The organism is Stenotrophomonas sp. GD04054 (assembly GCF_029836955.1).
GTDB classification, from domain to species: Bacteria; Pseudomonadota; Gammaproteobacteria; order Xanthomonadales; family Xanthomonadaceae; genus Stenotrophomonas; species Stenotrophomonas maltophilia_A.
On record NZ_JAOECR010000041.1, the window covers coordinates 1 to 46,280 of the forward strand.

The 46,280-nt window shown below is 66.8% G+C and carries 37 protein-coding genes; 18 read left to right on the plus strand and 19 right to left on the minus strand.

All coding sequences use genetic code 11. The features are described from left to right. Positions 1 to 91 precede the first annotated feature (91 nt). The 4 genes from N7573_RS16735 to grxC form a co-directional block, all read right to left on the minus strand. Positions 92 to 502, minus strand: coding sequence for a hypothetical protein (locus tag N7573_RS16735; protein ID WP_279914054.1), 411 nt, complete (start codon positions 500 to 502; stop codon positions 92 to 94). A 131-nt stretch (positions 503 to 633) separates the two neighbouring features. Next, positions 634 to 1,638: an isocitrate dehydrogenase gene (locus tag N7573_RS16740; RefSeq protein WP_032129081.1), complete on the minus strand. Its 1,005-nt coding sequence runs from the start codon at positions 1,636 to 1,638 to the stop codon at positions 634 to 636. A 312-nt stretch (positions 1,639 to 1,950) separates the two neighbouring features. Then, a complete protein-coding gene (locus N7573_RS16745) occupies positions 1,951 to 2,343 on the minus strand; it encodes a carboxymuconolactone decarboxylase family protein (protein WP_107431683.1) in 393 nt (130 codons plus the stop codon). After that, on the minus strand, positions 2,340 to 2,630 hold the full coding sequence (gene grxC / locus N7573_RS16750; protein WP_049400919.1) for a glutaredoxin 3: 291 nt from the start codon (positions 2,628 to 2,630) through the stop codon (positions 2,340 to 2,342). The genes N7573_RS16745 and grxC overlap by 4 nt, the downstream gene beginning before the upstream one ends. Before the next feature lie 88 nt (positions 2,631 to 2,718). Between grxC and N7573_RS16755 the strand changes: the two genes are divergently transcribed. The 10 genes from N7573_RS16755 to lpxH all read left to right on the plus strand — a co-directional run bounded on the left by N7573_RS16755 (position 2,719) and on the right by lpxH (position 19,912). Beyond that, positions 2,719 to 4,419, plus strand: a complete 1,701-nt coding sequence (locus tag N7573_RS16755; protein ID WP_279913764.1) for a M48 family metalloprotease — start codon at positions 2,719 to 2,721, stop codon at positions 4,417 to 4,419. A 116-nt stretch (positions 4,420 to 4,535) separates the two neighbouring features. Continuing rightward, positions 4,536 to 5,225, plus strand: a complete 690-nt coding sequence (gene phoB / locus N7573_RS16760) for a phosphate regulon transcriptional regulator PhoB (protein WP_005408258.1) — start codon at positions 4,536 to 4,538, stop codon at positions 5,223 to 5,225. Positions 5,226 to 5,331: 106 nt separating this feature from the next. Further along, on the plus strand, positions 5,332 to 6,663 hold the full coding sequence (gene phoR / locus N7573_RS16765; protein WP_005415460.1) for a phosphate regulon sensor histidine kinase PhoR: 1,332 nt from the start codon (positions 5,332 to 5,334) through the stop codon (positions 6,661 to 6,663). A 4-nt stretch (positions 6,664 to 6,667) separates the two neighbouring features. Continuing rightward, positions 6,668 to 8,755, plus strand: coding sequence for a polyphosphate kinase 1 (gene ppk1, locus N7573_RS16770; protein ID WP_164080731.1), 2,088 nt, complete (start codon positions 6,668 to 6,670; stop codon positions 8,753 to 8,755). A gap of 467 nt (positions 8,756 to 9,222) precedes the next feature. Next, on the plus strand, positions 9,223 to 10,749 hold the full coding sequence (gene ppx, locus N7573_RS16775) for an exopolyphosphatase (RefSeq protein WP_010483920.1): 1,527 nt from the start codon (positions 9,223 to 9,225) through the stop codon (positions 10,747 to 10,749). Between the two features lie 306 nt (positions 10,750 to 11,055). Then, complete coding sequence (locus N7573_RS16780; RefSeq protein WP_279912549.1) at positions 11,056 to 14,025, plus strand: TonB-dependent receptor; 2,970 nt, start codon at positions 11,056 to 11,058, stop codon at positions 14,023 to 14,025. 337 nt (positions 14,026 to 14,362) lie between these two features. Further along, positions 14,363 to 17,287, plus strand: coding sequence for a TonB-dependent receptor (locus tag N7573_RS16785; RefSeq protein WP_279912548.1), 2,925 nt, complete (start codon positions 14,363 to 14,365; stop codon positions 17,285 to 17,287). 145 nt (positions 17,288 to 17,432) lie between these two features. Then, positions 17,433 to 18,578, plus strand: a complete 1,146-nt coding sequence (locus N7573_RS16790) for a glycosyltransferase family 1 protein (RefSeq protein ID WP_032129074.1) — start codon at positions 17,433 to 17,435, stop codon at positions 18,576 to 18,578. Continuing rightward, a complete protein-coding gene (locus N7573_RS16795; protein WP_032129073.1) occupies positions 18,559 to 19,098 on the plus strand; it encodes a phosphatase PAP2 family protein in 540 nt (179 codons plus the stop codon). The genes N7573_RS16790 and N7573_RS16795 overlap by 20 nt, the downstream gene beginning before the upstream one ends. Positions 19,099 to 19,165: 67 nt before the next feature. After that, a complete protein-coding gene (gene lpxH / locus N7573_RS16800; protein WP_032129072.1) occupies positions 19,166 to 19,912 on the plus strand; it encodes a UDP-2,3-diacylglucosamine diphosphatase in 747 nt (248 codons plus the stop codon). Positions 19,913 to 19,999: 87 nt separating this feature from the next. On the opposite strand, the gene N7573_RS16805 is transcribed toward lpxH, so the two are convergent. Next, a complete protein-coding gene (locus tag N7573_RS16805) occupies positions 20,000 to 21,253 on the minus strand; it encodes a zinc-dependent metalloprotease (RefSeq protein WP_279912547.1) in 1,254 nt (417 codons plus the stop codon). Between the two features lie 225 nt (positions 21,254 to 21,478). On the opposite strand from N7573_RS16805, the gene N7573_RS16810 reads away from it, so the two are divergent. After that, complete coding sequence (locus tag N7573_RS16810; protein ID WP_279912546.1) at positions 21,479 to 22,936, plus strand: DUF2235 domain-containing protein; 1,458 nt, start codon at positions 21,479 to 21,481, stop codon at positions 22,934 to 22,936. A 67-nt stretch (positions 22,937 to 23,003) separates the two neighbouring features. Here N7573_RS16810 and N7573_RS16815 read toward each other — a convergent pair whose 3' ends face one another. The 7 genes from N7573_RS16815 to N7573_RS16845 form a co-directional block, all read right to left on the minus strand. Further along, positions 23,004 to 23,828, minus strand: a complete 825-nt coding sequence (locus N7573_RS16815) for a ferritin-like domain-containing protein (RefSeq protein WP_032129069.1) — start codon at positions 23,826 to 23,828, stop codon at positions 23,004 to 23,006. A 9-nt stretch (positions 23,829 to 23,837) separates the two neighbouring features. Then, positions 23,838 to 25,304 carry an amidophosphoribosyltransferase gene (gene purF / locus N7573_RS16820; protein ID WP_032129068.1) on the minus strand — a complete coding sequence of 489 codons (1,467 nt, stop codon included), beginning with the start codon at positions 25,302 to 25,304 and terminating at the stop codon, positions 23,838 to 23,840. Positions 25,305 to 25,334: 30 nt separating this feature from the next. Then, on the minus strand, positions 25,335 to 26,114 hold the full coding sequence (locus tag N7573_RS16825) for a CvpA family protein (RefSeq protein WP_032129067.1): 780 nt from the start codon (positions 26,112 to 26,114) through the stop codon (positions 25,335 to 25,337). A gap of 46 nt (positions 26,115 to 26,160) precedes the next feature. Beyond that, a complete protein-coding gene (locus N7573_RS16830; RefSeq protein ID WP_100437391.1) occupies positions 26,161 to 27,189 on the minus strand; it encodes an SPOR domain-containing protein in 1,029 nt (342 codons plus the stop codon). Between the two features lie 81 nt (positions 27,190 to 27,270). Then, positions 27,271 to 28,542 carry a bifunctional tetrahydrofolate synthase/dihydrofolate synthase gene (gene folC, locus N7573_RS16835; RefSeq protein WP_279912545.1) on the minus strand — a complete coding sequence of 424 codons (1,272 nt, stop codon included), beginning with the start codon at positions 28,540 to 28,542 and terminating at the stop codon, positions 27,271 to 27,273. Between the two features lie 41 nt (positions 28,543 to 28,583). Beyond that, positions 28,584 to 29,228, minus strand: a complete 645-nt coding sequence (locus N7573_RS16840) for a histidine phosphatase family protein (protein WP_279912544.1) — start codon at positions 29,226 to 29,228, stop codon at positions 28,584 to 28,586. A gap of 249 nt (positions 29,229 to 29,477) precedes the next feature. Beyond that, the gene (locus tag N7573_RS16845) at positions 29,478 to 31,640 is read right to left on the minus strand and encodes a S46 family peptidase (protein ID WP_279912543.1); all 2,163 of its coding nucleotides are present in this window, start codon (positions 31,638 to 31,640) and stop codon (positions 29,478 to 29,480) included. Between the two features lie 313 nt (positions 31,641 to 31,953). On the opposite strand from N7573_RS16845, the gene tdh reads away from it, so the two are divergent. Next, positions 31,954 to 32,976 carry an L-threonine 3-dehydrogenase gene (tdh, locus tag N7573_RS16850; protein WP_010483949.1) on the plus strand — a complete coding sequence of 341 codons (1,023 nt, stop codon included), beginning with the start codon at positions 31,954 to 31,956 and terminating at the stop codon, positions 32,974 to 32,976. A 160-nt stretch (positions 32,977 to 33,136) separates the two neighbouring features. On the opposite strand, the gene N7573_RS16855 is transcribed toward tdh, so the two are convergent. Beyond that, a complete protein-coding gene (locus tag N7573_RS16855) occupies positions 33,137 to 33,832 on the minus strand; it encodes a TorF family putative porin (protein ID WP_032129063.1) in 696 nt (231 codons plus the stop codon). Between the two features lie 206 nt (positions 33,833 to 34,038). Between N7573_RS16855 and kbl the strand changes: the two genes are divergently transcribed. Next, the gene (kbl, locus tag N7573_RS16860; RefSeq protein WP_121504060.1) at positions 34,039 to 35,247 is read left to right on the plus strand and encodes a glycine C-acetyltransferase; all 1,209 of its coding nucleotides are present in this window, start codon (positions 34,039 to 34,041) and stop codon (positions 35,245 to 35,247) included. Between the two features lie 84 nt (positions 35,248 to 35,331). On the opposite strand, the gene N7573_RS16865 is transcribed toward kbl, so the two are convergent. The 4 genes from N7573_RS16865 to N7573_RS16880 form a co-directional block, all read right to left on the minus strand. After that, positions 35,332 to 35,667, minus strand: a complete 336-nt coding sequence (locus tag N7573_RS16865) for a hypothetical protein (protein ID WP_005412356.1) — start codon at positions 35,665 to 35,667, stop codon at positions 35,332 to 35,334. 85 nt (positions 35,668 to 35,752) lie between these two features. After that, positions 35,753 to 36,562 carry a pseudouridine synthase gene (locus N7573_RS16870; RefSeq protein ID WP_279912542.1) on the minus strand — a complete coding sequence of 270 codons (810 nt, stop codon included), beginning with the start codon at positions 36,560 to 36,562 and terminating at the stop codon, positions 35,753 to 35,755. A gap of 20 nt (positions 36,563 to 36,582) precedes the next feature. Further along, positions 36,583 to 37,089, minus strand: coding sequence for a hypothetical protein (locus N7573_RS16875; RefSeq protein ID WP_010483956.1), 507 nt, complete (start codon positions 37,087 to 37,089; stop codon positions 36,583 to 36,585). 220 nt (positions 37,090 to 37,309) lie between these two features. Continuing rightward, on the minus strand, positions 37,310 to 38,401 hold the full coding sequence (locus tag N7573_RS16880; protein ID WP_010483958.1) for an OmpA family protein: 1,092 nt from the start codon (positions 38,399 to 38,401) through the stop codon (positions 37,310 to 37,312). A 357-nt stretch (positions 38,402 to 38,758) separates the two neighbouring features. Here N7573_RS16880 and N7573_RS16885 point away from each other — a divergent pair, with 357 nt between their 5' ends. From N7573_RS16885 to N7573_RS16905, 5 genes are all read left to right on the plus strand, one after another. After that, positions 38,759 to 39,778 (plus strand): zinc-binding alcohol dehydrogenase family protein, encoded by a 1,020-nt coding sequence (locus tag N7573_RS16885; protein WP_071229155.1) that lies wholly within the window; start codon positions 38,759 to 38,761, stop codon positions 39,776 to 39,778. 203 nt (positions 39,779 to 39,981) lie between these two features. After that, the gene (locus N7573_RS16890) at positions 39,982 to 40,611 is read left to right on the plus strand and encodes a membrane protein (RefSeq protein WP_049463677.1); all 630 of its coding nucleotides are present in this window, start codon (positions 39,982 to 39,984) and stop codon (positions 40,609 to 40,611) included. A gap of 376 nt (positions 40,612 to 40,987) precedes the next feature. Continuing rightward, a complete protein-coding gene (locus N7573_RS16895; protein ID WP_279913880.1) occupies positions 40,988 to 43,018 on the plus strand; it encodes an NADPH-dependent 2,4-dienoyl-CoA reductase in 2,031 nt (676 codons plus the stop codon). A 297-nt stretch (positions 43,019 to 43,315) separates the two neighbouring features. Beyond that, positions 43,316 to 43,774, plus strand: a complete 459-nt coding sequence (locus tag N7573_RS16900; RefSeq protein WP_004154513.1) for a cell wall hydrolase — start codon at positions 43,316 to 43,318, stop codon at positions 43,772 to 43,774. A gap of 84 nt (positions 43,775 to 43,858) precedes the next feature. Further along, a complete protein-coding gene (locus N7573_RS16905; RefSeq protein WP_032130478.1) occupies positions 43,859 to 44,470 on the plus strand; it encodes a glutathione S-transferase N-terminal domain-containing protein in 612 nt (203 codons plus the stop codon). A 67-nt stretch (positions 44,471 to 44,537) separates the two neighbouring features. Here N7573_RS16905 and N7573_RS16910 read toward each other — a convergent pair whose 3' ends face one another. Both N7573_RS16910 and N7573_RS16915 read right to left on the minus strand, forming a co-directional pair. Then, positions 44,538 to 45,593, minus strand: coding sequence for a suppressor of fused domain protein (locus N7573_RS16910; protein ID WP_279913881.1), 1,056 nt, complete (start codon positions 45,591 to 45,593; stop codon positions 44,538 to 44,540). A gap of 46 nt (positions 45,594 to 45,639) precedes the next feature. Beyond that, a complete protein-coding gene (locus tag N7573_RS16915; protein ID WP_279943227.1) occupies positions 45,640 to 46,143 on the minus strand; it encodes a hypothetical protein in 504 nt (167 codons plus the stop codon). Positions 46,144 to 46,280 lie beyond the last annotated feature (137 nt).

Sequence of the window (46,280 nt, forward strand, 5' to 3'; positions counted from 1 at the left end):
GATGCTGAAGGTGGGTCAAGCCTGCTTCCAGCAGGCTTGACCACGAACATAGGATCTCGACTACGCAGGAGCAGTCGAGCATGGCTCGACTCTACTGGGCCAGCTTGACCCCATTGAGTCGCACGATCATCGCGTGGTCACGACCCAGCACCACTTCGGCGGTATTGCTGCCCGCGCGCACGGCACGTGCAAGGCCCGCCGGATACTTCACTGGGACGCCGGCCAGGGTCTGCACATGCTGGGCCGGAGAGATCCTGCTCCTGATCACGAACTCGGCACAGCTGCCTTCGAGCAGATACACAGGCGATCCTGCCGGAAATTCGATCAACCGCAGGATGCGCGCCTCGCCCTCCTGCATGCTGCGGAGGGGCGTCCCCTGCGTCCGCAGGCGGCGCAGCGCGCGCTGGGCGCGGGACCACGGCCAGTAGGAGATGGCGTAGATGGCCACGCCGACAGCATAGACGGCAACGGCCGCCACGACCCACACGGCCGCCTCAGGCATCTGAAAAAATCCTGTCGGTGAAAAACCGCAGTTGAAAACGCAGACGGGCCGTACAAGGACGGCCCGTCTTCAACGCATGCAGGCCCGGACTGGGCATCGCCGAGACGATCTCCAGCCGGAACGCCGGCCGCTTACAGGCGGCTGGCGATGGCCTGGGCAAAGCTCATGGTGGTGCCGGTGCCGCCCAGGTCGCCGGTCAGCGAATCCTTGGCTTCCATGGTCGCCACGATGGCCTTGCGCAGGCGCTCGGCATTTTCCGGCTGGCCGACATGGTCCAGCATCTGCGCCGCTGCCAGCAGCAGCGCGCACGGATTGGCCTTGCCCTGGCCAGCGATGTCCGGCGCGGTGCCGTGCACGGCTTCGAAGATCGCCGCGTCCTTGCCGATGTTGGCACCCGGGGCCAGGCCCAGGCCGCCGACGAGGCCGGCGCACAGGTCGGAGATGATGTCGCCGAACAGGTTGGTGGTGACGATCACGTCGAACTGTTCCGGACGCATCACCAGCTGCATGCAGCAGTTGTCGACGATCATTTCCTGGAATTCGATGTCCGGGTACTGCGCAGCCACTTCACGGGCGACATTCAGGAACAGGCCCGAGGTCGACTTGATGATGTTGGCCTTGTGTACGGCGGTGACCTTCTTGCGGCCGGTGCTCTTGGCCAGCTCGAAGGCGTAGCGCACGATGCGCTCGGAGCCCTTGCGGGTGATGCGGGTGCCGGAGAAGGCGGTCTCGCCGTCGGCCGACACTTCCTGGCCTTCGGCCAGGTAGGCACCTTCGGTATTCTCACGCACGGTGATCAGGTCGACGTTGTCGAAACGCGACTTGGTGTTCGGGAAGGTGTGGGCCGGACGCACATTGGCGTACAGGTCGAAGTGACGGCGCAGGCTGACGTTGATCGAGGTGAAGCCACCACCGACCGGGGTGGTCAGCGGGCTCTTCAGCGCGACCTTGTTGCGCGCGATCGATTCCAGGGTCACCGCCGGCATCAGGTCGCCGTGCTTTTCCAGGGCCACCAGGCCGGCGTCGGCGTCTTCGTACTCCAGGCCAGTCTTGAGCTGGTCGAGCACGAACAGGGTGGCGTCCATGATTTCCGGGCCAATGCCGTCGCCGCGGATGACCGTAATTTTCTGCGTCATTGATCGATGTTCCGAACAGGGGGAAAAACGCCGTCCGGACGTGCCCGGAAACGCCGGCGCAAAGGAAGTTTCACCGGCAATTATGCCTGAGCCGGGGCCGAGGTCCCAAATAGACCATGGTCCCAGTGCCCGGCTCAGGCAGAATTGCCCGCGCATCCCACCTTATCCCCGCGCCTGTCGGCGCGCCCCTTCAACAAGAAGGGGCTCCTGGGCTGTTGGATTGCGGGGAAGCGCTCGGTAGTGCCGGCCGCTGGCCGGCAACCTCGGCCATTCCGGATTCAGGGTATGCCGGCCAGCGGCCGGCACTACCCTTCAGTGCGCGTGCGCTTCCGGGGCGGCGCCGCCGCCTTCGAGCTGGTCGAGGAAGTCGACCGCGCGGCGCAGGTGCGGGATCACGATCGAGCCGCCCACCACCAGGCCGACCGAGAAGGTCTCGAAGAACTCTTCTCGGGTCACCCCGGCGTCCTTGCACTGGGCCACGTGGTAGCTGATGCAGTCGTCGCAGCGCAGCACCATCGAGGCCACCAGGCCCAGCAGTTCCTTGGTCTTCACGTCCAGCGCGCCGGCCTGGTAGGTCTGCGTGTCCAGCGCGAAGAAGCGGCGCACCACCTGGTTCGGCTCGCCCAGGATCCGCTCGTTCATGCGCTTGCGGAAGTCGGTGAACTCGGCGATGCGGTCCTTGCTGCCGTCGTCGGCCGCGCTCATGCCTGGCCCTGCCCGGCCAGCAGCGGCTCGAGCTTGCCTTCACGGTGCAGGGCCATCATGTCGTCGTAGCCGCCCACGTGGACGTCGCCGACGAAGATCTGCGGCACGCTGGTACGGCGGGTCAGTGCCATCATCTTCTCGCGCTCGACCGGGTCCAGGTCGATGCGGACCTCGGTCCACTGCTGGCCCTTGCTCTTCAGGAAGTTCTTGGCGGCCACGCAGTACGGGCAGACGGCGGTGGAATAGATGGTGATGGCGGGGGCACCGCCGGCGGTCTGGGCTGTCACGGGAAACTCCACGATGGATCGACGGTCTACATATGGTACCGGTGCGCTGGAATTTCCACGCCACGGCCGCAACACTGTGGATTAACGAATGGTTGCCCCCCACCCTGCCACGCTTGGCGCGCCCTGCCCGAGGACCCACTGCTTGCGAGCCCTGCTGCTGACTACCGCCGTCACCCTGGCCTTGGCCATGCCGCTCGCCCAGGCCCAGGAGAAGCTGCCCGACATCGGCTCCTCGGCCGGCGAGCTGCTGACCCCGGCCCGCCAGGCCGAGTACGGCGCGATGATGCTGCGCGAGCTGCGCAACTACGGCTACCTGCTGGATGACCCGCTGGTCAACGACTGGCTGCAGACCATGGGTACCCGGCTCGGCTCCAACAGCGACCAGCCTCGCCAGCCCTACACGTTCTTCGTGATGAAGGACCGCCAGATCAACGCCTTCGCCACGCTGGGCGGCTACATCGGGGTCAATGCCGGCCTGGTGCTGACCGCCGAGCGCGAGGACGAGGTGGCTGCGGTGCTGTCACACGAAATCGCGCACGTCACCCAGCAGCACGTGCTGCGCGGGGTCGAGCGTGCCCAGCGCGACCAGATCCCGATCCTGCTCGGCATGCTGGCGGCGGTGGTGGCCGCACAGGCCAGCAACAGCACGTCGTCCGGCAACGCGACGATGGCCGCGATCAGCTCGGGCATGGGCCTGATGCAGCAGCGCCAGATCAACTACACCCGCTCCAACGAATCCGAGGCCGATCGCCTCGGCATCCGCACGCTGTCGCGCAGCGGTTACGACGTGGACGCCATGGCCGGCTTCTTCGAGCGGATGGCATCGGCGATGCGCGGCAACGAGGGTGGCTACAGCGTGCCCGAGTTCCTGCGCACCCATCCGGTCAACATCACCCGCATCAGCGAGGCGAAGGCCCGCGCCGACCAGATGAAGAAGGACACCGTGCTGCTGACCACCAGCACCCCCAGCGGCGAGCGCAGGGAGCGCGTGGACCCGGCCGATCCCAGCCTGGCCGAACCTCTGTTGCGCGGAACCAACCCGCTGCTGCCCACCAGCGTGCTGCGCATCCCGATGGGCCAGCTCAGCCGCGGCGCCAGTGGCGACTTCGACTGGGCCCGCGAGCGCCTGCGCGTGCTCAGCGCGGATTCCACCCCCGAGCTGGAACGCGAGTATGCCGATCTGGCCAAGCGTCAGAAGGACGGCCTCAACGATGCCCAGCGCTATGGCCAGGCGCTGGCGGTGATGCGCAGCGGTCGCGCCGGCGCCACCCAGGCCCGGCAGACCCTGGCAGGCCTGCTGCAGACCCGCCCGGACAACCTGTGGCTGGCTCTGGGGCTGGGCGAGGCCGAATCGCGTGCAGGCCAGACCGCCCAGGCCAACAGTCGCTTCGAGCAGTTGCTGCGTCAGCACCCCAACAGCCGTCCGGTGGCGCTGACCTATGCCGAGATCCTGAACGAACAGGGCAGCCGCGAGGCGGGCCAGCGCGCGCAGGCCATGCTGCGGCCCCTGCTGTCGCAAAGCGGTAACGATCCGGTCTTCCAGCAGCGGTACGCCCGCGCCAGCGAGTTGGCCGGCGACAGCGTGCGTGCCAGCGAGGCCTACGCCGAGGCGGCCTTCCTCAGCGGCCGGCCGGAACAGTCGCTGATGCAGCTGCAGGCGCTCAAGCGCAACCCGGCGCTGGACTACGTAGGCCGGGCGCGGGTGGATGCGCGCATCGAGGCGATCACCCCCACCGTGCTGGAGCTGCGCCGGCAGGGCGTGCAGGACCCGGACCTGGACCGCCGCTGAGCGCTGCATGACCGGCCGATGGCAATCCCGAACGGTTCCGGCCAGGTAGTCACAAACATGTCATCAAACCGTAGTCTACTGGCACCACTCCAGTAACCGAGCCCTACGGTGTCCTCGTGCAGAAACGCATCCTGATCGTCGATGACGAGCCCGCGATCCGTGAAATGGTCGCCTTCGCCCTGCGCAAGGGCGATTACGAACCGGTTCACGCCGGCGACGCCCGTGAGGCCCAGACCGCCATCGCCGACCGCGTCCCCGACCTGATCCTGCTGGACTGGATGCTGCCCGGCACCAGCGGCCTGGACCTGGCCCGGCGCTGGCGCAAGGAAACCCTGACCCGCGAAGTGCCGATCATCATGCTGACCGCCCGCGGCGAAGAGAACGACCGCGTGGGTGGCCTTGAAGCCGGCGTCGACGACTATGTGGTCAAGCCGTTCTCGGCGCGCGAACTGCTGGCCCGCATCCGTGCGGTGATGCGCCGCGCCCGCGAGGACGACGAGGACGGCAGCGTGGCGGTCGGCCCGATCCGCATCGACGGCGCCGCCCATCGCGTGTTCGCCAACGACCAGCCGGTGCCGATCGGCCCGACCGAATACCGCCTGCTGCACTTCTTCATGACCCACCCGGAGCGCGTCTATACCCGCGCCCAGCTGCTGGACCATGTGTGGGGCGGCAGCGTGTACGTGGAGGAGCGCACCATCGACGTGCACATCCGCCGCCTGCGCAAGACGCTGGAACCGTTCAATGCCGAAAACATGGTGCAGACCGTGCGCGGCGCCGGCTACCGCTTCTCCACTGCTACCTGAGCCTCGTCGTGCCGGCGCCACGCACCTGCGGGTGCCGGCGCCGGCAACTCTGCTATAACCCTCGGTTCACCCCAGTGAACCGCCGCACCTCAACGACGAGATCGCAATGCCCCGCCACATCCGCTCTGCCTGGTTGAAGACCCTGGCCACCGTTGCCGCGGTACTGCTGTTCGCCGGACTGGTGGGGTGGTTCACGGGCCATCTGTGGTTGTGCATCGCGTTGGGCGCGCTGGCCACGCTGGCCTGGCATTACTGGCGCCTGCGCAGCGTGCTGCGGCGCCTGACCGCGCGCCAGCGCTGGGATACCGCCGAAGAAGGCACCGGCGTCTGGAACGAGCTGGACCGCCTGCTGTACCGCAACCAGGTGGAAATGCGCGTGCGCAAGCGCCGCCTGCTGGACATGCTGCGCAGCTATCGCGCTGCGGCCGCCGCACTTCCCGATGCGGTGGTGGTGCTGGACCGCAACAGCCAGCGCGTGCAGTGGTTCAACGAAGCGGCCACCGCCCTGCTCGGCCTGCATCACCCCGGCGACCTCGGCGAAGCCCTGGTCGAACGCCTGCAGCCGATGCCGCTGGCGCACTGGCTGGCCGGCGGCCGCAATGCCGAGCCGATCCTCGACGTGCCTTCGCCGGTCGATCCGGCGATCCGCCTGAACCTGCGCCTGATTCCCTATTCGTCGGATTACTGGCTGCTGATCGCCCGCGACGTCAGCAAGCTGCTGCGCCTGGAACAGGTGCGCCGCGATTTCGTGGCCAACGTTTCACACGAACTGCGCACGCCGCTCACCGTGGTGCACGGCTACCTGGACATGATGGACCCGGAGGATTTCCCGGGAACCGGACCGATGCTGGAAGAAATGCGCAAGCAGAGCCAGCGTATGGCCCAGCTGGTGGAAGACCTGCTGACCCTGTCGCGCCTCGAATCGCAGGAACACAGCGAGGAAGAGACCGTGGCCATGCAACCGATGCTGGCGACCCTGCGCCGCGAAGCCGAAGCGCACAGCCAGGGCCGCCACCAGATCAGCATCGACGACCTGGCCGGCGTTGACCTGCAGGGCTCGACCAAGGAACTGCACAGCGCCTTCTCCAACCTGGTCACCAATGCGGTGCGCTATACCCCGGCCGGGGGCCGCATCGCGGTGGAGTTCCGCCGCGAAGGCGACGGTGCGGTGCTGGCGGTGCGCGATTCCGGCTACGGCATCCCGGCCACCCACCTACCGCGCCTGACCGAACGTTTCTACCGTGTGTCCAGCAGCCGCTCGCGCGAGAGCGGCGGCACCGGGCTGGGCCTGTCCATCGTCAAGCACATCCTCGGCCTGCATCACGCACGGCTGGAGATTGAAAGCGAAGTCGGCAAGGGCTCGGTGTTCTCCTGCCATTTCGATGCCGACCACGTGCGCCCGCGCGAGTCCGCCCCCCTGACCTCCATCGAAGAATGACGCCATGAGCAGCCTCGGATCCCTCCCCCTCCCCGTGAGCCCGGACAACGATCCGTTGCGCGACCCGGCGCTGTACATCAACCGCGAACTGTCGCAGCTGGATTTCAACTTCCGCGTGCTGGCCCAGGCGATGGACCCGCAGGTGCCGCTGCTGGAGCGCCTGCGCTTCATGTGCATCTCCTGCACCAACCTCGACGAGTTCTTCGAGATCCGCGCCGCTGCCGTACGCCACGCGCAGGAATTCGGCCTGCCGCCGGCGCCGGACGGGATGAGCCCGCAGGCCATCCTCAACGCCATCCATGACCGCGCCGCGGAGCTCGTGGACCAGCAGTACCGCTGCTGGAACGAGACGCTGCGCCCGGCGCTGATGGAGGCCGGCATCGGCGTGCTCGGCCGCCATTCCTGGACCGATCGCCAGAAGCGCTGGCTGCGTGCGTACTTCCGCAACGAGATCATGCCGGTGCTGTCACCGCTGGGCCTGGACCCGGTGCACCCGTTCCCGAAGATCCTCAACAAGTCGCTGAACATCGTGGTGGTGCTGAAGGGCACCGACGCGTTCGGCCGCGCCGGCCACCTGGCCATCGTGCGTGCGCCGCGCTCGCTGCCGCGCATCATCCAGCTGCCGGAGAAGCTCGGCGGTCCGCAGAACTTCGTGTTCCTGTCCTCGGTGCTGTCCACGTTCGTCGATGAACTGTTCCCGGGCATGGAAGTCCAGGGTGCCTACCAGTTCCGCGTTACCCGCAACTCCGAGCTGGTGGTGGACGAGGAGGAAGTGGAGAACCTGGCACTGGCACTGCGCGACGAACTGGTCGACCGCGGCTACCGGCCGGCAGTGCGCCTGGAAATCGCGCAGGACATGCCGCGCGAGATCGTGCGCACCCTGCTGCAGAACTTCGGCCTGACCGAGAACGCGGTGTACCGCATCGACGGCCCGGTCAACCTCAATCGCATCATCCAGCTGTACGACCTGATCGCACAGCCAGACCTGAAGTACCCGCCGATGACCCCGCGCACGCTGCGCGACAGCGACGGCATCTTCGAGACAGTGGCGCGCCACGACCTGCTGCTGCATCACCCGTTCGATGCCTTCACCGCGGTGCTGGACCTGATCCGGCAGGCGGCGGTCGATCCCAACGTGCTGGCGATCAAGCAGACCCTGTACCGCACCGGCAAGGATTCGCTGATTGTCGATGCACTGATCCAGGCCGCACGCAACGGCAAGGACGTGACCGTGGTGGTCGAACTGCGCGCCCGCTTCGACGAGGAAGCCAACCTCGGCCTGGCTGATCGCCTGCAGGAGGCCGGCGTGCAGGTGGTGTATGGCGTGGTCGGCTACAAGACCCACGCCAAGATGCTGCTGATCGTGCGCCGCGAGGGCCGCAAGCTGCGCCGCTATGTGCACCTTGGTACCGGCAACTACCACAGCGGTACCGCCCGTGCGTACACCGACATCAGCCTGATCACCGCCGATGCGGACATCGGCAACGATGTGCACCTGCTGTTCCAGCAGCTGTCCGGGCTGGCCTCGAAGATGAAGCTCAAGCGCCTGCTGCAGTCGCCCTTCACCCTGCACACCGGCATCCTCGGCCGCATCGAGCGCGAGACGCGCATCGCCGCCGCCGGCCGCCCGGCGCGGATCATCGCCAAGATGAACGCCCTGAACGAACCGCAGGTGGTGCGCGCGCTGTACGCCGCCTCGCAGGCCGGCGTGCAGATCGACCTGATCATCCGCGGCGCCTGCACTCTGCGCCCGGGTGTGCCGGGCATCTCGGACAACATCCGCGTGCGCTCGATCGTCGGCCGCTTCCTGGAGCACAGCCGCGTCTACTGGTTCGGCAACGACGGCGCACCGGAGATGTACTGCGCCAGCGCCGACTGGCTGGAACGCAACCTGCTGCGCCGGGTCGAGACCTGCTTCCCGATCCTCGACCCGGAGCTGGCCAAGCGGGTCTACCGCGAGGTCCTGCAGAACTACCTGGACGACAACCTCAACGCCTGGGAACTGGATGCCGACGGCATCTACCACAAGCGTGCGCCCGCCCACGACGAGGCACCGCATTCTGCGCAGATGGCACTGATGCAGGGTCTGTAACCCGGTGTGTCGACCAAGGTCGACACCCACCAACAGCAGAAATCTGTCGAAGGCGGGGTGGGTCCGGTTGCGGGGGCGTGAGCGGCATGGGCCCGAGGCATGCCTCGGGCGGGTTGGGCAGGATGCCCAGCCCCGGTCTTGCCGTGTGCGCAGGACAGCGCACACGAGCAGGCGCGACCGAAGCTACATGGGTGAGGGCGCTTTGTTTGCGAAGCACCGCTTCGCAAGCGCCCGAACGCCCAGCCGCCAGCGGCTGGGCCGGGCCCCGGAGGGGGACTTGCGCCGTCCCCCGCAACCGGACTCCCCCCGCCATCCCACGGATAGCCCGCTGTTGCTGTTGCTGTTGCTGTTGCTGTTGCCGTTGCTCTGGCCTCTGCGGGTGCAGGGCGCAGCCCTGCCGCACTCCCCTACAAAATGTGAAGGCCGCGCGGTGACGAGCACACCGCCCCTTCGGCTAACATTCGTCCATGCCGCACACCACCACGACTCCGCCCGCATTGCAGGATGGCGACCTGCTGGCCGCCATCGACCTTGGCTCCAATAGTTTCCACATGGTCATCGCGCGCTACACGCTCGGCCAGCTGCGGGTAATCGACCGCCTGCGCGAGACGGTGCGCATGGCCGACGGCCTGGATGGCAAAGGGGGACTCTCCTCCGCTGCCCGGCAGCGCGCGCTGGAATGCCTGGCCCGCTTCGGCCAGCGCATCCGCAATGTACCGCCGCACCGGGTGCGCGCACTGGCCACCAACACCGTGCGCCAGCTGCGTTCACCGCAGTCGTTCCTGGTTCCCGCCGAAACCGCGCTCGGGCACGCCATCGAAGTGGTCAGCGGCCGCGAAGAAGCGCGCCTGATCTACCTGGGCGTGGCCCATGCACAACCGCCCAAGCCCGGCCAGCGCCGGCTGGTCATCGACATCGGCGGCGGCTCCACCGAATTCATCATCGGCATGGGCATGCAGACCCTGGAGCGCGAAAGCCTGCAGGCCGGCTGCATTGCCAGCACCCGGCGTTTCTTCCCCGGCGGCAAGCTGAGCAAGAAGCGCTGGAAGGACGCGCTGGCCGAGATCGGTCGCGAGTTCCAGCCCTTCGCCAGCAAGTACCGCGCGCTGGGCTGGCAGGAAGCGCTGGGTTCTTCGGGCACGCACAAGGCGATCAGCGAGATCTGCGCGACGATGAAGCTGAGCAAGGGCGCGATTACCGCCGAGGCCCTGCCGCAACTGCGCGACGAACTGCTGAAGGCCAAGAAGATCGACGACATCCAGTTGCCGGGACTGTCCAGCGACCGCCGCCCGATCATTGCCGGCGGCATCCTGGTGCTGGAGGCCGCCTTCCAGGCACTGGGCCTGCAGAAGCTGCTGGTCAGCAAGGCCGCGATGCGCGAAGGCATCCTCTACGACATCGTCGGCCGCGCTGGCGAGAACGATCTGCGCGATGAATCGGTGTCCGCGCTCAGCCAGCGCTACGGCATCGATACCGTGCAGGCCGACCGTGTGCAGGACACCGCGCTGTCACTGCTGGAACAGGTGCAGGAACGCTGGCGGCTCGATGCCGACGACGCGCGCATGCTCGGCTGGGCCGCGCGCCTGCACGAGCTGGGCCTGATGATCGCGCACAGCGGCTACCACGTGCATGGCAGTTACGTGCTGGAACACTCGGATATCGCCGGCTTCTCGCGGCAGGAACAGCAGATGCTGGCCGCGCTGGTGCGCAGCCATCGCCGCAGCGTGACCAAGACCGCCTTCGACGCCCTGCCCGAGCGCCTGCTGCTGACCGCTCGCCGGCTGGCCGCCCTGCTGCGCTTGGCGGTGCTGCTCAATCGTGCCCATGAGGACGATCCACTGCCGGCGTTGGAACTGACCGCCGACGACAACCGCCTGTCGTTGATCGTGCCGCAGGCCTTCATTGATGCCCGGCCACTGCTGCGCGCCGATCTGATCGGCGAGACCGACGGCATCGCCGGGCTGGGCATCCAGTTCCGGCCCTTCGTAGCCTGAGGCTCACGCTTTCCCGCGAGGGAAAGAAGGTCACACACCGTTACGGTTCGCGCATGCGCCCCCGGTTGACCTGCTGCGACGCAGCAGATCAAGTCGGGGGAGCGCATTCAGCGTTACAGCTAAGCGACTGCTTTTGTTGAGCTTTCGTGAAATCTGACGATGAAGCCTGGTACAAATCGACACGACCTCTTTACAGAGCATTAACCAACGAGACTACTATCGGGTCATCGGTCCGCTTATGGGCGGCCGATTTCTTCGACGCCCCTTTTGGCGTCCCTGCACGACCTGAGAGAGAGAGAGCTCGTCATGACTTCACGTACCACCCCCCTGGGGCAGGCCATCCGCTACGCCCTGGCAACCACTGCGACGCTGGCCGCCCTGCCTGCGTTCGCCCAGAGTGGCAGCACCGCCGCGCCGACCACCCTGGATCGCATCGAGATCACTGGCTCGCGCATCCGCCAGGTGGACGTGGAGACCGCTCAGCCGGTCCTGGCACTGAGCCGGTTGGACATCGAGCGCCAGGGCTTCAGCTCGGTGGCCGACATCCTGCAGAACGTGACCGCCATGGGCAGCCCGGCGATCAGCCGTGCAAACGCACTGAGCTCGGGCGAAAACACCGGCGGCACCTACATCGACATGCGCAACCTGGGCGCGCAGCGCACCCTGGTGCTGGTCAACGGCAAGCGCCTGGGCATCAGCACCTCGGGCCTGCAGGACGTGTCCTCGCTGCCGGTGTCGGCGGTGGAGCGCATCGAAGTGCTGAAGGATGGCGCGTCGGCCATCTACGGTTCCGATGCGATGGCCGGCGTGGTCAACATCATCACCCGTTCCAACGTCAACGGTGTGACCGCCAACGTCTACCACGGCCAGTACAGCGAAGGTGACGGCGCGCGCGACCGCTTCGACGTGGTGGGTGGCTGGAGCAATGACCGCGTGTCGCTGACCCTGGCACTGGAGCACTCCGAAGAAAAGAGCGTCTGGGCCAAGGACCGCTGGTTCAGCAAGTACGGCGTGAGCGACCGCCACCCGAACGATGCCTCCAACTGGACCACGCTGAGCCAGTGGGGCCAGGTCACCGGCCTGAAGGGCGGCCCGGGCTGCACCAACACCAAGGACGGCTGCGGCTATTCGCTCAACCGTGGTGCTGACCCGACCAACCCGGCCAACTACCACCTGACCAATGCGACCCCGTTCACCGGCGACGTCAGCAACGCCAACGAACAGATGCACGTCATGTATCCGCTCAAGCGTGATTCGGTGTACTTCGACGGTCGCTTCAAGATCACCGACCAGGTCAACCTGCGCACCGAATTCGGCTACAACAAGCGTTCGGCCGAGCGCCAGATTGCAGGCTACCCCCTGCAGTCCAGCTCGGTGTCCATCTCGGGCGACCCGACCGCCACCGGCCTGATGTCCAAGGACAGCTACTTCAATCCGTTCGGCAACCAGCACGGCTATGCCAAGCCAACCGACGTGGCCTGGAACCGCCGCACCTGGGAAATCCCGCGTGTGAGCACCAGCGAACTGAAGACCTACCGTGCGGTAGTGTCGCTGGATGGCAGCTTCGAGATCGGCCAGCGCTACTTCGACTGGGACGTGGGCTACCAGTACAACCGCAACGAGCTGACCGCTACCGCCACCGGCAACCTGCACAAGAAGCGCGTGCGTGACGCCGTGGGTCCGTCGTTCCTGGATCCGGCCACCGGCAAGGTGATGTGTGGCCGTCCGGGCGCGGTGATCAGCGGCTGCACGCCGTGGAACCCGCTGGTGCCCTACGGCAAGAACGATCCGAACGGACTGACCGGCAATGAAGAACTGATGGCCTGGCTGTTCCCGGCGGAGCACACCACCGGCCGGACCACCACCAAGAACGCGTTCGCCAACCTGTCCGGCAGCATCATGACCCTGCCGGCCGGCGACCTCGGCTTCGCTTTCGGCGTGGAAAGCCGCAAGGAAGATGGCCGCTACACCCCCGATGCCCTGGCCCAGACCGGCGCTACCACCAACCTGGCCGCAGGCCCGACCGGTGGCAGCTACAACGTGAAGGAAGCCTACCTGGAGCTCAGCGTGCCGGTGCTGGCCGACCTGCCCGGTGCGCGTGAGCTGAGCTTCAGTGCCGCCACCCGCTACTCCAAGTACAACACCTTCGGCAACACGCTCAACAGCAAGTTCGGCTTCAAGTGGAAGCCGATCGACCAGCTGCTGGTCCGTGGTACCTGGGCCGAAGGATTCCGCGCACCGACCATCAACGATCTGTACGGTGGCGGTTCGGAAACCTTCGCGCAGTTCAGCGACCCGTGCGACACCGTGTTCGGCTCGGCCAAGGGCAGTGCTGAAGTCCGCGCGCGCTGCGCACGTGACATCGCCGATGCTGCCAACTTCCGCCAGCTGAAGCAGGGCAACGCCCCGGTGACCACGGCACAGGATGCAACCCCGACGCCGTTCGTGTCCGGTTCGAACCCGCTGCTGGTTCCGGAAACCTCGACCAGCAAGACGCTGGGCCTGGTGTGGAGCCCGACCTTCCTCAGCAACCTCAACGTGGCGCTGGACTGGTGGAAGATCCGCATCGACAACACCATCGTCGGTGACAGCCCGAACCAGATCCTGAAGGACTGCTACGAGCAGGGCATCGAATCGCGCTGCAGCCGCTTCACCCGCGACCCGTCCAACGGCATCGTCACCGGCCTGAAGTTCGGCAACCGCAATGCCGGTTTCGCGGAGACCGAAGGTTATGACCTGGATGTCAGCTATCGCGTCGACACCAGCTACGGCAAGCTGAGCGCAGGCTGGACCAGCACCTATGTGAGCAAGAACGTCTACCGCTCCACCAACGATGTCCGTGATGCGATCACGCCGATCAACGGCGTTGCCAACACCATCGGCACCGCCACCAGCCTTGCGTTCCGCGTGCGCTCGAACCTGGTGCTGGGCTGGGATGTGGGTGACTTCGGCGTCAGCTGGACGGCACGCTACTACTCCGGTGTGAAGGAGCGCTGCCTCAACGCCTCGCGTTATGCGGACGAATGCTCCGATCCGACCTTCCTGGCTCCGTGGCTGAAGTCGCCGACCGCGTACAACGAGCGCGGTGCGGTGACCTTCCACGACGTGCAGTTCCGCTACAACCTGCCGTGGGATGCCACCGTTTCGGTGGGCGCGAACAATGTGTTCGGCAAGGAAGCGCCGGTGATGTACAGCAAGCCGAACTCGTCGTTCTCCTACTACGGTGGCTACGACATCGGTCGTTTCATGTACATGAAGTACCAGCAGCGCTTCTGATCCATCCGCGCTGTTGAAGCTCGACGACCACGGCCCTTCGGGGCCGTGGTTTTTTTCTGCCTCCGCGCAGAGTGTCGCTTTCCACATTGACCGTGATGCGTTCAATCAGGGACACGGTCCTCTGCGCTGCGTCCGCCGCGATGCCACAGGTTGGAGCAATCGATTGATTTGCTTCCGCTTTGTGCAGAAGCGTCACGGCCGTCTGCAGCGCTTTCGTCGCTTGCCCATACGTCTCCCCATCCATCTTCACTAGGTTCGAACATCCACCGCCGCGGTGGAGTTGACGCAGCCCCGCTTGGCTGTGTTCCGAAGACTTCGAAGACTGAGAGAGAGACCCATGACCATCCGTATTCCCGAGCTCGGGTTGGCGATCCGTCGTGCACTGGCGATGACGGCCACCACCGCACTGGCCGCCCCCGCATTCGCCCAGCACGCACCGGAAGCCACCACGCTGGACCGTATCGAGATCACCGGTTCGCGCATCCGCCAGGTCGACCTGGAAACCGCGCAGCCGGTGCTGACCATCAGCCGCGCCGACATCGAGCGGCAGGGCTTCAATTCCGTTGCCGACATCCTGCAGAACCTGACCGCAACCGGCAGCCCGGCCTTGAGCCGTGCCAGCCCGCTCAGTGCAGGCGAGGCCGCAGGCGGCAGCTACGTGGACATGCGCGGCCTCGGTGCACAGCGCACCCTGGTGCTGGTCAACGGCAAGCGCCTGGGCATGACCACTTCGGGTTACCAGGATATATCCAGCATTCCCGCCGCTGCCGTGGAACGCATGGAAGTGCTGAAGGACGGCGCCTCGGCCATCTACGGTTCCGACGCGATGGCCGGCGTGGTCAACATCATCACCCGGCGCAACGTCCAGGGCGTGACCGCCAACGTCTACCACGGGCAGTTCAGCGAAGGCGATGGTGCCCGCACCCAGTACGACGTGGTTGCCGGCTGGTCGAATGACCGCGCTTCGATCAGTGTCGCCGCCGAGCATGTCGAAGAAAAGGGCGTTTGGGCGAAGGACCGCGGCTTCAGCGCCTACACCTATACCGATCGTCATCCGGACGATGGCTGGACCACGGTCGGGCAGTGGGGGCGCATCATCGGCTTCAAGGGCCCGGGCTGCAGCAGCGCCCGTGGCTGCAGCTATTCGCTCGATCGCGGCAGCCAGCCGGGCGGGCCGGACAGCTTCCACCTCAGTGACAACACACCGTTCACCGGTGATGTCAGCAACAGCAATGAACAGATGCACGTGCAGACGCCGATCAAGCGCGATTCGCTCTTCGTCGATGCGCGCATGGATCTGAACGACCAGATCCGCTTCAACACCCAGCTGGCCTACAACCGACGCACCACCACGCGCCAGATTGCCGGCTATCCGTTCCAGTCCGGTGCGGCCGGCATCACGCCGATGTCCGCCGACAGCTGGTTCAATCCGTTCGGCAGCCACCACGGCTATGAACGCCCAAGCGACGTGCACTGGAACCGCCGAACCTGGGAGATTCCACGCGTCAGCACCAGTGAACTGACCACCTGGCAGAGTGTCGCAGCGTTTGAAGGCAGCTTCCAGTTCGCCGGTCGCGACTTCGATTGGGAAGCCGGCTACCAGTACAACCGCAGCGAGCTGGAGCAGCGTGCCACCGGCAACCTGCACAAGCAGCGCGTTGCCGATTCCACCGGTCCTTCGTTCTACAACCCGGCCACCGGCAAGGTGGAATGCGGTACACCGGATGCACCGATTGCCGGCTGCAAGCCCTGGAATCCACTGGTGCCGTATGGCCAGGATGACCCGTACGGCCTGACCGGCAATGGCGAACTGCAGGACTGGCTGTTCCCCGAGGAACTCACCCGTGGCCGCAACACCACCCGCAACCTGTTCGCCAGCCTCAGTGGCGGCCTTGCCACGCTGCCTGCCGGGGAACTGGGCTTCGCCCTGGGTGTGGAGAGCCGCCGCGAGGAGGGTCGCTTCATTCCCGACGCGCTGGCCCAGACCGGCGCCACCACCAACCTGGCGGCGGGCCCCACCGGCGGTGGCTACCGTGTCGACGAGGCCTATCTGGAGCTGAGCGTGCCGGTGCTGAGCGACCTCCCCGGTGCACGCCAGCTGACCCTGGACATGGCAACGCGCTACTCGGACTACACCACCTTCGGCGGAACCCTCAACAGCAAGTTCGGCATCTCGTGGAAGCCGATCGACCAGTTGCTGGTCCGTGGCACCTGGGCCCAGGGTTTCCGTGCGCCGACCATCTCGAATCTGTACGGCGGCGGCTCGCAGACCTTCACCACCGGCTTCCGTGACCCCTGCGATACGGTCTATGGCGCCGCCGCCAGCAGCCCGGAGGTACGTGCACGTTGCGCCGCCGACATCGCCAACGCGGACAGCTACCGCCAGCTCGGCCAGGGCAACGAGCCGATCACCGGCAGCAGTGGGCAGACGCCCCTGCCCTTCACCAACGGCTCCAATCCCGACCTGAAGCCGGAAACCTCGACCAGCCGCACGCTGGGCCTGGTCTGGAGCCCGACGTTTGCCGAAGGACTGAACATTGCGTTGGACTGGTGGAAGATCCGTATCGACAACACCATCGTCGCCGACCATCCCAACGATATCCTCCGCGACTGCTACGAACTGGGCATCGCCGAGCGCTGCGGCAGTTTCACCCGCGACCCGGAACTGGGCATCGTCAACACGCTCAACTATGGCAGCCGCAACAGCGGGTTCCGCCAGGCCGAAGGCTATGACCTGGAGATCGGCCACAAGATCGAAACGTCCTGGGGCACGCTGAGCGCCGACTGGAAGACCACCTATGTGGTCGCCGCGGAAGAACGGACCACCAACGAGGCGGATGCCCCGCCCATTCCCAGCAATGGCATCGCCAGCAACGGCGGCATCGGCTTCCGTGTGCGCTCCAACGCATCGTTGGGCTGGGAGCGTGGCAACCTCGGCCTTAACTGGGGCCTGCGCTATTTCTCCGCGGTCAAGGAGCGTTGCCTGGATGCAGCCACGTATCCGGGTGAGTGCTCGCACCCGGGCCAGCGCGCGCCGTGGTTCAGTGGCAGCCGTGACTACAACCGTCGCGGATCGGTCACCTTCCACGACGTGCAGGCGCGCTACAACCTGCCATGGGATGCGACCGTCTCGATCGGTGCCAACAATGTGTTCGGCCGCCAGGGACCGGCCATGTACAGCCAGCCGAGCGCCAACTTCTCCTACTACGGTGGCTTCGACATCGGTCGTTTCATCTACATGAAATACCAGCAGCGCTTCTGATCCACCGCGCCCCCTGCACGACCGCCACGGCCCTTCGGGGCCGTGGCTTCGTACAGGGACCTGACCACCGTCATCCCGTGGTCGCAAAGCGGTCATATCGGCTACATCGCCAGGCCCGAGCATGCCGGAAACCCGGAGGCCCGCCATGCGCTATGCCATCGTCACCGAGACCTACCCGCCGGAAGTGAACGGCGTTGCCCTCACCGTGCAGGGCCTGGAGCAGGGACTGCGCAATTCCGGCCATGACATCGACCTGATCCGGCCACGCCAGACCAGCGAAGCACTGGACTCGGCACCGGGCACGCTGCTGGTGCCGGGCGCCGCACTGCCGCGCTACCCCGGCCTGCGCTTTGGCCTGCCTGCACCGATCCGGCTCAACCGCCACTGGCAGCAGCAGCGTCCCGATGCGGTCTACATCGCCACCGAAGGCCCGCTGGGCTGGTCGGCGCTGCGCACCGCGCGCCGCCTTGGCATTCCGGTCGCCAGTGGTTTCCATACCCGCTTCGACGAGTACCTGCCCGACTACGGCGTGGCCTGGCTGCAGGCTGCCGCGATGCGCTGGATGCGCCGGTTCCACAACCAGGCCGATGCAACCCTGGTGCCCACCCGCGAGCTGCAGCAGTTCCTCGGTGAACAGGGCTTCGAACGCGTGCGCCTGCTGGCACGCGCGGTCGACAGCCAGCAGTTCGATCCGGGCCGGCGCGACCCGGCGCTGCGCGAGGAATGGGGCGTGGACGGCAACGGCCTGGTCGCGATCCATGTCGGCCGCATCGCTGCGGAAAAAAACCTTGGCCTGGCGGTGAAAGCCTTCCGCCGCCTGCAGCAGATCCGCCCCAAAGCCCGCTTCGTCTGGGTGGGTGATGGTCCGGCCCGCGAAAAACTGGCACATGAAAACCCCGATTTCATTTTCTGCGGCATCCAGCGCGGCGAAGCCCTGGCACGGCATTTCGCCAGCGGTGACCTGTTCCTGTTCCCCAGCCGCAGCGAGACCTTTGGCAACGTGACCCTGGAAAGCATGGCCAGCGGCCTGGCCACCGTCGCTTTCGACTACGGTGCGGCCCGCGAATACCTGCGTGATGGCGAGAACGGTGCGGCCGTGGAAAACGATGAGCAGTTCATCGAGGCAGCGGTGCAGCTGGCCGCCGATGATGCACGGCGCCGCGAATTCGGCAGCAGCGCCGCGCGTGCGATGAAGCGCCTGCATCCACAGCAGGTGGTTGCCGAATTCGATGCCCTGCTGGCCGAGCTGGCCCAGTCGCGGAGGAGCGGCCATGCGCACCACGCCGCTTGAGCTGCTGGCTGGCCGCGAGGCGCGGCTCTGCCGCCGGGCCAACCACTACTGCCGGCGTCGCCGCGTGCGTCGCCTGTTCTCGGTCATCAGCCGGCTCGGCGATGGCGTGTTCTGGTACGTGCTGATGGGCGCGCTGGTGGCGCTGGACGGCTTCGACGGACTGCGTGCATCGGTGCACATGGCCGCCACCGGCCTGGCCGCACTGCTGCTCTACAAAAGCCTCAAGCGCTGGACCCGGCGTCCCCGCCCGTATGCGGCCGATCTGCGCATCCGCGCCTGGGTGGCGCCGCTGGACGAGTTCAGCTTCCCCTCCGGGCACACCCTGCACGCGGTGTCGTTCACCATCGTCGCGCTGGCCTACTACCCGTGGCTGGCGCCGCTGCTGATGCCGTTCACCTTCGGCGTCGCGCTGTCGCGGGTGGTGCTGGGCCTGCACTACCCGTCCGATGTACTGGCCGCCACCGGCATTGCCATCCTGCTGGCATCGGCCAGCCTGGCCTGGTTGCCGCTGCCGGTGTAGCCCCCGGGGTCAGATCCCTTCGGTAGCGCCGGGCCATGCCCGGCGGTGGATGCCCTAGAATGCCTGCATGACCACGCTGTTCATTTCCGACCTGCACCTGGACCCCAGCCGTCCGGAGATCACCGACCTGTTCCTGCGCTTCCTGCGCGAGCAGGCGCCCGGCGCCGATGCGCTGTACATCCTCGGCGACCTGTTCGAAGCCTGGATCGGCGACGACACGCCCTCGCCTGCTGCCGATGCGGTGGCCGACGCGCTGAAGGTACTTTCCGACAGCGGCGTACCGGTGTACTTCATCCGCGGCAACCGCGACTTCCTGCTCGGCGAAGACTATGCGCGCCGTGCCGGCCTGCGCATCCTGCCTGACCCGTGCGTGATCGAGCTGTACGGCCGCCCGGTGCTGCTGCAGCACGGCGACCTGCTGTGCACGGACGACATCCCCTACCAGCAGTTCCGTGCACAGACGCGCGACCCGGTCTTCCAGGCGCAGTTCCTGTCGCAGCCGCTGGCCGCACGCATCGCCTTCGCGCAGAAGGCACGCGACGCCAGCCAGGCCCGCCAGTCGGAAATGAAGCAGGATGATCGTGCGCAGTTCGAGTCGGTAACCGACGTGTCACCCGCCGAAGTCGATGCCACCTTCGTGCGCCATGGCGTGGACACCATGATCCACGGCCACACCCATCGCCCGGCGGTGCACACGCTGCAGGCCGGTGGCCGCGCCTGCAACCGCATCGTGCTGGGTGACTGGTACGAGCAGGGTTCGGTGCTGCGCGTGGATGCCGGCGGCTGGTCGCTGGATACGCTCGCGCGCGAATGATGGATCGCGGGGTGCCAACCAAGGTTGGCATCTACCAGGGCAGGTGAACGCACCCGGGTAGACGCCGACCTCGGTCGGCGGTTGGCCTCAGCGGAAGGCCGCGATGGTGGCCTTGGTATTGACCAGCACGCGCTGGTTGTCGGCGGTGCTGGCATTGCCCATCGGGATGCCGTTGTAGCTGATGTTCGGGTTGGACCAGTAGTTCAGGCGCGGGCAGCCGGCCGAGCAGTCATAAGCCATGATCGTGCGCCAGCGCAAACCGGAGGACGGCTCGTAGCGATAACCGTGCCCATAGGCATAGGGCGACGTGCTGGGATCACTGGCGATATCGTGCCGCGCACTCTGCAGGTGGCCGATCTCATGCGCAAAGGAGTAATAGCCGGTCGCGCAGTCCCAGTACACCGCCGCGAACGCCGTCGATGCCGTCGAACCGATGCCCGAGGCCAACCCGCAGTAGCTTGTGTTGTTGATCAGCAGCACGCCGACATCGGCCGCAGTGTTGTTGCGGCTGGTGTGGATGCTGTCCATGTAGCCGTCGCTGGTGTTGCGGAAGCGGGTCAGGTCGGTGGTGAAGTTGCCAGATTCGGTGTAGCTGGTGGTTTCATAGCCGGCCAGCTGCAGGGTGATGCCCACGTTGCTGTTGACGTAGCCCTGGTTGGATTCAGCCACCGCCAGCTGCACCAGCGACTGCATGTTGCCGCCATAGGCCGTTACCGCTGCATTGGTTGCCACCACCAGCACGCGGATGGTGGCCGGGGTACCGGACGAGGCCTGCGCGATGCCGATGCGGTCATTGTTGCCCATCGGGATTTTCGGCAGCTGGTTGTAGTCGGCCGGATGATCGGCCGGCATCCGCGATTCATCCACTTCCACCAGTACATGGCGGTTGCCCAGTGGGCGCAGGCGATACAGCTTGCCGTCCTTGCGGATCGAACCGGTGAGGGTGTTGCCCGAACGCACCAGGATCACTGAATTACCGGGATCATCCTGGCCATTCGAAGTGGCGGCAGTCAGCCGATCGGACGGCGAGCGCAACTGGCCGTACCAGATGCTGCCGCCATCGGGCAGGGCTTCCACCTTGCTGCGCACCGCCTGCACGCGCTGGCCAAGCAGTTCGAACTCCAGCTGCGGCTGCGCAGTGGCAGCAGCGTCGACACGCACTTCCTGTACCGTCGCGGTGGACGGGGTGGCCAGCAGCTTGCCCAGCGCGGGCTCACTGTTTGCCGATGCGCGGCTAATGACCGTCACCGGCTCGAACAACGGTGCCGCATGCGCGGCCGCTGCCACCGACAAACCCAACACCAGGCCACCTGCCGCTTTGCCAATCGATCTGGACAACATTGCGTCGCTCCTTGAATGATGTGAACAGCGTTGATGCAGCACGCCCGGGTCTACCGGGTCTGGCCATCTGGCCTGCGCGGGTCGTGTGAATTCAATAGAAGATGGGAATGAAAATCAGGAACTGTGATCGACCGCATCTGCGTTAAGTAAGGTCAAAAGCGTCACTACACTTCGCCAATACACCGCTTTCGCGCTACCGTGACGCAGCCACGACGGGGAATGCACATGGCACCATCGCAGGACACGGACGAAGATGTCGGCTTGCTGCGGATCGGCCTGTTCTTCGATGGCACCCGCAACAACGCACACAACCTGGCACGCGGTCGCCCACAGGTTCCGCAGCCACGCCCGGCGCAGCTGCGCGCGGATGATGATTCGACCTACCAGAGCCGGCTGACCAGCAGCTACGACAACGGCCTGACCAACATCGCGCGCCTGCAGCAGCTGTATCCGGACAGCCGCCGCGATGCGATGGCCGCGCCTTCGCTGTCGATCTATGTCGAGGGCGTGGGGACCCGCGATGATGCCGATGACGATCTGATCGGACTGGCCTTCGGCATCGGTGCCAGTGGCGTTCGCGCGAAAGTGCAGCGCGCGCTGCAGGTGCTGCTGCCGGCGGCACTGGCCGAGCTGTCCGCGCGCTGGCAGCGACCGCTGCGTGGCGTGCAGCTGGATCTGTTCGGCTATTCGCGCGGTGCTGCCGCGGCACGTGATATCGCAAACCAGCTGCAGGCCTGGGACAGCGCGCGCTGGCGCCAGCTGCTGCAGGGCGCCGGCCTGCCCTGCACTGCGGACTTCACCGCCGTCACGCCGGTGCTGCGCTTCATCGGACTGTTCGACACCGTGGTTGCAGTCAATGGTGGCCGCGCCGATGAACACCCGCAGCTCGCCCTGCGCAGTGGCATCGCGGCACACGTCGTGCAACTGGCCGCGCGTGACGAGCATCGCCAACACTATCCATTGACCAGCGTCGCGCCAACGTTCACCGAGATCGCCCTGCCCGGCGTGCACGCCAACATCGGCGGTGGCTACAACCAGCTGGAAGAAGGGCCCAAGCTGCTCAGCCGTCCACGCCGGCAGCAGCTGCGTCGCCCACCGGTTTCCGACTACCAGGTCCCTCCACTGGCGTTGCTGCAGGCCACCACGGCCTACGCCGAAACGCAGGCCGACGCCGAACGCTGGCGGCAGCAGCTGGGCGTGGGTGAAAAGGAGATCTGGGTGGACGTCTGGCACCAGTGGCAGCAGCAGCGTCGCGCCGGCAGCCGCAGCGTGCTGTTGTCGCCGGTGCTGTATGTGACCGCTGCGGTGGTGCTGCGTCGGCGCATCGACTGGCGTTACCAGCTGATCGCACTGCAGGTGATGCAGCAGCAGGCCATCGATGCTGGCGTGCAATGGACCGCCAATGCTGCTGGAGTTCCCGGCTGGGAGCTGCCGTCCGCCCTGCAGCCGATTGCACGCCGACTGGTGGCCGGACAGCCGCTGACGCAGACACAGGAGGCGCTGCTGCGACGGCGTTACCTGATGCAGTCGGCGCACTGGAACTTCGATGCACTGGGCGACACCGCACTGACCTACGCCGCCGATGCCGGCGTCAGCGAACTGCCGTACCGGCCGGGTCCCGGCCTGTTCTACATCAACCGGCCAACGGTGGATGGCAAGCGCGTGGTGTTGCCGAACGCATGAAAAAAGGGACGGAGGGGATTAAGTCGTTTGTGCCACAAACGACTTAATCCCCTCCGTCCCCTTTTCTTCAACCGGCCTGTTCAACCAGGTTGGCCAGCTCATCCGCATCGAACCCGGCCAGCAGGCGCGCTTCGATGTTGAATGGCCCATGCAGGTAGCCGCCGGCGTACTCCACCAGCAGTTCCTTGAAGCGCGCACGCGGCTCGACAGCGGCGCGGTCGCAGTACCAGCGGTACCAGCGCGAACCGGCAGCGACGTGCGCCACTTCCTCGCGCAGGATCACTTCCAGCACATCGGCAGTTTCGCCATCGCCGACATTGCGCAGCTTCCCGATCATGCCGGGCGTTACGTCCAGGCCGCGCGCTTCCAGCACGCGCGGCACCAGCGCCATGCGTGCCAGGCCATCATGGGCGGTCTTTTCGCACATTTCCCACAGGCCGTTGTGCGCTGGGAAATCGGCATAGTCGTGGCCATGCACCTGCAGGCGTTCGCGCAACAGCATGAAGTGCCGCGATTCGTCGTCGGCACAGCTGACCCAGTCGGCATGGAACGCCGGCGGCAGGCCGCGGAAGCGGTATACCGCATCCCAGGCCAGGTCGATCGCGTTGAGTTCGATATGGGCGATGGCGTGGATGAAGGCGGCACGCCCTTCCACACCGCCCAGTCCACGCCGCGGCACTTCACGCGGATGCACCAGCACCAGCTGCGGCGGCCGGCCGGGCATGCGGATCGGCTCCGGCGGCGGTGCATCGGCCGCCACCTTCAGGCGGCCAGCACGGAACGCGGCGGCATAGGCCTGGGTCAGCGCGACCTTGCGCAGCGGGTCGGCTTCGGCCAGGCACTGCTGCGCAGCGCGCAGCAGGTCGCCACCAACGTCGGGTACATCGACCACGCCTGGACCTCAGGCGCGGCGCTTGTGCTTGGCGTCGTCCGAACGCAGCTGCTGGATGCGCTCGAAGTAGCCCGGCTCGATGCCGGTCGGGTAGTGGCCGTTGAAGCAGGACGAATCGAAGTTGCGCAGCGCCGGGTTGCCCTCGCTCACCGCCGCTTCCATGTCTTCCAGGTCCTGGTAGATCAGCCAGTCGCAGCCCAGGTGGGCTTCGATCTCTTCCACGGTGCGGTTGTGCGCGACCAGCTCTTCGGCCGCCGGCATGTCGATGCCGTAGATGTTCGGGTAGCGCACCGGCGGTGCCGCGCTGGCCAGGTAGACCTTGCGCGCGCCCGCATCGCGGGCCATCTGCACGATCTGCTGGCTGGTGGTGCCACGCACGATCGAGTCGTCCACCAGCAGCACCACGCGGTTGCGGAACTCCAGGTGGATCGGGTTGAGCTTGCGGCGCACCGACTTCACCCGTTCGCCCTGGCCCGGCATGATGAAGGTGCGGCCGATGTAGCGGTTCTTGATGAAGCCTTCGCGGTACTTCACCCCGAGCACGTTGGAGATCTCCAGCGCGGCATCGCGCGAGGTATCCGGGATCGGGATGATGGTGTCGATGTCGTGGTCCGGGCGCAGGCGCAGGATCTTCTCGCCCAGCTTGATGCCCATGCGCATGCGCGCCTTGTGCACCGAGACGTTGTCGATCATCGAATCCGGGCGCGCGAAGTACACGTATTCGAAGATGCACGGGGTGTGCTCGGCCGGCTCGGCGCAGATTTCCGAGAACAGCTCGCCGCGCGCGGTGATCACCAGCGCCTCGCCCGGCTGCACGTCGCGCACGCGCTGGAAGCCCAGCACGTCCAGCGCGGCCGACTCGGAGGCGACGATGTACTCGTCACCTTCGGCGTGGCTGCGCTTGCCCAGTACCAGCGGCCGGATGCCATGCGGGTCGCGGAAGGCGACCAGGCCCAGGCCCAGCACCACGCTGACCACCGCATAGCCACCCTTGCAGCGGCGGTGCACGCCGGCCACCGCGCGGATCGCGGCTTCCGGGCTGAGCTGGCGCTGCTGCTCCAGTTCATAGGCGAACACGTTCAGCAGCACTTCGCTGTCCGAATCGGTGTTGACGTTGCGGCGGTCCTGCTCGAACACCTGCTGGCGCAGCGCTTCGGTGTTGATCAGGTTGCCGTTGTGGGCCAGCGCGATGCCGTACGGCGAATTGACGTAGAACGGCTGTGCCTCGTCCATGCCTTCCGAACCGGCGGTCGGGTAGCGCACATGGGCGATGCCGACGCTACCTTCCAGGGTGGACATGGTGCGGGCATCGAACACATCGCGGACCAGGCCGGTGGCCTTCTGCACGCGCAGGCGGCTGCCGCTGGCGGTGGCGATGCCCGCCGCATCCTGGCCACGGTGCTGGAGAACGGTCAAGCCGTCATACAACTGCCCGGCGACGTTCTGGTTGCCGACGATTCCGACGATGCCACACATGGTGCGAGGTCTCCGCTGGGCTGTGCCCAGTTACAAGGAAGGTGGCCGTACCTGGCCGCGGTGGTCGCCGCGCGCGCGGTCGACGTTGGCCGGATCGCCCGGCTCGATACTGTCCGGCAGTGCAGGAGCGTCCGGGCGCACTTCGGCCGGATCGTAGGAATCGCCCTGTTCCGCTTTCGCAGGCCGCAGCCATCCGCTGCCTGCCACTACCTGGTTGAGGATGCCATTATCGCCTGCCGCGCCCGGCTTTCCCAACCCGGCGCCTGCGTTCTTGCCCAACTCCATCAATGCAGATGGGGACAGCGCGTCGGTCGGCAAGGCCTTGGGCAGCAGATCGGCCCCGGGAACCTGCCAGTGCGGCAGTTTGCTGTTCATCCAGGCTACGGTCGGGTTCAGCAACGGACGCACCGCCGAGCGCTGCCAGGAGGGTTCGGCGGTCAGCGGGGTGAAGCTGCCCAGCAGCAGCAGGACCGCGGCGATCAGGCCGCCTCGCACCGCGCCCAGCACCCCGCCCAGCAGGCGGTCCAGGCTGGTCAGCATGCTGCGGTGGACCAAGGCCTTGATGACCATGCCGATCACCGCGACCACGATCATCACGCCGATGCCGACCCCCAGGTAGCCACCGACGAAGTGCTCGCCTCCGGGGGCCGCCGGCGCGGCCCACCAGTGGGCCGCGTCATTACCGAAGGCGAAGGCCGCCCACGCGGCCAGCAGCCACGACAGGGTGCCGATGACGATTCCGACGAAGCCGCGCAGCATCCCCAGCAGGGTCGAGGCGGCGATCACGATCAGCAGCACCACGTCGATCATGGCGCCCCGCTCCTTCGGCGGCGCTGGCAACGGGGCTGCGCGTGGGTCATGGGTGCGGTCGGACCATGCCGGCCACGCCGACCTTGGCGGCGACCTGCGCCTTCAGCTGCTCGGCGTCAGCGCGGTTGGCCACCGGCCCGACGCGGACGCGATGCAGGGTGCCCTTGTCCGTGCGCACCTGCTCGACGAAAGCGCTGAAACCAGCGGCACGAACCTTGTCGCGCAGGGCATTGGCATCGTTGGCCTGACCGAACGCGCCCAGCTGCACGGCAAAGCCGACGCCGCTGGCAGCCGGTGCTGCCGGTGTGGTCGGCACCGTCGCCGGCTTGCTGGCGGTGGCCTCCGGCTTCGGTTCGGGCTTCGGCGCCGGCTTCGGCGGTTCCGGCTTGGCGGCCGGCGGCGCGGTCGCCGTTGGCGTGCTCGGCGGCAGGCTTTCGCTGCGGACCGGGTTGCCGCTGGCCGAGGGCGCAACAGCTGCGGACGGGGTGCTGGCGCTCGGCGCAGCCGGTGCCGGGGTGGCCGCAACCGGGGCACTGCTGCCGGCCGCCGCGTCCAGGGTGATCACTTCGGCCTTCACATCCGCACGGATCTTCACCGCCTGCAGGCGGGCCGCTTCGGCCTGGGCACGGTCGGCGTAAGGTCCAACGCGCACGCGCCATGCCTGGCGGCCGTTGATGGTGGCCGTTTCAGCGAAGCCCGGCAGCTGCGAGCGCTTCAGGTAGGCGATCACCGCATCGGCGTCGGCCTTGCTGCCGTAGGCACCGAAGGTGACCGCATAGTTGCCGGCGGCGACTGCCGGCGAGGTGTCCACGGTCGGCGGCGTAGCCGGCGTGGCAGCCTCCTGCAGCGGCTTGGCCTGCCCGGTCTGCAGGCCGGTGGCACCACCGGCCGGGGCGACCAGCGGCAGCTCACGGGTTTCGAACTGGCCATCGGCCGGCGCATCCGGCGCGGCGATCGGCACATTGGCGACACCGCTGTCGGGTGCGGGTCCCTTGACCAGCATCGGCAGGAAAATCACGGCCAGTGCCACCAGCACGATGGCACCAATCAGACGCTGTTTCAGAGGCGTATCCACGTGAGGCAGGCAACTGTCCGGAGATTGCCGTCGATTATACGGGTGCCGGACCGGCCGGCGTCGGCGTTGGCTGAACGCGGGTCAGGCGTCGCCCTGCAGCCACTGCAGGGCCGCAGCGGCGGTATGGAAGGAGCCGAACACCAGCACCCGGTCACCCCGCTCAGCCTGGGCCAGCACCTGCGCCAGCGCCTGTTCGACGCTATCGGCCAGCGGTGCCTTGGCCGCCACCGTACCGCTCAGGCGTGCCTGCAGCTGAGCGGCGCTCTGCCCACGCGGACCGTCCAGCCCGGCCAGGGTCCACTCGGCCACCACGTCCTGCAGGGCCTGCACCACACCCGCCGCGTCCTTGTCCTGCAACGCGGCGTACACCGCCAGGGTGCGGCCGGCTGACACTTCGGCCTTCAGCGCACGCGCCAGCTGGCCCGCCGCCTGTGGGTTGTGGCCCACGTCCACGCGGATCTGCACGCCGTCGCGCTCGAATGCCTGCATGCGGCCGGAGATTCGCGCTGCTGCGATACCCGCGGCCCACGCCGCACGCGGCACCGGCTTGTCCAGCGCGCGCAGGGCGGCGATGGCAGCACCGGCATTGGCCAGCTGGATCGGGCCGGACAGCGCCGGGGTCGGCAGCTCCATGCGCAGGCCGACGTCGCGCCAGCGCCAGCGCTGGGCGTCGATCGGCTCGTAGAAGTAATCGCTGCCGCCGCGGATCGCGTTGGCACCGACCAGATAGGCACGCGCCAGCACGCTGGACGGCGGATCGGTCTCGCCCAGGATCACCGGCTTCCAGCCGCGGATGATGCCGGCCTTCTCGGTACCGATCGCTTCGCGGTCCTCGCCCAGCCACTCGGCATGGTCGATGTCCACGGTGGTGATCACCGATACATCGGCGTCGACGATGTTGACCGCATCCAGGCGGCCGCCCAGGCCCACCTCCAGCACCGCCAGGTCCAGCCCGGCGTCGGCGAACAGCTGCAAAGCAGCGAGCGTGCCGTACTCGAAATAGGTCAGCGTGGTGTCGCCGCGTGCCGCTTCGACGGCATTGAACGCAGCAACCAGCGCCGCATCGTCCACGTCCTGCCCGTCGATGCGCACGCGCTCGTTGTAGCGCAGCAGGTGCGGCGAGGTGTAGGCACCCACCTTCCAACCGGCAGCACGGCCGATGGCCTCGATGAAGGCCACGGTGGAGCCTTTGCCGTTGGTGCCACCGACCACGATGGTGCGCCCGGCCGGCGCGCCAAGACCCATCGCCGTGGCCACGGCGCGCACGCGTTCCAGGCCCATGTCGATGGTCGCCGGGTGCTGGCGTTCAATGTAATCCAGCCAATCGGCCAGGGTGGTCGGGGTGTTCGTCACGGCAGTGCTTCCAGCAGGTACAGGTGGTTCGGTGTGGCGGGTCAGAGTGCGCGGTGCTTGGCTTCGCCGAAGAACGGCGTGTGGTGGGCGCAGTCGTTCAGGCGCACCACTTCCAGGCTGTCCAGGTCGGCGCCTTCGAGCAGGTTGAGCGTGGTCGGTGCCTGGCGGAAGGTCCACAGGCGGGAAATCGGCAGGCCCAGCACCTTGCACAGGATCACGCGGTTGACCGCGTCATGGGCAACCACCAGCAGGGTGTCGTGCTCGCCGAGGCCTTCGGTGGCACGGGCCAGGCCACGCCAGCTGCGTTCCAGCACCAGGCGCAGCGATTCGCCACCGGGCATCAGCACGGTATCGGGCTCCTCGCGCCAGGCCTGCAGGCGCGACGGATCCTTTTCGTTGATCTCGCTGGCGAGCAGGCCTTCCCACTCACCGTGGGCGATTTCCTGCAGCTCCGGCTCGGTCAGCAGCATGTCGGCACGCGCGGCGCCAAGCGCCAGCTGCGCGGTGCGCTGCGCGCGCGACAGCGGCGAGGCGACGGCACGGGTGATGTCCACCGAGGCCAGGCGGGCACCCAGTGTCTGGGCCTGGGCTTCACCGATCGGCGAAAGCGGAATATCGATCTGGCCCTGGTAGCGGCCTTCGGCGTTCCACGGCGTTTCGCCGTGGCGGGCAAGCAGGATGCGCATGCGTGCAAGGGGTCCTGGGGGGAGGAGGTTTCCGCGTTTCGTTCACATCCTGTGAAGTACGCGGAACAGGGATGATACCTGTTCGGCGCACCCGGCCGGGCCGGGCATGAAAAAACCCCGCGACGTGGGTCGCGGGGTTTCGGAAACTCCGGCTATCTGGTCGAGGTTGCCGGCCAGCGGCCGGCACTACCCTCGGTACAGGCAGTAGATCCACGCCATGCGTGGATGGACCGCCCCGAACCGCGAACCTTACTTGACCAGGTTCAGTTCCTTCAGCAGCTGCGGCGCCGGCGCCACTTCCTGCATGATCCACTGCATGTAGCGGCTGTCGACGGCGATCATGCGGGTCATCACCGGGTCGAACACCCAGTTGGAGCTGACCGATTCCCAGTTGCCATCGAAGGCCAGGCCGACCAGCTTGCCGTTGGCATCCAGCACCGGCGAACCGGAGTTGCCGCCGGTAATGTCCAGGTTGGACAGGAAGTTCACCGGCACCGAACCAATGCGCTTGTCTTCCAGGCCGCCGTAACGCTTGGCCTTGACCGCATCGAGCAGCGCCTTCGGCGAATCGAACGGATCTTCACCGGTTTCCTTCGCCGCCACGCCTTCCAGGGTGGTGAACGGGGTGTACTTCACGCCGTCCTTGCCATAGCCCATGACGTTGCCGAAGGTGATGCGCAGCGACAGGTTGGCATCCGGATAGACGAACTCGCCCTGGCTCTTCTTGTAGTCGGCCACGGCCTGCAGGTACAGCGGGCGGGCGGTCAGCGATTCGCCTTCGCGGATCTTCTTCTGCTCTTCCTGCTTCAGCAGTGCCGGCATGACGGCCACGGCGTACTGGATGGCCGGATCGCTGCTGGCTTCAAACGCGGCACGGTCGGCCTTGAACCACTTCAGGCGATTGTCCAGACTGCCCAGCTCGGTGCCGCCCAGCTTGTTCACCAGCGACTTGACCGCAGCAGCATCGCTGCCGGCCAGCCACTTGTTCAGCACTTCGTTGTCGCGCTGTGCGGCCGGCAGGGCCACGTACTGGTCCAGCCAGTAGGCCTGCAGCTGCTGGTCCATCTTTGCCACGTAGCGACGGTCCATCTGCTTCAGGCCACCTTCGATGGTGGTCAGGTCGCGTTCCTGGTAACCGGCCTCGCGCTCGGCATCCGGCTTGCTGCGCTCGATCGACAGGCGGTACAGGGTGATCGCTGCGCCAACGGCCGAGGTGTTGTTGAACTGGCCGACGAACAGGTCGCGTTCGCGGGTCGACTTGCTGGTATCCAGATGCTTGAGCAGCTGCGCATGGGCGGCCAGGGCCGGCTTGCCGGCAGCGCCCTGCTTCTTCAGCCAGGCCAGCACGGCGGCTTCTTCAGCCTGCTTCTGGCCTGCGGCGTCGATGCGCTTGAAGCCTTCCAGCTGGCCCAGGTAGTTCTTGGCCACGTTGTTCATGCTGGCGGCGGTCGCTGCGTACTTCACCTTGACGTCGGCGTCGGCCTTGCCGGCGTCGGCGATCATCTTCAGCACCGCGTTGTAGTGCTTGGCGATGGTCGGGTAGGTGAAGCTGGCGGTTTCGTTGAACTCGCCGGCCAGCGCATAGCGGTTGGTGCGGCCCGGGTAGCCGGCCACCATCACGAAGTCGTCGGCGCCCAGCGGCTGGTCGGCGAACTTCAGGAAGTGCTTGGGCTGGTACGGCACGTTGTCGGCGGCGAAGGCGGCCGGCTTGCCGTCCTTGCCCACGTAGGCGCGGTAGAACGAGAAGTCGCCGGTGTGGCGCGGCCACATCCAGTTGTCGACGTCGCCACCGAACTTGCCGACGCTGCCCGGGGGGGCGTAGACCAGGCGCACGTCCTTGATTTCCATGTTGCGGAACAGGCGGTAGGTGTTGCCGCCGGAGAAGCTGTACAGGCGGCAGCGGAAGCCGGCGTCGGCTTCACAGGCGGCGACCTGGGCCTTGTCGAAGGCGTCCAGCGCGCGGCTGCGGGCCAGCGGGTCGTTGCCGGCGCCGGCAATGGCGGCCTTGGCCTGGGCGGTGACGTCGGTGATCTGGTCGAGCACGAACACGCGGGCGTTCGGGCCTGCGCTCAGTTCATCCTTCTGGGTCGGCGCATTGAAGCCATCCTTGATCAGGTTCTTCTGCGCGGTCGAATTCAGCTGGATGGCGCCATACGCGCAGTGGTGGTTGGTGACCACCAGGCCCTGCGGCGAGACGAAGCTGGCGGTGCAGCCGCCGAGGGCAACGACGGCGCCCATCGGGTCGCCGGTCAGGTTGGCCAGCTGTTCCGGGGACAGCTTCAGGCCGGCCTTCTGCAGCGGGCCGGCAATTTCCGGCAGCTGCTGCGGCACCCACATGCCTTCAGCGGCATGGGCGACCTGGGCCAGCCCGAGGCTGGCGACGATGGAGAATGCAAGCAGGTTCGAGCGCATGGAGCGGCCCCTGGTAGTGGAACCTTCGATTGTAGCCCGCCGCCCTGCCCCGGCCCGAACCCCGGAAGTCATGGGCCTGCTTCTTGCTCTGCCACGCGCACGTCGGCCGCGCACACGGAAATCGTCCAGAGGGGGCGTGGTCACCCTCCCCCGAACCAGGGAGGCGCCGCTGTTCGCAGCACGTTCGAAACGCCCGCCGGTGCACGCCTTTCGTTCCGCCACTGCACCCGCAGCGCAACATGGGAAATCCGCGCGGCACCCTATAATCCGCGCTTTCCCCCTGATGAGTTCCACCCCGATGGCGCAGCAAACGATGAAGGCCCTGGTCAAGCGCGAAGCGGCCAAGGGCATCTGGCTGGAAGAAGTTCCGGTTCCGACCCCGGGCCCGAACGAGGTCCTGATCAAGCTCGAGAAGACCGCGATCTGCGGCACCGACCTGCACATCTACCTGTGGGACGAGTGGAGCCAGCGCACCATCAAGCCGGGCCTGACCATCGGCCACGAATTCGTCGGTCGCGTCGCCGCACTCGGCTCGGCCGTGACCGGCTATGAAATCGGCCAGCGCGTCTCGGCCGAAGGCCACATCGTCTGCGGCCACTGCCGCAACTGCCGTGGCGGCCGCCCGCACCTGTGTCCGAACACCGTCGGCATCGGCGTCAACGTCAACGGCGCCTTCGCCGAGTACATGGTGATGCCGGCCAGCAACCTGTGGCCGATCCCGGACCAGATTCCGTCCGAGCTGGCCGCGTTCTTCGATCCGTACGGCAACGCCGCGCATTGCGCGCTGGAGTTCAACGTGATCGGTGAAGACGTTCTGATCACCGGTGCCGGCCCGATCGGCATCATCGCCGCCGGCATCTGCAAGCACATCGGTGCACGCAACGTGGTGGTGACCGACGTCAACGACTTCCGCCTGAAGCTGGCCGCCGACATGGGTGCCACCCGCGTGGTCAACGTGGCCAACCAGTCGCTGAAGGACGTGATGAAGGAACTGCACATGGAGGGCTTCGACGTGGGCCTGGAAATGAGCGGCAACCCGCGTGCGTTCAACGACATGCTCGACTGCATGTACCACGGCGGCAAGATCGCCATGCTCGGGATCATGCCCAAGGGCGCCGGCTGCGACTGGGACAAGATCATCTTCAAGGGCCTGACCGTGCAGGGCATCTACGGCCGCAAGATGTACGAGACCTGGTACAAGATGACCCAGCTGGTGCTGTCCGGCTTCCCGCTCGGCAAGGTGATGACCCACCAGCTGCCGATCGACGACTTCCAGAAGGGCTTCGACCTGATGGAAGAAGGCAAGGCCGGCAAGGTTGTGTTGAGCTGGAATTGACCCTTCGGGTCAATTCCCCCGCAGGTTTCCTTATCCCCGCGCCGTCGGCGCGCCCCCTTGAACAACAAGGGGGCTCTCCCCCAGCCGGGGTGAGGCATGCTGCTGGAATTGAAAAAGGCGCCCATTGGGCGCCTTTTTCGTGGACATCAGCGGAGGCGCATCAGTTACCGATCGCCACGCTCAGCATCACGCGGCTGTGGGCCAGCTTGCCGGAGTTGTCGCGGCCGTTGCCGTCGGTGCCGTAGTAACCCAGGCCGACCTTGGCCATCCCGAACTGGCGCTCAACGCCGACATTCCAGTCGGTGTAATCCTTGGCGATGCCGTCTTCAAACGTGCTGCGGCCGACATTGGCATTCAGGGTGAAGTCCTTCGGCAGGCCCCAGCTGCCACCCAGGCCGAAGTACCAGCCATCGGTGCTGCTGTTCCATACATCGTTGGTGTAGGCCACCGTCAGCTTGTAGGTGTCATCCAGCGTGGTGGTGGTGATCAGCTCGTTGTAGTTCTGGTGGCTGGACTTCAGGTAGGTGTAGCGGTTCAGCAGCACGTCGACGTTGACGCGCTCGGTGACGTCCACGCCGTAGCCGATCAGGTAGTCGACCTCGGTCTTCGGATCACCTGCACCGAAGTCCACGCCCGAACCCCACACGCCGGCATACAGGCCAACCGGGCTGGTGTAGGTGAAACCGGCCTGCAGGGTCGGATCCTCGTCGGTCTGCGACACACCACGGAACAGGTAATCGGAAACAGCGGTGACGTTCCAGCTGTACGGCGATTCGTTTTCCTGGGCGCTGGCGGCGAACGGGGCGGCCAGGGTCAGGGCAGCGGCAATGGCGAGGCAGGCACGGGCGTGCTTCATGAGCGTCTCCGGTGGGGGCGGTGGCGTGGAAGGCGGGGAGCGGGCGTAGCGGCCGGAGCGGGACAGCTCCGGTTCACGAATTTTTAACCAGTTTGCTATTGCGATGCAACATGTGCCGGCCGTGGCGATGCCCCATCCGGGCCGGTCGGCAAGCGGCGATGCCCGGTAGAATCAGCGGTTTCCCCGTTCAGAGCCGTGCCCACGCCATGACCGACGCCTCCTCCGCCCTGACCCGCCACTACGCCGAGGAACTGGACGCCATCCGCGCCCAGGGCCTGTTCAAGTCCGAGCGGATCATCACCAGCCCGCAGTCGGCCGAGATCACCCTCGAGGACGGCCGCACGGTGCTGAACTTCTGTGCCAACAACTACCTGGGCCTGGCCGACCATCCGGACCTGATCCAGGCCGCCAAGGATGCGCTGGACACCCACGGCTTCGGCATGGCCTCGGTGCGCTTCATCTGTGGTACCCAGGACCTGCACAAGCAGCTGGAGAAGCAGATCGCCGACTTCTTCGGCAAGCAGGACACCATCCTGTACGCGGCCTGCTTCGATGCCAACGGCGGCCTGTTCGAGCCGCTGCTCGGCGAGAACGACGCGATCATTTCCGATGCGCTGAACCACGCTTCGATCATTGACGGCGTGCGCCTGTGCAAGGCCAAGCGCTTCCGCTATGCCAACTGCGACATGGCCGACCTGGAAGCCCAGCTGCAGGCCGCCGACGCCGCCGGCTGCAAGACCAAGCTGATCACCACCGACGGCGTGTTCTCGATGGACGGCTTCATTGCGCCGCTGGACGAGATCACCGCACTGGCGAAGAAGTACAACGCGCTGGTGCACATCGACGAATGCCACGCTACCGGCTTCCTCGGTGCCAGCGGCCGCGGCTCGGCCGAAGTGAAGGGCGTGCTGGAAAAGATCGACATCATCACCGGCACCCTGGGCAAGGCCATGGGTGGTGCACTGGGCGGCTTCACTTGCGCCAGCGCCGAGGTGATCGAGCTGCTTCGCCAGCGTTCGCGCCCGTACCTGTTCTCCAACTCGCTGCCGCCGCATGTGGTGGCCGCCGGCATCAAAGCGTTCGAGATGCTGGCCGCCGCTGACGATCTGCGCGACACCCTGGTGGAGAACACCCGCTACTTCCGCGAAAAGATGGTCGCCGCCGGTTTCGACGTGAAGCCGGGCGTACACCCGATCAGCCCGGTGATGCTGTACGACGCACCGCTGGCGCAGAAGTTCGCCGAGCGCCTGCTGGAAGAAGGCATCTACGCGATCGGCTTCTTCTTCCCGGTGGTGCCCAAGGGCCAGGCGCGCATCCGCACCCAGATCAGCGCCGCGCACAGTCGCGAGCATCTGGACCGCGCAATCGATGCGTTCACCCGCATCGGTGTCGAGCTGGGCGTGATCAAGGGTTGATCCCCACCGGCCAAAGCGTGCCGACCAAGGTCGGCACGTACCAGGCGTGAGGGCGTGCCGACCGAGGTCGGCACCTTCCCGGCATCACTTCTTTTTCTTCTTGCCCTTCGGCTCGTCCTTGCTGGCCACCACCACCGGCTTGGCGGCAGCATCCTGGCCGTTGCCCTTGGCAACGCGGATGCCGTTGGCCTTCATCCAGGCGTCGAACTCGTCGGCGGTCATCTTCTTGTCGCCGTTGCTCATGAGGAAGCGGTAGCTGCCGCGACCATCCAGCTCCGGGGTCTTCACTTCCACCACCGGGGTCTCGGCCGGCGTTTCCGCCTTGGCCACCTTCTTGTGGCCACCACAGGCGGTCAGCAGCACCATCGGCAGCAGCAGGCCTGCGCAGCGCAGGGTTTGGTTGAGGGTCGGGTGGTACATGGGCAGGCTCCGTTCGGGAAATTCAGCAGCCAGACGCCCCCTACGCCTGGAACGGTGGCCGGCAACCGCCGGCCGCGGGCGATGATCAGCCCGGTGCAGCGGCCCCCAGCCGCTGCTGGTCACTGACCTCCAGCACCCGCCACTGGCCCTTGCCGAGATCGCCGAGCTGCAGCCCGCCGATCGCAACCCGGACCAGGCGCAGCACCTGCAGGTCGAAGGCCGCCAACAGGCGGCGGATGTGGCGGTTGCGGCCCTCGTCGAGGACCACCTCCAGCCACGCGGTCTTATCGCCGCTGCGCAGCACGCGCACAGCCTGGGCGACCAAGAATTCGCCCTCGTCTTCGACACCGGCGCGCAGCGCGGCCAGGGTGTCCTCGTCGGGCAGGCGGTCCACCTGCACGTGATAGGTCTTCTGCGGCCCGGTCTCCGGATCGGTCAGATGCGCGGCCCACTGCGGATCATTGCTGAACAACAGCAGCCCTTCACTGGCCTTGTCCAGGCGCCCGACCGGCGCGATCCACGGCAGGCCGGCACCATCGAAGCACCGGTACACGGTATCGCGGCCACGCTCATCCTGCGCGGTGGTCACCACCCCACGCGGTTTGTTGAGCATGAGGTACAGGCGCTGCGGCGCGCCCATCGGCTGGCCATCGACCTCGATCGGCGGCGCCGGCTGCCCAATCGGGAATTCGGGATCCCGCACGATGCGGCCGGAGACGCGCACGCGGCCATCGGCGATCCAGCGCGCGGCCTCGCTGCGCGAACACACGCCGGCCTTGGACAGCACGCGCGCCAGGCCATGACGGACACCGGCGGCTGTGGCAGCGGGAGTCGCACGCCCACGCGGTGCGTGGGAGCGGGCGGCGGGGGCGGCAGGTGGGCGGCGCGTGCGCAAGCCTCTGCTCCCCGCGGTGCTTACTTCTTGTCGACCGGCTTGGTCTCAGCCGGTGCTTCGGCCGGGGCCGGAGTGGCGGCCGGAGCCGGACGCGCCTTGACCACACGCACGCCACGCGCCTTCATCCAGGCGTCGAACTCTTCGGCGGTCATGCGCTTGCCGTTCTGGCTCATGTCGAAGCGCCAGGGCGTGTTGTCGAATTCGGTCTGCGGCTTGTAGGCCGCCGGATCGTTCGGCTTCACTGCAGGGGCGCTCGGAATGGCCTTGGCGATGTTCTGGCAACCATCGATGCGCAGGCGCTGCAGCACCTGGTCCAGCGACTGCGACGGATCGTAGTTGCTGCTCAGCACGCCGGCCGGCATGCCCAGCTGGTTGCCACGGATGTAGAGCTCGTCGGCCACCGGCGCGATGGTCGTGGCCGGCAACGGCAGCGGCGAGGCGCTGGTGTTGACCGAGCAATCGACCGCAGCGTGGGCGGCGGGAACCAGGGCCAGCGCCAGGAAGGCGGCCGATGCAGAGCGCAGCATGAAGGGCATCCAGGAAAGGAAGTGACGCGGCGAGTTTAGCAATGCCGCGACAGCTTTCAAGCGCCACTTTCAATGAATACGGCAACTCATTGGTTTTACGGATAAAAACCCGACGAACGGTTGTTCCCGGACCGACGGACACACGGATTCCGGGCCGCAGAAACAACAAGACCCGGCCGAAGCCGGGTCCTGCTGTGTCCTACTGGCAGAGCGTCAGAACTTAGTTCTGGACGTTCAGCTCGGTACGACGGTTCTTGGCGCGACCTTCCGGGTTGTCCGAACCATCCGGGTTGGTGTTCGGAGCAATCGGACGGCTCTCGCCGTAGCCGATCGGGCCGACCAGGCGACCGGCGTCAACGCCGTTCTTGGTCAGGTAGTTGTACACGGCGGTAGCGCGACGCTCCGACAGCTTCTGGTTGTAAGCGTCGGTACCCTTCGAGTCGGTGTGACCGGCAACTTCAACGCGCAGATCCGGGTAACGCTTCAGGATCTCGGTGGCTTCGCTCAGGATCGCCACGGCGTCCGGACGCAGGTTCGACTTGTCGAAGTCGAAGTTGACGCCCTTCAGGTCGATGGAGACCGGCACCGGGCAACCGTCCGGACCGATGGTCTGACCCGGCTGCGAGTTCGGGCACTTGTCGTCGCAGTTGTTGACGCCGTCACCGTCGTCATCCAGGTCGGCGCAGCTCGGGGCAACCGGAGCCGGAGCCGGAGCAGCCGCGACCGGAGCCGGGCCCAGCGGGATCACGACGCCGACCGAAGCCAGCACGTCACCGAACCAGTCTTCCTTCGGAGCGGCAACGCTCTGGTCGTCGAAGTCAGCGCGGTAGGCCACTTCGGCGCGGACAGCAACGCGCTTTTCGAAGGTGGTCTGCAGGCCGACGCCCAGCTTGGCGGCAACGTTGCCGTCCTTACGCTGGCGCGGACCGTTGGCATTCAGCGCCGGGTACTCTTCTTCCGACTTCTGGTAGCCCAGGCCACCGACGATGTACGGGTTCCAGCCGCGGCCTTCCTTGATGAAGTGGCGACGCAGGTCCAGCGAGACGCCGTACTGCGACCAGTTCAGGTCCTTGTTCGAATCGAAGTTCGGGTTCTGATAGTTCAGCTCACCGTCCAGCGACCAGTTCGGGCTGATGAACTTGCCCAGGCCCAGGGTCACGAACGGAGCGTCATTGGTCAGACGGTCGCTGTCCTGGAAGTTGAAGCCGGCCGAACCGGTCAGGTACCAGCGGTCATCGAACTCCTGCGCCGAAGCTGCCTGGGCAAAAGCCAGGCCGCCCAGCAGCGCGGCAGTAAGGATCTTCTTGTTCATTGAGTACAGCTCCTATTTCGGGGGTATGAAACCGGTAGAGGCATGGGCCAGCACAAGTGCGTCGATGTACGACAGCCGATTCAGCACGCCACCGCCGCGAACATTATGCTCAGGCGGGTGAAGGCCATGTTAACAGTCCCGTAACATGTGAAGTGTTGCGCCCGACCGTCCGCCGGTCCGACGTTGAAACCCTATACAGGATGATGAAAATCCGCAAGACCCTCACGCTGCAAGGGTTTGACGGGGTTTAGGCGGGGAAAACGACATATTGCGCGGCGCGCTGCATCAAACGGTTCAGCGCGTCTGCGGAAACGTGAGGAACCTTATGATGGAGCCACGAACCCAGCCGGAGCCGTGATGAAAGCCGTCGCCCTGAGTCGTGAATCCGCCCCTGCCCTGTGCGATATCCACCTGCCTCCGCCGCTGCCTCCCCGGGGGCGTGACCTGCTGGTCCGGGTCGAGGCGGTTTCAGTCAACCCCGTCGATGGCAAGCAGCGTGCCAGCACGGATCCGGCCACGCTCCAGGCACCCCGCGTGCTGGGTTGGGACGCTGCCGGCGTGGTCGAGGCAATCGGCGACGAGGCGAGCCTGTTTGCCTCCGGTGACGAGGTTTATTACGCAGGCGATGTCACCCGCCCCGGCTGCAATGCGCAGTACCACTGGGTGGATGAACGCCTGGTCGCGCGCAAGCCAACCACGCTGGATTTCGCTGAAGCCGCAGCGCTGCCGCTGACCACGCTCACCGCCTGGGAGCTGCTGTTCGAGCGCATGCCGCTGCGGCTGGACGATCGCCGCCACGCCGGCCAGCACCTGCTGGTGATCGGCGGTGCGGGCGGGGTCGGCTCGATGGCAATCCAGCTGGCCCGCCATGCGGGTTTCGAGGTGATCGCCACGGCGTCGCGCGAGGCCTCGGCCGACTGGTGCCGGCAGATGGGTGCCCGGCACGTGATCGACCACCGGCAACCACTTCAGGCCCAGCTGCAGGCGCTGGGCATCGACACGGTGCAGGTCGCACTCAACCTGGCCGACACCGATCACTACTGGGACGAACTGGGCCTGCTGCTGGCGCCGCAGGGACATGTGGGCCTGATCGTCGAGCCGCGTGGGCCGCTGCGCATCGGCGATCCCTACAAAGCCAAGTGCATCGGCATCCACTGGGAGTTCATGTTCGCGCGCTCGCGCTTTGCCACTGCCGACTGCATCGAGCAGCACCGCATCCTCAGCCGCACGGCCAGCATGATCGATGCCGGCCAGCTGCGCGGCACCCTCAGTGAAAGCCTGGGCCCGATCAATGCGGCAAATCTGGACATCGCGCATCAGCGCCTGGCCAGCGGACGCACGGTGGGCAAGCTGGCGCTGGCAGGCTGGGGCGACTGAGCCAGGCTGGAACGCCGATGTAAAGCCGAGCCCATGCCCGGCCGTGCGGTCTGATCGTAGCGTCGAGCGTGCTCGACTGATTCATCAGGAGCAGTCGAGCACGCTCGACGCCACTGTAGCGGCGGATTGATCGGCATCTGTATCTATGGAAGTGACTGAAGCGGGATTACGGTGGAAACAGATTCCTCTCCCCCGAGACCGCCATGCCCACCGCCCTGCCCTTGCGCCTGCTGCAACTGATCACCGGCCTGTTCCTGTACGGATTCGGCGCCTCGCTGATGATCCGTGCGGCCATCGGCGTGGCGCCCTGGGATGTCCTGTCACAGGGCATCGCCGCGCAGACGCCGCTGTCGTTCGGCCTGGCGACCAATGTCATCGGCGCACTGGTGCTGCTGCTGTGGTGGCCGCTGCGGCAGAAACCGGGTGTCGGCACCGTGCTCAACGTGATGCTGATCGGCCCTTCCGCGCAGTTCGGGCTATGGTTGCTGCCGCCGGCCGTCGGCCTTGGCTGGCAGCTGGCGATGTTCTGCGCGGGCATGCTGCTGGTCGCGCTGGCCACCGGCCTGTACATCGGCGCCAGGCTTGGCCCTGGCCCGCGCGACGGCCTGATGACCGGCCTGCATGCCCGCACCGGCTGGCCGATCTGGAAGGTGCGCAGCCTGATCGAAGGCAGCGTATTGCTGCTGGGCTGGTGGCTGGGCGGCAATGTCGGCCTCGGCACCCTCGCCTTCGCCCTGCTGATCGGTCCGCTGTGTGGTGTCACGCTGGGCTGGTTCGGGATCGGTCGCACCCCGGTAGTGCCGGCCGCCGGCCGGCAGCCGCAGTCCCCCTGATCTGCCCAGGATGCCGGCCAGCGGCCGGCACTGCCCCCCGGAGTTCGGGGGGAGCGCCGCAGGCGCGGGGGCGTGGAGGCCGGTAAGTGGGGCCCGCGGTTCGCGCAGCGAGTTGCGGGAGCGACAGCACGCATGTGCCGAGCGTACCCGGCCAGCGGCCGGCACTACCGCCCCCGGAGTTCGGGGGCAGCGCCGCAGGCGCGGGGGCGTGGAGGCCGGTAAGTGGGGCCCGCGGTTCGCGCAGCGAATTGCGGGAGCGACAGCACGCATGTGCCGAGCGTACCCGGCCAGCGGCCGGCACTACCCAAAGACCGGCCCTTGCCCCGGCCGCCGTTTCGCGGCACGCTTCGCGCTTCCGTACGCAAGCGTATCGACAATGTCGCCAGCCAACGAAAGCGCCTACCCCCATCTGTTCGCCCCGCTGGACCTGGGCTTCACCCAGCTGCGCAACCGCGTATTGATGGGCTCGATGCACACCGGCCTGGAGGATCGCGCCCGCGACTTCCCGCGGCTGGCGGCCTACTTCGCCGAACGCGCCGAGGGCGGTGTCGGCCTGATCGTCACCGGTGGCTTCGCGCCGAACGTGGTCGGCTGGCTGAAACCGTTCGGCGGCAAGCTGTCCTGGCCCTGGGAAGTACGCCCGCACCGTCAGCTCACCGCCGCCGCGCACCAGCACGGCGCGAAGATATGCCTGCAGCTGCTGCATGCCGGCCGATATGCCTACCACCCTCTGTCGGTGGCGCCGTCGAAGCTGAAGGCACCGATCAACCCGTTCACCCCGCGTGCGTTGTCGGCCAGCGGCGTCGAGCGCCATATCGCCGACTACGCACGCAGCGCGAAGCTGGCCCGCGAGGCTGGCTACGACGGTGTGGAAGTGATGGGCTCGGAGGGCTACCTCATCAACGAGTTCATCGCCCCGCGCACCAACAAGCGCACCGACCGCTGGGGCGGCGATGCGAACCAGCGCATGCGCTTCGCGGTCGAGATCGTGCGCCGCATCCGCGAGGCCTGTGGCCCGGACTTCATCATCATCTACCGCCTGTCGCTGGTGGACCTGGTGGAGGACGGCAGCAACTGGGAGGAGATCGTGCAGCAGGCGCAGGCCATCGAGGCCGCCGGCGCGACGATCATCAATTCCGGCATCGGCTGGCACGAAGCCCGTATTCCGACCATTGCCACCTCGGTGCCGCGCGCCGCCTTCGCCGGGGTCACCGCCAAGCTCAAGCCGCATGTGAAGGTGCCGCTGGTGGCGACCAACCGCATCAATATGCCCGACGTCGCCGAGCGCATCCTTGCCAGCGGCGGTGCCGACATGGTGTCGCTGGCGCGCCCGCTGCTGGCCGACCCGCAATGGCCGAACAAGGCCCGCGCCGGCCGCGCCGAGGCGATCAACACCTGCATCGCCTGCAACCAGGCCTGCCTGGACCACGTGTTCGAGAACAAGCTGGCCAGCTGCCTGGTCAATCCGCGCGCCGCCCACGAGACCGAGCTGGTCTATCGCCCCACCGCCACGCCGAAGAAAGTTGCCGTGGTCGGTGCTGGCCCGGCAGGCCTGGCGTGTGCCACCGTCGCTGCCCAGCGCGGCCACCAGGTCACCCTGTTCGATGCCAACGAGGAGATCGGCGGCCAGTTCAACGTGGCCAAGCGCATCCCCGGCAAGGAAGAGTTCCACGAGACCCTGCGCTACTTCCGCCACACGCTGGCCGAAACCGGCGTGCAGCTGCGCCTCGGCACCCGCGCCGATGCCGCCACCCTGGCCGGCTTCGACGAGGTGGTGCTGGCCACCGGCATCACCCCGCGCAAGGTCGACTTCCCCGGCGCCGACCACGCCAAGGTGGTCAGCTACCTGGACGTGCTGCTGGGCCGGGTTGAAGTGGGCACCAATGCGGCGATCATCGGCGCCGGCGGCATTGGCTTCGATGTCGGCGAGTTCCTCAGCCACGCCGGTGAGTCGCCCTCCCTCGACCCGCAACGCTGGATGGCCGAATGGGGCGTGGACAGCACCTTCGAGGCCCGCGGCTCGCTGGGCCGGCCCGAGGTCGAGGCGTCACCGCGTCGGCTCTGGCTGCTGCAGCGCAGCCCGGGCAAGCCCGGCGCGCGACTGGGCAAGACCACCGGCTGGATCCACCGCGCCACACTGAAGGCCAAGGGCGTGCGCATGCTCGGTGGCGTCGAGTACCTGGGCGTGGACGACGAAGGCCTGCGCATCCGCGTGGAAGGCAGCGAACAGCTGCTGCCGGTCGACCATGTGGTGATCTGCGCCGGGCAGGAACCGAACCGTGCATTGCAGGCCGAACTGCAGGCCGCCGGCATCAACGCGCAGCTGATCGGGGGTGCCGATGTAGCGGCCGAACTGGACGCCAAGCGGGCCATCGACCAGGGCAGCCGGGTGGCCGCCGCGCTCTGATGAGCGCCTGAATGGGGGGCGGAATGTGATTTCCGTCACCCCTGCCGAACCTGAATGTCAAGCCGGGCGGTTCACGATGCGTTCGGCTATCCCCCCCTACCTTGCGCCATCTTTCCGCTCACCAGCCAGTTTCCGGTGAGCCGGCGCAGCCCCTCGATCGGTACTGATCGTTTCTTTTGGGGCTGCCCACGGGGCGGCCCCGATGGCCGCCTCCCCATGACGCCAAGTCGTACCCCGCCTCCTGTCGCCCCCGCGGCCGGAACCGGAGCGTGCGGCCCATACGGAGCAAGGAGTTATATGAAACTGGCCTGGATTCTCTGGCTGTCGCAGTTGTTGCCTCAGCCGGCCGCTGATTCATTGTGTTTGAGCACCACCGTTTACCTGGAAGCCCGCGACCAGACCCTGCGTGGCCAGCAGGCCGTCGCCGAGGTCGCCCTGCGCCGCCTCGACAGTGGCCTGTGGGGCGACTCCATGTGCCAGGTGGTCACCGCGCGCAAGCAGTTCGCACCGACCATCGTCTCGCCCGGCACCCAGCTGGGCAATGATGCGGCCTGGAGCGAGGCGATGAACGTGGCCTTCGACGCCGAGCGCAACTGGGCGCTGCCGGCCGGCGAGCGCCGCGAGATCGTGCCCGGTGCCAGCCACTTCGCCGCGCTGTCCATCGCCAGCCCGAACTGGCGCAATGCCTACCAGGTGGCCACCATCGGCGATCACACCTTCTATAAGGTGCAGAACCTCAAGCCGCGGCAGTCGTAACGATCCGTGCTGGCGGCAGCGTTGCCGCCCGCTGGCAAGCTCTGGGATAGTGGGCGTTTCCCGCCCGCATCACCTGGAGTTCCCATGAAGCTGTACAGCAAGCCCGGTGCCTGTTCCACCGCCGACCACATCGCCCTGCAGTGGACCGGCCAGCCGTTCGAGGTTGAACTGCTGAACAAGGACACCCTGAAGGGCCCGGAATTCCTCAAGATCAATCCGGCCGGTGCCGTCCCCGCACTGGTCGACGGCGACTTCGTGCTGCTGCAGAACGCCGCGATCATGGGCTATATCGCCGACAGCTTCCCGCAGGCCGGCCTCGGCGGCGACGGCAGCCCGCGCCAGCGCGCCGAAGCCACCCGCTGGCTGGCCTTCGTCAATTCCGATGTGCATCCGGCCTTCTCGCCGCTGTTCGCGCCGGGCAAGTTCATTGCCGACGAGAGCCAGTTCGATGCGATCCGCGCCGCCGCGCACAAGCGCCTGCGCGCCCTGTTCGAGACCGCCGACAAGCAGCTGGCCGACAAGCCGTGGCTGGCCGGCTTCCGCAGCTTCGCCGACCCGTACTTCTACATCACGCTGCGCTGGGCCGCCGGCACCAAGGTCGACCTGTCCGGCCTGGACAACCTGGCCGCCTACAAGGCGCGCATGGATGCCGATGCCGGCGTGCAGGCCGCGCTGAAGGCCGAGGGCCTGGCCTGAGCCAGACCATGGGTCGGAGCCGTCTGCACAGCAGACGGCTCTGCCCCCATCCGTGCAATCGCCACACTCAGCCGATCTGGCGGATCACTTCGCCCTTGGCATCGCGCAGGTAGGTCGGCACCACTTCGATGCGCAGCGCCGCCTCCACCGGGTAGATGCCGCGCTCGGCACGCACGCCCGCCAAGGCTTCCAGACCCGTCTCGTCCAGTGCCCAGCGCGCGCTGTCGGCCGATACCTCGCCGGTTTCACCGCGCGCGGCCGGAATGAATTCCCACTGCCGCTCGCGGCTGACCAGTTCCAGTGATTTGCCGTGGCGCAGGCGCAATGGCAGCAGCTCGCACACGCTGGCCACCTGGCCCGCACCGAGCACCAGGGTGGTGACGCCCGCCTCCTGGCGCCAGTCCAGCGTCTCGATGAACAGCATGCCGGTGCTGGAGCCCTCGCGCTCGCTGCCGGTCTGCACCTGTGCAGCCAATGCCGGATCCTCCAGCAGGTTGCCGCGATGCAGGTCGCTGATCCACAGCGGCATCGCCGGTTGCAGCGCCTGCAGCACGCCGCGCGTCGACCAGCGCTTGACCGCTTCCATCTCCTCATCGGTCAACCCGACCAGCTGCAGGAACTGCAGGTGGCCATTGGCGGTGTCGCGTACGGGCAACTGCGGATCTGCGACGAAGGCCAGATGGCACAAGCGCGTGTTGGTCTCCAACGCGATCGGGCCGTTGGCGTTGAGGTGGTGGCCATCCTCGAACACGTTGCCACTGCCGAACACATAGCGCGCCAGGTTCTGCAGCAGGTTCATCGGCCACACCGGCGGCGTGCTGCCGGCGTTCTCACCGGCGTCGGCAGCGAGGCGGAAGGTCAGCTCGAAACCATAGCCACTGGCGGTGGCATCACTGCTCTCCTTGGCGTACAGCTCGGAGAAGCCGTAGGTGATGTAATGCCAATGCGGTACCGGCGCATCCGCCCAGTACACGCTGATGCCATCGAGCGGATCCTGGCCACCGAGCGTGTACGGAAGCGCGGTGCCGAAGTGACGCGGTTCCTGCCCGGCATACAGCGGCGCCAGCGCCGCATTGATCGCGTCCCAGCCGGGGGTATCGGTGTCGTCGTGGTCGTCCTGCACGCGGGACTCCTTGTGGGGAAGTGAACCGATCACTTTACGCGGTGGCTCAGGCCTGCACGACCTCGCCGCCGCCATTGACCACGGCCGCCTGGGTCTCCTGCCACCAGCGCTGCGCCAATGCCGGGCTGCGCGCCTTGCCCACCGCCGCCAGCAGTTCCGGGCACAGGCGCTCCAGTGCCAGCGCATCGGTGCAGCGTTCGATCTTCAACTGCATGAAATAGCCCTTCAGGCCCAGATGCCGACGCACGGCCTCACTCATCGCGTCGTACAGCTGCTGGTACAGCGCCGGGTCCTGTTCACGGCCGGTGCTGATGCTGCGCGTCGGTGCGGCTTCGACACTTCCGCCGATCACTTCAATCAGGCCCTGCGCTGACAATTGCTCCAGTGCGTCCGGTGGTGCGCGCAGGCCTTCGAACAGGCCGCGCAGTTCAGTGTCATCGCGATGGCCGTCGACCATCAGCAGGATCGAACGCAGTGCCGCCGGCAGGCGCCGACCACGGTCCTCGATTTCCTGGCGGCCAGCGGCCGTCTTGGCGTGCAGCAAAGCCATTGCCTCCCCCCAATCTCTCGATGCGCAATGCCAGCGCGCCCTGGCGGGCGCGCTCCCCTGTGTGCCATCCCCGGACGGCACGCGCCTTCCCCGGCGCGCACCGTGTATTGCAGGTCGATGACAGGCCGAGCTTAGCG

Excerpts from the sequence above, each read along its gene's own strand:
- N7573_RS16735 (WP_279914054.1), bottom strand. The coding sequence starts at position 502 with ATGCCTGAGGCGGCCGTGTGGGTCGTGGCGGCCGTTGCCGTCTATGCT.
- N7573_RS16740 (WP_032129081.1), bottom strand. The coding sequence starts at position 1,638 with ATGACGCAGAAAATTACGGTCATCCGCGGCGACGGCATTGGCCCGGAA.
- N7573_RS16745 (WP_107431683.1), bottom strand. The coding sequence starts at position 2,343 with ATGAGCGCGGCCGACGACGGCAGCAAGGACCGCATCGCCGAGTTCACC.
- N7573_RS16755 (WP_279913764.1), top strand. The coding sequence starts at position 2,719 with ATGGTTGCCCCCCACCCTGCCACGCTTGGCGCGCCCTGCCCGAGGACC.
- phoR (WP_005415460.1), top strand. The coding sequence starts at position 5,332 with ATGCCCCGCCACATCCGCTCTGCCTGGTTGAAGACCCTGGCCACCGTT.
- ppk1 (WP_164080731.1), top strand. The coding sequence starts at position 6,668 with ATGAGCAGCCTCGGATCCCTCCCCCTCCCCGTGAGCCCGGACAACGAT.
- ppx (WP_010483920.1), top strand. The coding sequence starts at position 9,223 with ATGCCGCACACCACCACGACTCCGCCCGCATTGCAGGATGGCGACCTG.
- N7573_RS16780 (WP_279912549.1), top strand. The coding sequence starts at position 11,056 with ATGACTTCACGTACCACCCCCCTGGGGCAGGCCATCCGCTACGCCCTG.
- N7573_RS16785 (WP_279912548.1), top strand. The coding sequence starts at position 14,363 with ATGACCATCCGTATTCCCGAGCTCGGGTTGGCGATCCGTCGTGCACTG.
- N7573_RS16790 (WP_032129074.1), top strand. The coding sequence starts at position 17,433 with ATGCGCTATGCCATCGTCACCGAGACCTACCCGCCGGAAGTGAACGGC.
- N7573_RS16795 (WP_032129073.1), top strand. The coding sequence starts at position 18,559 with ATGCGCACCACGCCGCTTGAGCTGCTGGCTGGCCGCGAGGCGCGGCTC.
- lpxH (WP_032129072.1), top strand. The coding sequence starts at position 19,166 with ATGACCACGCTGTTCATTTCCGACCTGCACCTGGACCCCAGCCGTCCG.
- N7573_RS16805 (WP_279912547.1), bottom strand. The coding sequence starts at position 21,253 with ATGTTGTCCAGATCGATTGGCAAAGCGGCAGGTGGCCTGGTGTTGGGT.
- N7573_RS16810 (WP_279912546.1), top strand. The coding sequence starts at position 21,479 with ATGGCACCATCGCAGGACACGGACGAAGATGTCGGCTTGCTGCGGATC.
- purF (WP_032129068.1), bottom strand. The coding sequence starts at position 25,304 with ATGTGTGGCATCGTCGGAATCGTCGGCAACCAGAACGTCGCCGGGCAG.
- N7573_RS16825 (WP_032129067.1), bottom strand. The coding sequence starts at position 26,114 with ATGATCGACGTGGTGCTGCTGATCGTGATCGCCGCCTCGACCCTGCTG.
- N7573_RS16840 (WP_279912544.1), bottom strand. The coding sequence starts at position 29,228 with ATGCGCATCCTGCTTGCCCGCCACGGCGAAACGCCGTGGAACGCCGAA.
- N7573_RS16845 (WP_279912543.1), bottom strand. The coding sequence starts at position 31,640 with ATGCGCTCGAACCTGCTTGCATTCTCCATCGTCGCCAGCCTCGGGCTG.
- tdh (WP_010483949.1), top strand. The coding sequence starts at position 31,954 with ATGAAGGCCCTGGTCAAGCGCGAAGCGGCCAAGGGCATCTGGCTGGAA.
- N7573_RS16855 (WP_032129063.1), bottom strand. The coding sequence starts at position 33,832 with ATGAAGCACGCCCGTGCCTGCCTCGCCATTGCCGCTGCCCTGACCCTG.
- kbl (WP_121504060.1), top strand. The coding sequence starts at position 34,039 with ATGACCGACGCCTCCTCCGCCCTGACCCGCCACTACGCCGAGGAACTG.
- N7573_RS16865 (WP_005412356.1), bottom strand. The coding sequence starts at position 35,667 with ATGTACCACCCGACCCTCAACCAAACCCTGCGCTGCGCAGGCCTGCTG.
- N7573_RS16875 (WP_010483956.1), bottom strand. The coding sequence starts at position 37,089 with ATGCTGCGCTCTGCATCGGCCGCCTTCCTGGCGCTGGCCCTGGTTCCC.
- N7573_RS16880 (WP_010483958.1), bottom strand. The coding sequence starts at position 38,401 with ATGAACAAGAAGATCCTTACTGCCGCGCTGCTGGGCGGCCTGGCTTTT.
- N7573_RS16885 (WP_071229155.1), top strand. The coding sequence starts at position 38,759 with ATGAAAGCCGTCGCCCTGAGTCGTGAATCCGCCCCTGCCCTGTGCGAT.
- N7573_RS16890 (WP_049463677.1), top strand. The coding sequence starts at position 39,982 with ATGCCCACCGCCCTGCCCTTGCGCCTGCTGCAACTGATCACCGGCCTG.
- N7573_RS16895 (WP_279913880.1), top strand. The coding sequence starts at position 40,988 with ATGTCGCCAGCCAACGAAAGCGCCTACCCCCATCTGTTCGCCCCGCTG.
- N7573_RS16900 (WP_004154513.1), top strand. The coding sequence starts at position 43,316 with ATGAAACTGGCCTGGATTCTCTGGCTGTCGCAGTTGTTGCCTCAGCCG.
- N7573_RS16905 (WP_032130478.1), top strand. The coding sequence starts at position 43,859 with ATGAAGCTGTACAGCAAGCCCGGTGCCTGTTCCACCGCCGACCACATC.
- N7573_RS16915 (WP_279943227.1), bottom strand. The coding sequence starts at position 46,143 with ATGGCTTTGCTGCACGCCAAGACGGCCGCTGGCCGCCAGGAAATCGAG.